This window comes from Xylanibacter ruminicola Ga6B6 (assembly GCF_000687715.1).
In the GTDB taxonomy this organism is placed as follows: Bacteria; Bacteroidota; Bacteroidia; order Bacteroidales; family Bacteroidaceae; genus Prevotella; species Prevotella ruminicola_B.
The window spans coordinates 229,655-287,325 of sequence record NZ_JHXD01000001.1; the positions used below are offsets into that span (position 1 = coordinate 229,655).

Annotated in this window: 49 protein-coding genes and 2 tRNA genes (2 of these 51 running past the window's edge); 21 read left to right on the plus strand and 30 right to left on the minus strand. The window is 48.3% G+C overall.

Annotated features, from left to right (window positions below):
* The 3 genes from nusA to T500_RS0100990 all read right to left on the minus strand — a co-directional run.
* Positions 1 to 762: the 5' portion of a transcription termination factor NusA gene (nusA, locus tag T500_RS0100980; protein WP_028906567.1), read on the minus strand. 498 nt of this gene lie to the left of the window's left edge; 762 of the gene's 1,260 nt are visible here — the first part of the coding sequence; it begins with the start codon at positions 760 to 762; the stop codon falls past the left edge of the window.
* A 53-nt stretch (positions 763 to 815) separates the two neighbouring features.
* Positions 816 to 1,283: a ribosome assembly cofactor RimP gene (rimP, locus tag T500_RS0100985; protein WP_028906568.1), complete on the minus strand. Its 468-nt coding sequence runs from the start codon at positions 1,281 to 1,283 to the stop codon at positions 816 to 818.
* Between the two features lie 110 nt (positions 1,284 to 1,393).
* The gene (locus T500_RS0100990; RefSeq protein WP_051611818.1) at positions 1,394 to 3,154 is read right to left on the minus strand and encodes a S41 family peptidase; all 1,761 of its coding nucleotides are present in this window, start codon (positions 3,152 to 3,154) and stop codon (positions 1,394 to 1,396) included.
* A gap of 171 nt (positions 3,155 to 3,325) precedes the next feature.
* On the opposite strand from T500_RS0100990, the gene T500_RS0100995 reads away from it, so the two are divergent.
* Both T500_RS0100995 and T500_RS0101000 read left to right on the plus strand, forming a co-directional pair.
* Positions 3,326 to 3,399: transfer RNA gene (locus T500_RS0100995), tRNA-Asn, on the plus strand.
* A 158-nt stretch (positions 3,400 to 3,557) separates the two neighbouring features.
* Entirely contained in the window at positions 3,558 to 3,818 is a 261-nt protein-coding gene (locus tag T500_RS0101000) for a hypothetical protein (RefSeq protein WP_155267378.1), read from the plus strand.
* Positions 3,819 to 3,880: 62 nt separating this feature from the next.
* Here T500_RS0101000 and T500_RS16790 read toward each other — a convergent pair whose 3' ends face one another.
* Complete coding sequence (locus tag T500_RS16790) at positions 3,881 to 3,991, minus strand: smalltalk protein (RefSeq protein ID WP_155267379.1); 111 nt, start codon at positions 3,989 to 3,991, stop codon at positions 3,881 to 3,883.
* Positions 3,992 to 4,206: 215 nt separating this feature from the next.
* Here T500_RS16790 and T500_RS16200 point away from each other — a divergent pair, with 215 nt between their 5' ends.
* On the plus strand, positions 4,207 to 4,599 hold the full coding sequence (locus tag T500_RS16200; protein ID WP_230580809.1) for a D-Ala-D-Ala carboxypeptidase family metallohydrolase: 393 nt from the start codon (positions 4,207 to 4,209) through the stop codon (positions 4,597 to 4,599).
* A gap of 47 nt (positions 4,600 to 4,646) precedes the next feature.
* Here T500_RS16200 and T500_RS0101010 read toward each other — a convergent pair whose 3' ends face one another.
* The 3 genes from T500_RS0101010 to T500_RS0101020 form a co-directional block, all read right to left on the minus strand.
* Positions 4,647 to 4,967: a TfoX/Sxy family protein gene (locus T500_RS0101010; RefSeq protein WP_028906571.1), complete on the minus strand. Its 321-nt coding sequence runs from the start codon at positions 4,965 to 4,967 to the stop codon at positions 4,647 to 4,649.
* Between the two features lie 9 nt (positions 4,968 to 4,976).
* Positions 4,977 to 6,323, minus strand: coding sequence for a fibronectin type III domain-containing protein (locus tag T500_RS0101015; protein WP_028906572.1), 1,347 nt, complete (start codon positions 6,321 to 6,323; stop codon positions 4,977 to 4,979).
* Positions 6,324 to 6,441: 118 nt separating this feature from the next.
* Positions 6,442 to 7,611: an alpha/beta hydrolase-fold protein gene (locus tag T500_RS0101020; protein WP_036908109.1), complete on the minus strand. Its 1,170-nt coding sequence runs from the start codon at positions 7,609 to 7,611 to the stop codon at positions 6,442 to 6,444.
* Between the two features lie 190 nt (positions 7,612 to 7,801).
* Between T500_RS0101020 and gpmI the strand changes: the two genes are divergently transcribed.
* The 3 genes from gpmI to T500_RS0101035 are packed head-to-tail and all read left to right on the plus strand — an operon-like array spanning position 7,802 to position 10,631.
* A complete protein-coding gene (gene gpmI, locus T500_RS0101025; protein WP_028906574.1) occupies positions 7,802 to 9,322 on the plus strand; it encodes a 2,3-bisphosphoglycerate-independent phosphoglycerate mutase in 1,521 nt (506 codons plus the stop codon).
* Positions 9,323 to 9,328: 6 nt separating this feature from the next.
* Entirely contained in the window at positions 9,329 to 9,994 is a 666-nt protein-coding gene (locus T500_RS0101030; RefSeq protein ID WP_028906575.1) for a uracil-DNA glycosylase, read from the plus strand.
* Between the two features lie 4 nt (positions 9,995 to 9,998).
* The gene (locus T500_RS0101035) at positions 9,999 to 10,631 is read left to right on the plus strand and encodes a DUF3109 family protein (protein ID WP_028906576.1); all 633 of its coding nucleotides are present in this window, start codon (positions 9,999 to 10,001) and stop codon (positions 10,629 to 10,631) included.
* On the opposite strand, the gene T500_RS0101040 is transcribed toward T500_RS0101035, so the two are convergent.
* The gene (locus T500_RS0101040) at positions 10,626 to 11,513 is read right to left on the minus strand and encodes an AraC family transcriptional regulator (protein ID WP_028906577.1); all 888 of its coding nucleotides are present in this window, start codon (positions 11,511 to 11,513) and stop codon (positions 10,626 to 10,628) included. The two genes, T500_RS0101035 and T500_RS0101040, sit on opposite strands and share 6 nt — an antisense overlap.
* On the minus strand, positions 11,507 to 13,882 hold the full coding sequence (locus T500_RS0101045) for a glycosyl hydrolase family 95 catalytic domain-containing protein (protein ID WP_028906578.1): 2,376 nt from the start codon (positions 13,880 to 13,882) through the stop codon (positions 11,507 to 11,509). Before T500_RS0101045 ends, T500_RS0101040 begins: the two co-directional genes overlap by 7 nt.
* 88 nt (positions 13,883 to 13,970) lie before the next feature.
* On the opposite strand from T500_RS0101045, the gene T500_RS0101050 reads away from it, so the two are divergent.
* The 10 genes from T500_RS0101050 to T500_RS0101095 all read left to right on the plus strand — a co-directional run bounded on the left by T500_RS0101050 (position 13,971) and on the right by T500_RS0101095 (position 27,491).
* Entirely contained in the window at positions 13,971 to 14,807 is an 837-nt protein-coding gene (locus tag T500_RS0101050; RefSeq protein WP_028906682.1) for a phosphate acyltransferase, read from the plus strand.
* A complete protein-coding gene (buk, locus tag T500_RS0101055; RefSeq protein WP_036908112.1) occupies positions 14,807 to 15,877 on the plus strand; it encodes a butyrate kinase in 1,071 nt (356 codons plus the stop codon). Before T500_RS0101050 ends, buk begins: the two co-directional genes overlap by 1 nt.
* An 18-nt stretch (positions 15,878 to 15,895) precedes the next feature.
* The gene (locus T500_RS0101060) at positions 15,896 to 17,248 is read left to right on the plus strand and encodes a HAMP domain-containing protein (protein WP_080694736.1); all 1,353 of its coding nucleotides are present in this window, start codon (positions 15,896 to 15,898) and stop codon (positions 17,246 to 17,248) included.
* On the plus strand, positions 17,241 to 19,145 hold the full coding sequence (locus tag T500_RS0101065; protein ID WP_028906581.1) for an ATP-binding protein: 1,905 nt from the start codon (positions 17,241 to 17,243) through the stop codon (positions 19,143 to 19,145). Before T500_RS0101060 ends, T500_RS0101065 begins: the two co-directional genes overlap by 8 nt.
* Positions 19,146 to 19,151: 6 nt before the next feature.
* Complete coding sequence (locus T500_RS0101070) at positions 19,152 to 20,744, plus strand: hypothetical protein (RefSeq protein ID WP_155267380.1); 1,593 nt, start codon at positions 19,152 to 19,154, stop codon at positions 20,742 to 20,744.
* Between the two features lie 93 nt (positions 20,745 to 20,837).
* Positions 20,838 to 21,635: a GLPGLI family protein gene (locus tag T500_RS16205; protein ID WP_028906583.1), complete on the plus strand. Its 798-nt coding sequence runs from the start codon at positions 20,838 to 20,840 to the stop codon at positions 21,633 to 21,635.
* A gap of 170 nt (positions 21,636 to 21,805) precedes the next feature.
* Positions 21,806 to 22,660 (plus strand): GLPGLI family protein, encoded by an 855-nt coding sequence (locus T500_RS16210; protein ID WP_262502923.1) that lies wholly within the window; start codon positions 21,806 to 21,808, stop codon positions 22,658 to 22,660.
* A gap of 101 nt (positions 22,661 to 22,761) precedes the next feature.
* The gene (locus T500_RS0101085) at positions 22,762 to 25,155 is read left to right on the plus strand and encodes a hypothetical protein (RefSeq protein ID WP_230580812.1); all 2,394 of its coding nucleotides are present in this window, start codon (positions 22,762 to 22,764) and stop codon (positions 25,153 to 25,155) included.
* 51 nt (positions 25,156 to 25,206) lie between these two features.
* Positions 25,207 to 26,508, plus strand: coding sequence for a TlpA family protein disulfide reductase (locus tag T500_RS0101090; protein ID WP_028906585.1), 1,302 nt, complete (start codon positions 25,207 to 25,209; stop codon positions 26,506 to 26,508).
* Positions 26,505 to 27,491 (plus strand): tetratricopeptide repeat protein, encoded by a 987-nt coding sequence (locus T500_RS0101095; RefSeq protein ID WP_028906586.1) that lies wholly within the window; start codon positions 26,505 to 26,507, stop codon positions 27,489 to 27,491. Before T500_RS0101090 ends, T500_RS0101095 begins: the two co-directional genes overlap by 4 nt.
* A gap of 210 nt (positions 27,492 to 27,701) precedes the next feature.
* Here the strand turns inward: T500_RS0101095 and gyrB are convergent, their stop codons facing one another.
* The 3 genes from gyrB to T500_RS16795 all read right to left on the minus strand — a co-directional run bounded on the left by gyrB (position 27,702) and on the right by T500_RS16795 (position 30,318).
* On the minus strand, positions 27,702 to 29,678 hold the full coding sequence (gene gyrB / locus T500_RS0101100) for a DNA topoisomerase (ATP-hydrolyzing) subunit B (RefSeq protein ID WP_013063082.1): 1,977 nt from the start codon (positions 29,676 to 29,678) through the stop codon (positions 27,702 to 27,704).
* 159 nt (positions 29,679 to 29,837) lie between these two features.
* A complete protein-coding gene (gene rpsT, locus T500_RS0101105; protein ID WP_013065333.1) occupies positions 29,838 to 30,092 on the minus strand; it encodes a 30S ribosomal protein S20 in 255 nt (84 codons plus the stop codon).
* Positions 30,093 to 30,246: 154 nt separating this feature from the next.
* Positions 30,247 to 30,318: transfer RNA gene (locus T500_RS16795), tRNA-Glu, on the minus strand.
* Between the two features lie 104 nt (positions 30,319 to 30,422).
* Between T500_RS16795 and recO the strand changes: the two genes are divergently transcribed.
* Entirely contained in the window at positions 30,423 to 31,148 is a 726-nt protein-coding gene (gene recO / locus T500_RS0101110) for a DNA repair protein RecO (protein ID WP_028906587.1), read from the plus strand.
* A 10-nt stretch (positions 31,149 to 31,158) separates the two neighbouring features.
* On the opposite strand, the gene ftsZ is transcribed toward recO, so the two are convergent.
* From ftsZ to mraZ, 13 genes are read right to left on the minus strand one after another with little or no spacing between them, the layout of a single operon-like run.
* The gene (gene ftsZ, locus T500_RS0101115) at positions 31,159 to 32,487 is read right to left on the minus strand and encodes a cell division protein FtsZ (RefSeq protein ID WP_369821141.1); all 1,329 of its coding nucleotides are present in this window, start codon (positions 32,485 to 32,487) and stop codon (positions 31,159 to 31,161) included.
* Between the two features lie 27 nt (positions 32,488 to 32,514).
* Positions 32,515 to 33,969, minus strand: a complete 1,455-nt coding sequence (ftsA, locus tag T500_RS0101120; protein ID WP_028906589.1) for a cell division protein FtsA — start codon at positions 33,967 to 33,969, stop codon at positions 32,515 to 32,517.
* Positions 33,970 to 33,973: 4 nt separating this feature from the next.
* Positions 33,974 to 34,729 carry a cell division protein FtsQ/DivIB gene (locus T500_RS0101125; RefSeq protein ID WP_028906590.1) on the minus strand — a complete coding sequence of 252 codons (756 nt, stop codon included), beginning with the start codon at positions 34,727 to 34,729 and terminating at the stop codon, positions 33,974 to 33,976.
* A gap of 18 nt (positions 34,730 to 34,747) precedes the next feature.
* Positions 34,748 to 36,121 carry a UDP-N-acetylmuramate--L-alanine ligase gene (murC, locus tag T500_RS0101130; protein WP_028906591.1) on the minus strand — a complete coding sequence of 458 codons (1,374 nt, stop codon included), beginning with the start codon at positions 36,119 to 36,121 and terminating at the stop codon, positions 34,748 to 34,750.
* 31 nt (positions 36,122 to 36,152) lie between these two features.
* Positions 36,153 to 37,256: an undecaprenyldiphospho-muramoylpentapeptide beta-N-acetylglucosaminyltransferase gene (murG, locus tag T500_RS0101135; RefSeq protein ID WP_028906592.1), complete on the minus strand. Its 1,104-nt coding sequence runs from the start codon at positions 37,254 to 37,256 to the stop codon at positions 36,153 to 36,155.
* 42 nt (positions 37,257 to 37,298) lie between these two features.
* Entirely contained in the window at positions 37,299 to 38,537 is a 1,239-nt protein-coding gene (locus T500_RS0101140) for an FtsW/RodA/SpoVE family cell cycle protein (RefSeq protein ID WP_028906593.1), read from the minus strand.
* Between the two features lie 3 nt (positions 38,538 to 38,540).
* Positions 38,541 to 39,872, minus strand: coding sequence for a UDP-N-acetylmuramoyl-L-alanine--D-glutamate ligase (gene murD, locus T500_RS0101145; protein WP_028906594.1), 1,332 nt, complete (start codon positions 39,870 to 39,872; stop codon positions 38,541 to 38,543).
* A gap of 8 nt (positions 39,873 to 39,880) precedes the next feature.
* Positions 39,881 to 41,152 carry a phospho-N-acetylmuramoyl-pentapeptide-transferase gene (locus T500_RS0101150; protein ID WP_028906595.1) on the minus strand — a complete coding sequence of 424 codons (1,272 nt, stop codon included), beginning with the start codon at positions 41,150 to 41,152 and terminating at the stop codon, positions 39,881 to 39,883.
* An 11-nt stretch (positions 41,153 to 41,163) separates the two neighbouring features.
* Complete coding sequence (locus T500_RS0101155; protein ID WP_028906596.1) at positions 41,164 to 42,615, minus strand: UDP-N-acetylmuramoyl-L-alanyl-D-glutamate--2,6-diaminopimelate ligase; 1,452 nt, start codon at positions 42,613 to 42,615, stop codon at positions 41,164 to 41,166.
* Positions 42,616 to 42,638: 23 nt separating this feature from the next.
* The gene (locus tag T500_RS0101160) at positions 42,639 to 44,762 is read right to left on the minus strand and encodes a penicillin-binding protein (protein ID WP_028906597.1); all 2,124 of its coding nucleotides are present in this window, start codon (positions 44,760 to 44,762) and stop codon (positions 42,639 to 42,641) included.
* Between the two features lie 9 nt (positions 44,763 to 44,771).
* Complete coding sequence (locus T500_RS0101165; RefSeq protein ID WP_013064597.1) at positions 44,772 to 45,209, minus strand: FtsL-like putative cell division protein; 438 nt, start codon at positions 45,207 to 45,209, stop codon at positions 44,772 to 44,774.
* Between the two features lie 8 nt (positions 45,210 to 45,217).
* A complete protein-coding gene (gene rsmH, locus T500_RS0101170) occupies positions 45,218 to 46,132 on the minus strand; it encodes a 16S rRNA (cytosine(1402)-N(4))-methyltransferase RsmH (protein WP_028906598.1) in 915 nt (304 codons plus the stop codon).
* A complete protein-coding gene (gene mraZ / locus T500_RS0101175; protein WP_028906599.1) occupies positions 46,129 to 46,584 on the minus strand; it encodes a division/cell wall cluster transcriptional repressor MraZ in 456 nt (151 codons plus the stop codon). Before mraZ ends, rsmH begins: the two co-directional genes overlap by 4 nt.
* Positions 46,585 to 46,797: 213 nt before the next feature.
* Here mraZ and T500_RS0101180 point away from each other — a divergent pair, with 213 nt between their 5' ends.
* The 3 genes from T500_RS0101180 to T500_RS0101190 all read left to right on the plus strand — a co-directional run bounded on the left by T500_RS0101180 (position 46,798) and on the right by T500_RS0101190 (position 49,518).
* Entirely contained in the window at positions 46,798 to 47,622 is an 825-nt protein-coding gene (locus T500_RS0101180; protein WP_028906600.1) for a glycerol acyltransferase, read from the plus strand.
* 20 nt (positions 47,623 to 47,642) lie between these two features.
* Positions 47,643 to 48,632 carry a GNAT family N-acetyltransferase gene (locus T500_RS0101185; RefSeq protein ID WP_028906601.1) on the plus strand — a complete coding sequence of 330 codons (990 nt, stop codon included), beginning with the start codon at positions 47,643 to 47,645 and terminating at the stop codon, positions 48,630 to 48,632.
* Positions 48,633 to 48,729: 97 nt separating this feature from the next.
* A complete protein-coding gene (locus T500_RS0101190; RefSeq protein ID WP_028906602.1) occupies positions 48,730 to 49,518 on the plus strand; it encodes a hypothetical protein in 789 nt (262 codons plus the stop codon).
* Between the two features lie 14 nt (positions 49,519 to 49,532).
* Here the strand turns inward: T500_RS0101190 and T500_RS0101195 are convergent, their stop codons facing one another.
* From T500_RS0101195 to T500_RS14865, 5 genes are read right to left on the minus strand one after another with little or no spacing between them, the layout of a single operon-like run.
* Positions 49,533 to 50,234 (minus strand): response regulator transcription factor, encoded by a 702-nt coding sequence (locus T500_RS0101195; protein WP_028906603.1) that lies wholly within the window; start codon positions 50,232 to 50,234, stop codon positions 49,533 to 49,535.
* Positions 50,231 to 51,526 carry a sensor histidine kinase gene (locus T500_RS0101200; protein ID WP_028906604.1) on the minus strand — a complete coding sequence of 432 codons (1,296 nt, stop codon included), beginning with the start codon at positions 51,524 to 51,526 and terminating at the stop codon, positions 50,231 to 50,233. The genes T500_RS0101195 and T500_RS0101200 overlap by 4 nt, the downstream gene beginning before the upstream one ends.
* Before the next feature lie 42 nt (positions 51,527 to 51,568).
* On the minus strand, positions 51,569 to 52,819 hold the full coding sequence (locus T500_RS0101205) for a hypothetical protein (RefSeq protein ID WP_028906605.1): 1,251 nt from the start codon (positions 52,817 to 52,819) through the stop codon (positions 51,569 to 51,571).
* A 17-nt stretch (positions 52,820 to 52,836) separates the two neighbouring features.
* Positions 52,837 to 54,045, minus strand: a complete 1,209-nt coding sequence (locus T500_RS0101210) for a DUF4249 domain-containing protein (RefSeq protein ID WP_196243443.1) — start codon at positions 54,043 to 54,045, stop codon at positions 52,837 to 52,839.
* A gap of 1 nt (position 54,046) precedes the next feature.
* Positions 54,047 to 57,001 (minus strand): TonB-dependent receptor plug domain-containing protein, encoded by a 2,955-nt coding sequence (locus T500_RS14865; RefSeq protein WP_230580813.1) that lies wholly within the window; start codon positions 56,999 to 57,001, stop codon positions 54,047 to 54,049.
* Positions 57,002 to 57,235: 234 nt separating this feature from the next.
* On the opposite strand from T500_RS14865, the gene T500_RS16215 reads away from it, so the two are divergent.
* Positions 57,236 to 57,671, plus strand: partial view of a hypothetical protein gene (locus T500_RS16215; protein ID WP_051611805.1) — the 5' portion only. 68 nt of this gene lie beyond the right edge of the window; only the first 436 of its 504 coding nucleotides appear in the window; its start codon is at positions 57,236 to 57,238; its stop codon lies off the right edge, out of view.

Here is a 57,671-nt window from a genome sequence, read left to right on the forward strand (position 1 = left end):
GATACGGTCGTCGTAGCTCTCAACAGCCACCTTGGCACGGTCGCCAGGGATACGGGCCACACGCTTGATGGTAATCAGACCGTCCTGAATCTCAGGAACCTCAGCCTCGAGCAAGCGCTCCAGGAATACAGGGCTTGTACGAGAGAGGATGATACGAGGGTTGTTGTTCTCGTTCTGTACCTCCTTTACTACGGCACGTACGGTCTCGCCCTTGTGGTAGTTGTCGCCAGGAATCTGCTCCTGCTTAGGCAAGTGCAACTCGTTACCCTCGTCGTCAATCAGCAGTACCTCGCGCTTCCAAATCTGGTAAACTTCACCGCTAACTACCTGGTGGACCTTATCCTTGTACTTCTGGTAGAGTGAGTCGTGCTCGAGCTCCAGAATCTTAGAGGCCAGAGTCTGACGTAGGTTCAGAATGGCACGGCGACCAAACTTAGCGAACTGTACCTCCTCTGATACTTCCTCGCCAACCTCGTAGTCGGGCTCAATCTTCTGAGCCTCGCTCAGCTCAATCTCCTTGTTCTCATCCATCACCTCGCCATCGGGTACTACCACGCGGTTACGGTGAATCTCAAAGTCGCCCTTGTCGGGGTTTACAATCACGTCAAAATTCTCGTCCGAACCAAAAATCTTAGCGATAACGTTGCGGAAGCTTTCCTCCAGTACGCTCACCAGTGTGGTACGATCGATGTTCTTGGTTTCCTTGAATTCCTGGAAGGTCTCAATCATTGAGGGGCCCTTCTCTTCTTTTTTTACTGCCATTCTTATATTGTTTTTTTGATTTTTACATTATTACATTTTGCATTCTCTGCATTTTACTTAAAGGCTAATACGTACTTGGCGTACTTAATCTCGTCCATTTGGTAGGTTTTATCTACATCTACCAGCACGGGGCGCTTCTTGCCTTCAATCTTCTGCTTTTCCTGTACGGTAATGGTGAAGCTTGGGGCATCTACTGTCTTCAGCACGCCCTGCACCTTCTTACCATCGGCTTGCAGCACCTCAAGGGTGTCGCCAATGTGGTTCATGTATTGCTGGGCTACCTTGAAAGGCTGACCTAAGCCGGCGCTGCCCACTTCCAGTTCGTATTCTCCGAGTTCCTCGCCCAGGCGCTCCTGCAGGAATCGGCTCAATGCTGCACAATCTTCAATCCATACACCATCGGCATGGTCAATCTCAATCACAATTCTGTCATCAGCTGCAAAGTTGATGTCAACCAGGAAGTACTCGTTGCCCTGCAACCACTCTTCCGTCAATGTCTGAATAATCTCTTTATTTATCATCTATCAGTTATTAAAATGTGAAATGAGAGACTCTTTCGAGCCTCTCATTCCGCTGAACGGGTGCAAAATTACGAATAATTCTGCAATCCTCCAAATTTTTCCACACTTTTTTATGCTAAATCACTAAAAATCATTCGTTTAGGGGCGTTTTTGGTGATATTTACGGGCGATTTCTTCTGCAGCTGTATCAGCTGGGCAGTCTGCTTGGGCTTCTTGGGCTGCAGTATTTTCTTGTACTCCTCCTGATTCTTCAGCAGGCGTATAGCCTCTTTCACCTGTTTGTCGTAGGCCAGGGCGGCCTCTATGGTGCCGCGCTGGTAGTAGTAGGCGGCAATGATATCAGTCTCCAGCACCTGTCGCAGCACCTTCTCGTGTTTATCCAGGTCGGTAGCTACGTTGTGGTTCAGCTGCTTCTCCAGCTCATCAAAAGTCTGCTTGGCATCATCGTAGTAGCCCTCAAACTTGGCGGTCTTTACCAGTTCGGCCAACTGCTTCTTGCTCACTGGGTCGTAAGTAAAGCCGCTCTTGATTACGCGGGCCTTGAACTCCTGCCAGTCGGCATCGCTGATGTGGAACTCGGTAGCAGGTGCTATCTGCGGGTGTTTGGCAATGTAATCCACCACGTAGTCGAACATCACCTCGGTACTGTCCTGACCGCTGGCGCTCAGGTAGAAGGCAATGTTAGGTATGGTGTCGCCCTTCAGTTCTACATCGGGCATAATACCACCGCCATCGCGCACCTCGCGGCCGTTGCGGGTGTAGAACACCTTGGTGAGCGAGTCGGGTATATGCTCCTGATAGCCCATGCCGCGCTTGTAGTTGTAAGCCTGAATGCAGCGTCCGCTGGGAATGTAGTATTTCGAGGTGGTTACCTTCATGTTGGTATTGTAAGGCAGGTCGATAGGTATCTGCACCAATCCTTTACCATACGTACGCGTACCTAATATAATGGCGCGATCCAGATCCTGCAGCGCGCCGCTGGTAATCTCACTGGCCGATGCAGTCTCTCCGTTTACCAGTACCACCATCGGCATCACGGTGTCAACAGGCTCTACGCGTGTTTCGTATCCCTTGCTGGCCTGGCGCAGTTTTCCACGGTTCTCAACTACCTTTACGCCTTTTGCCAACCAGATGTTCAGAATGTCCACTGCTTCCTGCTCCGATCCGCCGCCATTGCCGCGCAGGTCGAATATCAGCGATGTGGCACCCTGTTTCTTCAAATCCACGAATGCACGACGCACCTCCTTGGCGCATCCTTCGGTAAACTGGTTCAGCACGATGTAGCCCACGCCATCCTTTACACCGTAGTAGGGCAGTTCGGGAAGTTTGATGTTGCGACGTGTAATCTTAAAGTTCATTAGCTTACCCGTGCTGGGGCGCATGGCCTTCAGTACAAAGGTAGTGCCAGGCTCGCCACGCAGATGACTGCTCACGTAGCCCACCTCTTTCGATATCATCATCGAGTCGTCGATACTCAGTATGATGTCGCCCTTCTTCAGTCCGGCCTCGGCGGCAGGCATGTTCTCGTATGGCTCGTCAATCACCACACGGTCCAGTTTCTGGTGTTTGCGCACCACGGCGCCTATACCCGCATACTTACCCGTAAGCATCTGTCGCAGGTTCTTGGTTTCGTCCTGTGCGTAGTATTCGGTATAGGGGTCAAGACTGCGCAACATGGCGTTAATGGCTGTGCCCACCGTTTCCTTGGGGTTCAGCGTATCCACATACAGCAGGTCCAGATTCTTATATACGTGGTTCAGTATATCCAGCTGCTTAGCCACCTCAAAGTTATGGTCGCTGGTTTTCTGGGCCATTGTGGCGGTGGTGGATAGGGCCATCGCGCAAAGAGCTATCATTAATCGTTTCTTCATCATCCTATATAATTAATGTTTATGGCTGCAAAATTACAAGATTTACGGCGAAAAACGTGCATTTTTGTCTGAAAAATGAAAAAAATTAAGGTTTATAGTCATTTTTTTCCAAAAAAGTTTGGTAGTTTCAAAAAATCCTCGTACTTTTGCACCCGCTTAACAGCAATACCTGCTTCAGTAGCTCAGTTGGTTAGAGCACCTGACTGTTAATCAGGGGGTCGTTGGTTCAAGCCCATCCTGAAGCGCTTAAGTCCCAATCGGAAGGTTGGGACTTTTTTTGTATTTAACAAAAAAATAACGTTCGGTTAACCCTTTTTGCCATCGAAAGTAGTTATCTTTGCACCGTCAATCAATAAATAAGAGATATAAAATGATGAAAGCAACGGATAAACAATCGATTATTATGGCATGCGTATTCCTTAGTGTGCCATTCCTCAATATGCTTAGTAACCTCCAGTTTATGGGGTGGGGCTATATGGTAGGCAGCGCATTCTATGTAGCATTGTTGTTCACTATGGCAGTTGTCTTAATTAAGTATGCCACATCCAACGAGCAGATGCATTTTTCGACCGCATTGCTTAAGTGCGCCAGTAAATATTGGGCTTTCGCCTTTTCCTTCATGATGCTGATACTGGTGTTTATCAAATATGTTATTATGAATTAGAAGCGAGAGGAATGGCATTCGTTGTGAATGTCGGTCCTCTTGTGGTTGGGGCTAAACCATCCTTAGAATGGTCCGTGGCCCATGCAGCTGGTGGTGCCCAGTGCCGTTGCTATCGCTGTAGCAATCGATGCTATCAACTGCACAATAAACTTCAATGTCTCCTTCTTACTCATAATGTTTCATGTTTCGCTCGACATTCCGTAGGGTGGCGCTTGCTACCGAAGGGACGCAAGAATCTTTAATGTTTAATGAGTAGGGCGGGGCTTGCGCCCCAACCCTTAGTCTCCGATGGGTTCGTTACCGCCACCCTGGTTGCCGCCGCCGGTATTGCCTCCGGTATTACCGCCAGTGCTTGGCTGGGACTCTTGGTGAGATGTGCAAAACAAGTGTGAAGTACAAGAATGTGCCTAATGAGGTACAAGTTGAGAACCTGAAGCGCCTTTGCAGTTGGCTGGAGATGCTGCGAAGTGAGTGGAACCGACGATATGGAGAGGGTAATGACCCCATTATCATCAACTGTGGATTCCGTTCGGAGGCGGTTAATAATGTGATTGGAGGTGTGGCTACCAGTAACCATCTTACTGGCTGTGCAGCCGATATCCGCGTGGCTGGCATGGAGCAACTTATCCGATATGCCACCATCCTGCTCGATGTCAGCGATCAGTCGAGAGAAGACTTTGACGAGCTGCTGTTAGAGTATTCGCCCAGGGGCGGCTATTGGCTCCACTTTGCCGTAAAATCAAAGGGGAATCGACGAAAAGTAAGGCTTATACAGGCGTAAAATAGTAACCGCCGATGTATCTCGAAAAAGATGCGTCGGCGGCTTTTTTATTTCTTCTTCTTGGGCTTTGGCTCAGGGAGATGTTTGCAGGTTTCTTTGACCAGGGCGGATAGGTAGCCGTGATCGTCTACATCGGCGATGTAGAAGTAGGGCTTGGCACCGGGGTAGGGTGGGCGCATATCGATGGTGCGCAGCATCTCACGTACGGCATCGGTGGGCTTCAGATAAAAGTGGTCGTCGCAAATCAAACCGAATATCTTGCCATCGCAATAGATGCCGTAGTCGCCAAACATCTTCTTGGCTACAATCTCGCCTGCACCGTTACACTGGTCGGCGATATATTGTACAAAATCTGCATTACTTGCCATACGTTGTTTTTATTCTGGTAATGTGGTAAAACTCTTAACTGAAGATTTAAACCAATCGGCGTAACCAAATCGCAGGGTGCAAAGGGCCGAGAAGCTGTAATAATAGGTGGTGTTAGGCTGCAGTTTGGAGAGTGTAAGCACAAACTGGTTGCCTACCCTGGGGGCGGTAGTCAGGTTTATCAGGTTGTTCTTGTCCTTACCGTAGTACACTGACGCCCACTGCTCGCTGTCAAAACCCTCGGCATCCATGAAGCAGGTGATGGTGGCCGAAGTAGAGGTAATATTGGTAGCCTCGCCTGGCAGGATATGGTCGGCGGGATTATCGGTTTTAAATACATGTTTCTCACTCTCGGCTACCGTATAACCATTCTTGATGGCCCCAATCCAGCACTCGTAGCTGCGACCATAGGTGATGGCATCCAGCACTAGCGACAGTTTATTGCCATTCTTCTTCATATCTTCAGTCAGTATCCAGCTGTCGCCAACCTCATGGTAAAACAGCTTGTATTCCAGTCCTGTCTCTATGAGATGCGTGGTGCCCGTCAATTCGGCGTAAATAAACTTAGCATCGATGTTGTCGATGGTCATCAGTCCGTCGCGATTGCCTGTGGTAAAACTCTTTACGGGGCCCAGTTTACATGCAAGCTGATCGCCGCAAAGCACGCAGGCGCAATAATAATACGTGGTGTTCGATTTTAGTTTGTCGAGAACAAGTTTCTGGCTGGAAACGCCTGCGGTAGCCGATGTGAACAGCAATAAGCCTTGCTCAAAATCGTTGTTGTTCAGCATGACTTGTTTGCTGTCGAGCAGGTCTTTTTCAGTAGAATACAGCACGCCGTACATGACATTATCGTATTGTGATGGTAAGGCTGATGTGTTGCTGAATTTAACGTCAACGTTTGCCTTGTCGTAGCTTACACCACTAACCTCTTCGGCACTTAAAATCAACTCCATGGGCAGTGTAACGAAAGGCTGTGTTTCGCCATAAAGGCGTTCGGCGCCAAACTCTAAAAATGTACGGACGTAGTACTGGGTGCCAGGAATAAGTCCAAAGGCTGTGGCCACAAAGTGGCTGCCCTGCAACTCGTCGACATAGCCCGACAGGCTGTTGTTGGCCTCGAAGCGTGGTGATGTTGAAAGCTCTACACCAAACTGCATGGGCATGCCGTTAGCATACGCTTGGGGCAGGTTGTCGGAATAATACTCGCCCGAAAGCGTGGCATAGGTCATACCGATGATTTCAACTGGGTTGGTCACAATATACTTGCCATCATGCTTCTGGCCATTGTCGTCGCCCGAGCATGAAACTACCGTAAATCCACACATTAACACTGCGATAAGCCAAATACGACTCATCAGAACAGAAAAAGTTCTTGTTGCATAATTCATTGTTTTTGTTAATCTCTTTAATTCAAGTAATTCAATCGGCTGCAAAGGTAACAAAAGTATTTGTAACCCGCAAACTTTTTATGGATTACTTGAACAGATACTGGGCGAATTGGTGGAGTGATTTTCGCCAGGGCTGCCATTCGTGGTCGCCAGGGTAGGCGGCAAAGCGTACCTGGATGCCTGCATCCTGCATCTTTTTTACGATGTTGCGGGTGTGGCTGATGCGTGGATCTTGCTCGCCGCAGGTGATGAAGAACACATCGAGATTCTTGTTAAAGCCCTGTACATCGGATAGCATGCCTGGTACTTCTTTCTCTAAGTCGAAGTTTGAGGCACCTTGGATGCCGCCGAACATGCCTGTTGAGAACACACCTACATTGGCAAATACCTCGGGTGAACGCAGGCCGATATAGAACGACTGACCGCCACCCATCGACAGACCGCACATGGCGCGATACTTGCGTTCGGGCTTGGCACGGTAGTTCTTTTCAACAAAAGGTATCACGTTGTCAATCAGCTCGTTGCGGAAGTTCTGCATGCCCTGCCAGCTGTAGCCGCCACCAAAGCCGCCGCTGCGTGCCTGCACGTTGCTGTTGGCACTAACCACAATCATCGGAACGGCCTTACCTGCAGCAATCAGATTGTCCATAATCTGTGCCGTTCGGCCTTGCTCCATCCAGCCGCGATGGTCCTCGCCACCACCATGCTGAATGTAAACCACGGGGTACTGCTGAGTGCTCTCGTTATAGCCTGCCGGGGTGTAGATCATCAGGGGGCGATAGGTTTCGTCTACCTTTGAATAGTAGTAAACGGTGCGCACCTCGCCGCGTGGCACATCCTGCACTTCGAAGTCGGCACAGCCATCCTCTTTTATCTCGATGGCGCTCGACCATCGGCTGCAGCCGTAGAACGTCTGACTGGCGGGATCGGCTACCGATACACCGTCAATCAGCAGAAAATAATAGTGGAATCCTGGCACTTGGGGCTTGGTGGTTACACGCCACGTACCACGCTCGTCGCGTGTCATGTCGTACTTGGTGCCGCACAGGTCAATCTGTACCTTCTGGGCCTCAGGGGCATTAACGCGAAACATCACGCTAGCATCCTTAAGCACACGTGGATAGCTGTTACGGTTGACGTTGGTTACTGGCGAGTACGATCCCTCAGGAAAGTTCTCTTTGGCAAATGGTTGTGCTGCCATCTGGGTGCAGCAAACGGCCGCAAACAAAGCGGCCAGCAAAACTTTTGTTCTCATATATACAAAAAGAAAAATTGTTAACTTGATGTTGCAAAGATAATTGTTTTTTGCGAACCGAACGTATTGATATACAGAGTTTTTTGTTTTTTTATCAATAAACATGGATGCGTAATGCGGCTATGTTTGTTTTTTTTCGTAACTTTGCACGCGATTTAAAGAACGTTCGTTTAAAAATAGATATAAGATTATGGCAAAGAAAGCATTATTGATGATTCTCGATGGATGGGGAATCGGTAAGCATGGTAAGGGTGATGTTATTTTCAACACTCCAACTCCTTACCTCGATCTGTTAACAGCTACTTCGGCTCACTCTCAGCTTCAGGCATCTGGTGAGGATGTAGGTCTGCCCGACGGACAGATGGGTAACTCAGAGGTGGGACACCTGAATATCGGTGCAGGTCGCATTGTTTATCAGGACCTGGTAAAGATTAACCGTGCCTGCAAGGACGGCTCTATCATGGAGAATCCTCAGGTTAAGGCTGCTTACACCTACGCCAAGGAGAACAACAAGAAGCTGCACCTGATGGGATTGACATCTGACGGTGGTGTACACTCTTCACTCGATCACCTGTTCAAGCTCATTGAGATTGGTAAGGCTTACGGACTGAAGAACCAGACTTTCGTACACTGTTTCATGGACGGTCGTGATACCGACCCCAAGAGCGGTAAGGGCTTTATCGAGCAGATTAGCAAGGTTTGTGCCGATAACGATGCTGCTATTGCATCAATCGTAGGTCGTTTCTACGCTATGGACCGCGATAAGCGCTGGGAGCGTGTAAAAGAGGGTTACGACCTGATTGTTAAGGGCACTGGTAAGCAGAGTACCGATATGGTTGCTGCAATGCAGGAGAGCTACGACGAGGGCGTTACCGACGAGTTCGTAAAGCCAATCCACAATGCCGCTGTTAACGGTTGCATCGAAGAGGGTGATGTTGTAATCTTCATCAACTTCCGTAACGACCGTGCTAAGGAGATGACTATCGCACTGACTCAGGAGGATATGCCAGAGCAGGGCATGAAGACTATCCCTGGACTGCAGTACTACTGCATGACTCCATACGACGCTAACTTCAAGGGTGTGAACATCCTGTTCCCCAAGGAGAACGTTGAGAATACACTGGGCGAGTACCTGAGCAAGCAGGGTAAGAAGCAGCTGCATACTGCCGAGACCGAGAAGTATGCTCACGTAACATTCTTCTTCAACGGTGGTCGCGAGCAGCCATACGAGGGCGAGGATCGTATTCTGGTTCCAAGTCCAAAGGTTGCTACCTACGACCTGAAGCCAGAGATGAGTGCTTTCGAGGTAAAGGATAAGCTGGTGGCTGCTATCAACGAGGCTAAGTACGACTTTATCGTTGTAAACTTTGCCAACGGTGATATGGTAGGTCACACTGGTATCTACAACGCTATTGCCAAGGCTGTTTGGGCTGTTGACAACTGCGTGAAGGATGTAATCGAGGCTGCTAAGGCTAACGATTACGAGGCTATCATCATTGCCGACCACGGTAATGCCGATAACGCTATCAACGCCGATGGTACTCCAAATACCGCTCACTCACTGAACCCCGTTCCTTTCATCTATGTAACCAACAACAACTCGGCTACAGTTAAGGACGGACGTCTGGCCGACGTAGCTCCTTCAATCCTGCACATCATGGGTCTGGAGCAGCCTGCAGACATGACTGGTGAGAACCTTATTTGCGATTAATAAATAATGGATGTTCAGATAGAACAAAGCTGGAAACAGCATTTACTTGGTGAGTTCGACAAAGACTACTTTGTTGGGCTCACCAATTCTGTTCGTGCAGAGTATCAGCATTATACGTGCTATCCGCCAGGCAAACTGATATTCAATGCCTTTAACCTGTGTCCGTTCGACAAGGTGAAGGTGGTGATTATCGGTCAGGATCCTTATCACGAGCCAGGACAGGCCCACGGACTGAGTTTCTCGGTTCAGGACGGTATCCAGTTCCCGCCCTCACTGCAGAACATTTTTAAGGAGATTCAGGCCGACCTTGGTACGCCAATCCCCACATCAGGCAATCTTACCCGCTGGGCCGAGCAGGGCGTGCTGCTGCTTAATGCATCGCTTACCGTTCGTGCTCATCAGGCTAACAGTCATTCGGCCTTAGGGTGGCAGAAGTTTACCGATGCGGCTATACAGGCGTTGGCCAAGAACCGCCAGCATCTGGTATATATGCTCTGGGGTGGCTATGCCCGCTCAAAAGCGTATATGATTGACAAGCAGAACAATCTGGTGCTTGAGAGCGTACACCCATCGCCACTGAGTGCTAATCGTGGTGGCTGGTTCGGTCAGCACCAATTCTCGCGCTGTAATGCTTATTTAGAGCAGAACGGCCAAACCTCCATTCAATGGTAAATAGATGAATCAATTACCCCCAATTATACAAGTAGGTGATGTGTTGCTCTCGTCGGAAATACTGACGGAGAAGTTTTGTTGCGACCTGAGCGTTTGCAAAGGCGAGTGCTGTGTTGAAGGCGATGCTGGTGCCCCTGTAACGATGGACGAAATAGCTGCCATCGAAGCATGCGTGGATGACGTGTGGGACGACCTCTCGGCATCGGCACAGGCTGTTATCGACAAGCAGGGCGTGGCCTATACCGATCAGGAGGGCGACCTGGTAACAAGTATTGTAGGAGGAAAAGATTGTGTGTTTACCTATTACGGCGACATTGAGGACTGGAACACCCATCTGCCCATTAAGAACTGTTGCTTGTGTGCATTAGAAAAGGCTTACAGAGCAGGACGTACCCACTTCTGCAAGCCTATTAGCTGTGCTTTGTATCCTATCCGCGAAAAGCTGCTTGGCGGTGGTTTGACGGGCTTGAACTACAACCGCTGGAACGTTTGTAAGATGGCCATTGCCAAGGGTATTCAGGAGAATCTGTATCTCTATCAGTTCCTGCGCGATCCGTTGATCCGTCGTTTCGGCGAGGCTTGGTATCAGGAGTTGCTTGATACCGTGAGCGAGCTGAAGGAGCAGGGCTACCTATGATTTGCGATAGGCCGAGGGCGTCATGCCCACGTGTTCCTTAAAGTACTTGCCCAGGAAACTCTGGTTGGGAAAGTTCAACTCTTCGGTTATCTCCTTGATGGATTTGGTGCTGTTCTTTAGCAGCACGCGCAACTCCATGGTTACATAATTCTCAATCCACTCTACTGCTGTGCGACCACTGATGCGCTTAACGGCTGTCGACAGGTATTTGGGTGTGATGTTTAGTTGCTGGGCATACCAGCTAACACGGCGTTCGCGTTTACAGTTCTCCTCAACCATCTTCAGAAATCGTGTAAATACCTTCTCAGAGCGCAGCAGCGACTCGTCGAAATTCTTCACCCTGTAGATGATGTTACCCACATCGTAGAACATGGCCAGCATCAGTGTGCGGATCAGGTCTTTGCGGAAGTGGTTGTGATTGTCGCTGATTTTCTGCTTGATGAACTGGAAGTATTCTGTGAAGGTGGCGATTTCGTCGGCCTCCAGCTTCATCACAGGCTGCATGCGGGCAAAAACAAACAGCGAGCTTACATCGTGTACGCTCTTGATGATTTCGTGGAAGAAATCAACACTCATCATGATGCACAATCCCTCCATGTCATTAGAGCACTTGTACCCATCAATGACGTGGCGTTCGCTTACCACCAGCATTTCGCCGGCATGCACCACCAGTTCTTCGGTGTCCATACGGTAACTGATATGGCCTTTGGTACAAAGACCAATCAGAATAAAGTTCATTTTACGCGGATCGCTAGGCATGGGGGCCTTGTTTATCTGGTCGGATAACAGCAGGTCGTCGTCCAAACAAACTGATCCTTCCCAGTGCTTGGCCTTCCCAAACTCAGTGTCCTGTATCAGTATTTGCTTTTTAGCTTTTACCATGTTTTTATGTTTTGTGTCTCGCCAGCCTTCAGTTTTACCTTCTTCTGCTGACCGTTATATATAAGCGTAAGTGTACCAGCTTTCTTGGCTTTGATGCTACAAGCACGCACCTTGCCATCCTTCCACTCGAAGCTTACCTCGTAACCACCACGAGCGCACAGACCGCTGATAGCGCCATCCTGCCACTGTTTTGGGCAAGCGGGCAACAGCTCGATTGAACAGTTACCATCAACCATTGAGCTTTGCATCAGCATCTCGCATACACCGGCTGTGCCGCCAAAGTTACCATCAATTTGGAAGGGTGGATGCGCATCAAACAGGTTGGGGTAGGTACCGCCGCCCTTGTGCCATGCCTTCCAATCCTCCTTACGCGAACCGCGTGGGGCAATAGGTGTGAGCAACTTCTGGTAGATGTGGTAAGCCTGCTTGGGGTTGTGCAGACGGGCCCACAGGTTAATACGCCAGCCTGTGCTCCAACCGGTGGTCTTGTCGCCCTTAATCTCCAACGAGCGCTCGGCAGCCTTCTGCAAGGTGGCGTCCGTCAGATGATTGCCTGGGTAGAGACCGATGAGGTGACTTTGATGGCGATGCTGGAAATCCCAGTCGTCCCAATCGTAGTACCACTCGTTCAGGTCGCCCATGTGACCGATGGTGTAGGGGTGCAGCTTAGCCAAGGTCTGCTCCATCTCCTTATTTCTCAGTCCGAGCACCTTGCCTGCAGCAATGGTGTTGATAAACAGCTCGCGGATGATGGCCAGATCGGCTGTACCACCGTAGCAGGTAGTGCCGTGATAACCCTTATCGGTCTTGTATTCGTTCTCGGGCGATGTGCTGGGCGCTGTAATCAGCTCGCCTGGCTGTTTGGGGTTGTCGATGAGCCAACGCAGGCAGAACTGGGTAGCACCCTTCATCAGCGGATAGGCCACATTCTTCAGGTAAGCCTTGTCCTGTGTAAACTGGTAGCGCTCCCACAGGGTGTTTACCAGCCAGGCACCACCCAGGTTCCAGTTACTCCACTCAGGACTCTCGTTCTTCTCGCCCACAGGGTTGGTCATTGCCCAGATGTCGCTGTTGTGACTCGAGCACCAGCCCTCCTGAATGTTATAGTAGTTCCTGGCGGTGTACTTACCATTGGCTGCCAGTCCGGCAATAAAGCCATCCAGTGGTTCTGCCATCTCGGCCATGTTAGCCACAAAGGCAGGCCAGTAGTTCTCCTCCAAGTTGATGTTTACCGTATAGTTACCACGCCAAGGCGACCACAGCTGTGGTGCCCACAAGCCCTGCAGGTTGGCAGGCACATTCTTGGTACGCGAGGCTGAGATAAGCAGATAGCGGCCGAACTGGAAGTAAAGCTCCTCCAGGTAAGGTGTCTGGTCGTTGCCGTTGGTATAGTCAAGCAGCAGCTCGTCGGTCATGCGGCGATCCTTGGCACCAGGCAGGTCCTTAGGATTGCGACCGCCCTTGTTCAGACAGATTTTTACGCGGTCGTAGATGGTCTTATAATCGGCCAGGTGGCGGGCATAGAACTCGTCGAATGTCATGTTCTGTGTGTGCCACAGGTCGTTGGTTACAGCCTCCAGGTAGTTGGCACCCTCGTGTACAGGGTGCTTGTCGAACCCGTTAAAGCTAGTTTCGTTTACAATGTAGATAATGGCCTCCTTGGCCTTGGTGATGGTGAGCGATGAGTCGCTGGCAGCCATCTCGCCATCGGTCTTTACGCTCATGATGGTGCAGAAGTGTGTACTCTCTTGTGCATCGCCTGTAGCATGACCAGTCATGGTAAGCTGTCCTAAGCCGCTCTTTACCTGATGGGGAACCTGGGCTGTGAGTGCTATCTGGCAGTTGATGTTGCCACGCAGGCGGATAGCTATCAGCTTATCAGGATTCGAGGCAAAGTACTCGCGGGTGATGCGGCGGCCGTCGCGTTCATAACTGTCGCGAACAATCGCCGAGTCGATATCCAGCGTGCGGCGGTAGTGCTTAATCTCGCCCAGACCTAAATCCTTGATATGCAGTGTGCCCAATGGTTGGTAGTGCTGCGAGTTAGGACCCTGCACGTGCAGCTGCAGCGAGTCGGCCAGCGCATAGTTCTCGTTAAACAGCGCCTTGCGTATCTCAGGTATCCATTTGTGGGCATCGGCATCCAGGTTGCGATCCACGGGTTTGCCTGTCCACAGTGTAATGTCGTTCAGATAAATCACGTTGTCGTCGGTGCCGCCATAAATCAGGGCACCTAACTTACCGTTACCAATAGGTAGCGATTCTTCGAAAAATGTAGCTGGTTTGTTGTACTCCAATACCATTGGAGCCTGCTGCTGTGCCGTAGCAGTTAGGCACGTCATAGTTAGTAAAAGTAGGTAAATCTTCATCTTTTTTTTGTTTTTATCGGTTTCTGCTTGCAAAGATACAAAAATATTTGTATATTTGCGCCATTAAACCGATAAAATTGATAAACCTATGCAGTCGATACGAACTTTAAATGATATGATAGTGTTTCTCCAGCAGCGTGGTGATAAGAAACGCGTGGCTGTGGTTTGTGCTAACGATGCCAGCACCCGATATGCTGTAGAGAAAGGTAAGGAGATGGGATTTATTGAACCCATTTACGTGGATGGCGACGACAAGGAGGAGTGTGCGCGCCGTGCTGTGGCCCTTTGTAAGAGCGGCGAGGCCGATATCCTGATGAAGGGTTTGGTGAATACCGATGTGCTGCTGAAAGCTATCCTGGATAAGGAGAACGGCATACTGCGTCCAGGCCATGTGCTTACCCATGTGGCGATGGCCGAAATACCTAAGTATGAGAAGCTGCTGTTTTTTACTGATGCAGCCGTGATACCTGTTCCCACCGAGGCTCAGCGTCGTCAGCAGATACACTATGTTAACTATGTGTGCCACGCCTTGGGAATTGAAGAGCCACGAATCTCACTCATCCATTGTGCCGAGAAGGTGAGTGCCAAAACGTTCCCATATACCGTGGATTACTTGGAGATTATAGCCGAGGCACAGACGGGTAAGTTCGGCCGATGCATCATCGACGGTCCGCTCGACCTCAAGACATCTCTCGACTCTGTTAGTCTGCGCGAGAAAGGTATCCACAGCGTTATCGACGGACAGGCCGATGCCTTGATATTCCCCGATATCGTAGCAGGTAACGTGTTCTACAAAACCATCACCCTGTTTGGTTATGCCAAGACGGCTGGTGTGCTGCAGGGTACCCAGTGCTGCTGCGTGCTGCCATCGCGTGCCGACAGCCCCGACTCAAAGTATTACTCATTGGCTTTAGCTGCAATTTAATGAAGATATTAGTAATTAATCCTGGTTCAACATCTACGAAGATTGCCGTTTTCGACGACGAATCGCCTATACTGGTCCGCACCATTGCCCATAGTGCTGACGAGTTGGCCCATTTCGACGATGTGATTGAACAGCAGGATTTCCGTAAGCAGCTGGTACTCGACGAGTTGCGCCAGGCCGATATACCTGTAGAGTTTGATGCTGTGATAGGCCGAGGTGGACTGGTGAAACCGCTCGAAGGTGGTGTCTACGAGATTAACGACTTGATGATACAGGATACCCACAGCGGTATTGCCCTGCATAACCACGCCTGTAACTTAGGCTGCCTGATAGCCCATGAGATAGCTTCAACCATCCCTCATTGCCGCTCGTTTATAGCCGATCCTGGCGTGGTAGATGAGTTGAACGACTATGCCCGTATCTCAGGTTCGCCGCTGATGAACCGTATCTGTATCTGGCATGCCCTTAACCAGCGCGCTATAGCCCGCAGGTATGCATCGGAGATTGGTAAGGAGTACGAGGATTTGAATCTGATTATCTGTCACATGGGTGGTGGTATCTCTATCGCTGCCCACGAAAAGGGGCGTGCCGTTGATGCCAACAACGCTCTGGATGGCGAGGGGCCGTTCTCGCCCGAACGTGCTGGTTCATTGCCTGCATCGGATCTTATCCGTCTTTGTTTTAGTGGAAAATATAACGAGAAGCAACTGCTGAAGCGCATTGCCGGCAAGGCCGGACTGAATGCCCATCTGGGCACCAACGACGTGCGCGAGGTTTTGCGCCGCATCGAGGACTATGGCGACCAGCACGCTAAATTGATCCTGGATGCTATGATATATCATGTGGGCAAGAACATCGCCTCCGAGAGTGCTGTGCTCTGTGGTCAGATAGATGCCATCCTGCTAACAGGTGGCCTTGCTAGGAGTGAATATATCGTGAGTCGTATCCGCGAGCGTGTAGGCTTTCTGGCGCCCATCCGCTGTTTCCCAGGCGAAGACGAGATGGAAGCTCTGGCGCTGAACGCCCTGGCGGTGCTGCAAGGCAAACGAAAAGCTAAGGAGTACAAGTAAACAAAAACGTAGGTAAGTATGACTAAACTAACTAACTTTATCAAAGGCCGTCTATCAGTCAAAATCAGTCTGATGGCAGTCTCGGCTATGGCCGTTCTGCTCATAGCCTCGTTGGTAGTCATGCTGCTTTACTCGCGAAAAAAGGTAAAGGAAGAAACCATGACCCGCGTTACCCAGACGCTTGATGCCACTGTGCAGAATATTGATAACATTCTGCTGAGTGTTGAGCAAACGGCGGGTAATGTGTATTACAGCCTGCCACCCCATATCAACGGCCCAGAGGCGATAGAACAATACCGCCGCAATCTGATTGACAGTAACCCTTATGTGGCCGACTGCACCATTGCAATTGGCGACAGTTCGGTAACCGAGTCGAAGTGGACTTTCAAACCAGCCCAGGAGGGGCACGATCCGCTTATCTGCTTCAGTCTGCCTGTGCATAATATGACTGGACAGCCTGTAGGTTTTATCGGCGTAGATGTGTCGGTAGGACTGCTCTCACGTATTGTAGCTCAGGCCAAACCATCCGAGAACTCGTTCTGTGTGCTGCTCGACAGCGTGGGCAACTTTATTGTGCATCCCGATGCAGAGCAGCTCATGCAGCAGTCGGCTATCGAGATATCTAAGGCCAATGCTAACGCCGAACTTGGCGAGGCTGTGCAGGCTATGATAGCCGGCCAGACCGATTATCGCACATTCCGTTTGCGGGGCACCGATTTCTATGTGTTCTTCAAGCCCTTCAGTCGTGGAAGCGTGCGTGGCCGTATCATCGGTCATCTGGGTTGGAGCGCTGGTATTATCTATCCCACTCGCGATATCTTTGGTGATTACAACAACCTAACGTACTATGTGCTTGCCATCAGTATTGTGGGATTGTTGCTTATGTTCCTGTTGAGTCATGCGGTTATCAAGAGCCGACTGAAGCCTCTGCTTATGCTTACGGCCCAGACGCAGCATATTGCCGCAGGTAACTTCGGAGAACCCATCCCTGATAGCAAGCATATCGATGAGGTAGGACGTTTGCAGGACAATTTCCAACTGATGCAACGCTCGCTGGCCACTCAGGTAGAAGAGTTAGAGAGCCTGAAGGATACCCTGTATTCGCGCTGCGAGGGCTTGCGAAAGGCATACGATCAGGCTAAGAAGGCCGACCGTATGAAAACCTCGTTCCTGCATAACATGACCAACCAGATGATGGAACCTGCCGATGCCATCGAGCAGGATGTGCTGCAGCTATGTAATCAGCCGGATCGTGATACAGCCCAGTTGGTGAGCGATATCCAGAAGAAGGGTAAGGCCATCACCGAACTGCTGAAGAATCTGATATCGATGTCGGATGATGAAATGAGAAAGGAGGCCGATCATGATTAATATCCGTAAGTCGTTCTCAACCAAGCTCAGCGTGGCGCTACTGATTCTGGCTGCTCCCATCTTTGTGATTTCGCTGGGGGTGCTGTTCACCCAGTCGCGAAAAATGATTCGTAAAGAGGCCATCGGTCATGCTACGAGTGTTCTGAATGCTACCATGCAGCAGCTTAACCGTCATTTCCTGACTATCGAGACGGCTACCAATGCTAACCTGTGGCAGGTAGAGCAGGCCTTTACACCCGACTCGTTGTTGTATTTTGCTAACCGTATCGTGAGTCTCAACCCCCATATCGATGGCTGCTCTATCAGTGCCGAACCCGATATGTTCCCCAAGTACGGACGCTATTTCTCGGCTTACTCAGTGCGTAAGGCCGACTCGGTAGGCACGGTTATCGAAGAGCCATACGACTATTTTAATAAGGTATGGTATAAAACACCTCACCAGTTGCGCGATGCCTGCTGGGTGGCTTATTATGACGAGGTTGACTCGTTGGAACTTACCCTCGATGGCATGTTAGCATCGTATTGCAAACCGCTTTATAATGCCGATAGCGCGTTTGTTGGTGTGATATCAACCGACCTCTCGCTGTTGCGTCTCTCGCACGAAATGTCGACGATGAAACCCTATCCCCATTCTTATTTCATGATGATAGGTGAGAATGGCCGCTATTATGTGCATCCTGATTCTACGCTGCTGTTTAAACAAACCATCTTTACGGGCGCCGATACCCGCAAACAGGCCGACCAGATAGTGCTGGGCCACGAGATGACCAGTGGCCGACGTGGAAATATGCTGGTAAACATGGATGGTGACGATTGCTTTGTGTGCTACCAACCAGTGCCTGGCACCTCGTGGAGCTTGGCTATCGTGTGTCCTGACAGCGACGTGATGGCTGGCTACCATCGACTTGTTTATATCGTGGTATCGCTGCTGGTGCTTGGCTTGCTGGTGATTATTCTGTTGAGTCATCGTACTATGGCTCATACCATCCGTCCGTTGCATCAGTTGCTCGATAAAACCCAGAGTATTGCTGCTGGTAACATGGATGTGACTATCCCTCGCACCACGCGTATTGATGTGATTGGCCGTTTGCAGAACAGCTTTGCACAGATGCTCGAATCGCTTAACTACCACATGAAGAGTGTGCGCTTTGTGAGCGACCAGACCCGCCAGCGCAACGAGGAACTGTTGCAGGCCACCCGTATGGCTCAGGAGGCCGACCGCCAAAAGACCACTTTTATACAGAATGTTACTCACCAGATACGCACGCCACTGAATATCATTATGGGCTTTTCGCAGGTGCTGAGTGATGCTGGTAGTGGTAACCTGTCGGACGAGGACCTGAAGAATGTTACCGATACTATGAACCATAATGCCATCCAGCTTAGCCGTATGGTTCAGATGCTGTTTGACTGTTCTGATTCTGGACTGAACGAGGAGATGAATTGCGATAAAACCGACACTCTGCTGTGTGTACAAGAGGCTCAGCAGGCTGCCGATGTGGTGCGCCAGCGCTATCCTGGCGTGTGCATCAGCATCCAGTCGGAACTGGCCGACGATTTCAGTGTGCTTACCAACCGTACCTATTTTATGCATGCGCTGTTGGAGCTGCTGTACAACGCTGCCAAGTATTCCGACGGAAAGCATGTTGAACTGCAAGTTTCGGCCGATGAGGCTATGGTTAGCTTTGTGGTTCAGGATCAGGGCGATGGCATCCCTGAGGCCGAAGTAGAGCACCTGTTTAAGTTCTTTACCAAGGTCGACGACCTCTCCGAAGGTCTCGGCTTGGGCTTGCCGCTTGCCAAGCGCCACGCCCAGAACCTAGGCGGCGATGTAGTTCTCGACACCACCTACCAAGTCGGCTGTCGTTTCATCCTCACCATACCAAATACAAATTAGAGAATAGTGAAAAAGATATGTTTTCAAGGATTGATGGTAATGTTTGCCATCACGCTCTTATCGGGTTGCCATTATAGCGGCAACAAGTATTATTACCACGAGCTCGGCAAGATTGATCATCGACATAATCGCGACTTAGCTCGAAAAGAACTGGCCCAGCTTAAGGGGCAGGCGGATAATTGTGCCGACTATGTGAAGCATTATTATATGCTGTTGACTCTTGAGATGAACAACGAGCTATCGCCCGAACGCAACTTTAAGGCTGCTGACGAAATAGTGGATTATTACGAGGAGGTAGGCGATAAGAAAAAACTGATACGCAGTTATATCATAGCTGGTTCGGTAGCAGCTAACTGCAGTGATGGGCCTAAGGCCATCGCCTATTATCATAAGGCCGAAGAGCTGTTGCCAACCGAAATCACGCCCCAGCATATCGATTTATACGACAGGATGGTGAAACTGCTGTTACGCCAGAATATGCCCGATGTTGCCAATCGCTATGCCAATTACATTCTGCACTATGCTGAAAATCAGGGCGACACACTTAACATGATACAGGCTATGCGTTATATCAGTCAGTCGTTCAAGATGCAGCGTGTGCCACGAGGCATGCTGTCGAACCTGAACGATGCCTACGTGTTGGCTACAAAAGCAGGACTGATTAACGAGCAGGACGAGCTGAGGCTCGACATGGCTACCTATTACTGCGAAAGCGGACAGTATAGTGCTGCTAAGGGATTGGCTCTGCCCCTGAAGGATAAGCATATGCAAGGCGTGCGTCATAAGGTTAATGCCTTGTTAGCAAGCGTATATTACCACACTGGCAGGATTGATTCTGCGCTCTATTTTGGTCAGCGAGTGATGGAAGAGGGCAACTCGGTAAGTAAGCGTGATGTGCATGAGATTCTGGCTCATATCGCTATCCAACAAGGTAAAGCTGCCGAGGCCGAAGACCATTTCACACGTTATAAGGATTTGAACGATGAACTGAACTTTATCGCCAACAACGAGGCCATCGCCCAGGCCGACGCTTTCTACAACAATCAGAAACAGGCCGAAGAAAACGTGCAGCTGAAAGCCGATAACAACTTCAAGCTGTCGATTATTATAATAGGTATAGCTGTGGTGGTGATTATCGTAGTGCTCTTTGCTACCTATATCCAGCGTCATCGCCGTCGCCAGGAACTGATGGAGATGCGTATCCAGCACCTGCAACAGTTGAAAAAGAACTATGCCAAGGCCGACGTAGAAGAGATAAAACGAGCCGAACAAACGATAGAGAGTACAGAGATATGGCAACGACTGGCTACGCTGCCTGATAGTGAGCATCCAACAGATGATGATTGGATAAACCTGTCGGAGGCCATCGATGAAGTATATGATGGTTTCACTGGCCGATTGATGCATCTGTGTCATCCATCTACTCACGAACTGCACGTCAGTCTGCTACTCAAAGCAGGTTTCGAACCCGTTCGCATTGCCACGCTCACCCTCCGCAGCAAGGCTGCCATCTCTACTGTTCGCAGTCGTCTATACGAAAAGACATTTGGCAAAAAAGCCAGTGCAAAAGACTGGGACGAGGTAATCCGCACCCTCTAAACTCCAAATGCAAACTATTTGCAAACTCCGGTAGCATCAGGCTATCGGAGTTTTTATATACCTTTGCCGCCGATAAACCAAAATCGTATTAAGATGAAAATGTTATTTCTATTTTTATTGATGTTGATTGTACGTGTGGCTGGTGTTGATGCTCAGTCAGACATCACCAAACTGTCGGTGACGTACGAGGTGCATTATCTGAACTATGCCGAAGATGATTCGCTGTCAAGAGACATCGCTCAGCTTGATATTGGCACAAATACTTCGCGTTATTATAGTAAGGTATCAGAGTGGTATAATTTTAATCCCGTAGGCAAAGCTCCCTATCCAGGAACAAAGATTAAGAATGAAGAGGTTTACAAGAATATGCCTAACAAAGGGCTTGTCACAGCCATGCATTGGCCGTATTGGATAACCACTCAGGATTCTATCAACCATCTGTTTGATTGGCAGTTGGTCGAGGGCGATTCTATTGTTTGTGGATATCCTTGCCACAAAGCTCAGACCACATTTCGCGGTCGAACCTGGACTGCATGGTATACACTTGATTTGGCATATAACGATGGCCCTTGGAAATTATGCGGTTTGCCTGGGCTGATACTTCATGCCCAAGATAGTACACGACAGTTTATTTTCGACTGCACCAGCATCGAGAAAGGCGATGGACACACTTTTTCTTTTCCTGCATCAAAAAGAATACGATTAGTAACCCCAGAAAAAGCAGAAGAATTGCTCTTATTCGAAGCAGCCGACAATGATGCTTATGTTTATGCAATGTCTGGAGGACGTATCACAGACAGAATCGACGCAAAAGGCCGGCATTATAAGTGGACACCCAAAACAGCCATTCCCTACGAAATATTCCCTCAAAACCACAAGAAGAAAAAATAGACTATTAATAGAAAAATTATTTCCCTCGTGAGGGCGCAAAAATTCCCTCACGTGGGAACAAAAACGGGGCAAACACCAAATGCAAACTATTTGCAAACTATGGTTTTATCAGGCTATCGGGGTTTTTATATACCTTTGCCGCAGAAAACTAAAATCAGATAATGATGCGAATGATTATTTTAATTCTATTAGCGTTGATTGTGCGTGTGACTGGGGTTAATGCTCAGTCAGACGTTACCAAACTGTCGGTTACCTATGAGGTGCATTACCAGAAAGTGGAAGAGGTTGCTAAACGCGAAAAAGACCTGATGCGATTGGATATTGGCGAACACTCATCGCAATATATTAGTATAATAGGTGAATTTCTGACTAAAAACAAAAGCGACATCATGGCTAAGCGAATCAAAGATCCCTATGCTGGCTATGCAACATTGCGTGATGAGGTGTTTAAGAATACGCCTAACGAAGGATATCTGCGGTTTGTCCACATGCCTGGTTGGGTGTCTTGTCGTGAAAAGATAGAAGGATTATTTGACTGGCAACTGCTGGATGGCGACTCTATTGTATGTGGCTATCCCTGCCATAAGGCTACCACCATATTCAGAGGCAGAACATGGACGGTATGGTACACACTCGATTTACCATATAGTGATGGTCCTTGGAAATTCTGTGGTTTGCCTGGTTTGTTGCTATACGCATATGATTCGGAAGATAAGTTCCGTTTTAACTGCATCGGTATAGAGAAAGGTGATGGGCACGAAATCAAGATGAAGATGCCAAGTTCAGGTGTGATAGATACCTACATGCCAGAACGTGTGGCTGAAATCATGATGTTGGAGTATTGGGACCAATCCGCCCATTTGTCGCAAATAACAGGATTGGTAGCAAAAGTTACAGGTATGAGAGATGCCATGGGAAATGAAATCAAACTTATACCTCAAACCCGCATTCTTTATGAGAAGTTCCCAGGCATCAACCTAAAGAAGAAGTATTCAAAGAATAAAATTACGAAGAAGAAAAAATGAAACGTCTGCTGCTTTCTTTTTTTATTTTAATATTCGTCTCTCTTTTTATTAAAGCGCAGACCTATGCCGGACGGGTGACTGACAAGGGTGGGCAACCACTTGTGTCAGCCTCCGTCGTGGCCAAAGGCGATGGCGGCTCAGTGGTGGCCTTTGCTCGTTCTGGGCAGAATGGACGCTTCTCGCTCATCATTCCACAAGGCAAAGAGGCCAAGAGTATAGAGGTAATGATGATGGGTTTTGGTAAGGTAGTAATACCACTCAAGGATTATAAGAACGGACAGACCATCAAGATGCAGGAACAGGCTGTAGCCCTGAAAGAGGTGAAAGTAACGCCACAACGGATACGTGCCGAAGGCGATACGCTGACTTACTCTGTTGCTGGATTCAAACAGAAACAAGATCGCTCGATAGCTGATGTTATCGCCAAGATGCCAGGACTCGAAGTGTTGCCTACAGGCACCATCAAGTATCAGGGCAAGACTATCAATAAGTTCTATATCGAAGGTATGGACTTGCTGGGCGGCAAGTATGCAATGGCCAGCGAGAACCTCTCGGCCGATAAGGTAAAAAGCGTGCAGGTTTACGAGAACCACCAACCAGTGAAGGCTCTAAAGAATGTTCAATTCTCAGAGCAGGCTGCACTCAATCTAGTGCTGAAGGATGATGCCAAGAACGTGTGGCAAGGTGTGGTGGATGTGGCTACAGGTTATGGCGACGAATGGTTGCGCGATGCACGATGGCTGGAGATGGTGTTTGGTCGCAAAAAGCAGAGTATATCAATGGTGAAAGCCAACAATACAGGTAAGGATATCGAACACGAAGTAACAGACCTGTCGCGATTCGAGAAATCGGCCCCTACAGAGTCGGGCATTCTCAGCAATATCAGTCTTGGTGCGCCCAGTCTTGAAGCGCGTCGCAGCAAGTTCAACGATACCTATATCGCCGCAACCAACTGGCTGTTTAAGAATAAGAAGGATGACGACCTGAAGCTGCAGCTGACTGGCCTATACGACCGCAGTAGGCAGCAGCAGGACAGGCAAACCATCTATCTGGATGCCGACTCGGCCCTGATTACCGAGGAGCAATCGGCGCACAGCACACGCAGCGAGTGGCAGGCCGAACTGCTCTACAAGGCCAATCGGGATAATCACTATCTGTCGAACACGCTGAAAGGCTATATCGATTTCAATAAGAGTGAGGGACTATCGATACTAAACGGCCTACCCACGCCCCAACGGGTGGAGCCTCGCAAACGTTACATCGTAGATAATCTGGAGCTGATAAACAAACTGAAGAACGGCAAAAGCTACTCGATAGCCTCGCTGTTCAGCTATAGTTATCTGCCTGGCAAACTGCTGTTGCTTGACGATACTACCCAGCACCTTACCCAGCAGATGCTTTATTGGAACGTTTATGCCTACTATCTGCACAGTATCAAGCAGGTAAAAGCCACCTGGAAGGCAGGTTTCGAAACCAAGAACCAATGGCTTACATTGAGTAGTCGCGATCGCTATAGCGAGTATCAGCCCTACGTTGAGCCTTCGTTCAGCTATCGTGAGGGGGCTTGGAGCATCAACCTTGACGGACGTGTTAGTTGGCTGTTGCGCCAGTATCAGGAGCAGCGCAGTCAAACGCCCCTGATAGTGCCTCATCTCTTTGTGCGCTACAGCATCACCTCGAAACTTGATATCAGCGGCAACTATAGCTACCGATGGACACCCAGCGATATCGCCACTATCACCCGTATGCCCTATTATACCAACTATCTTTATTGCCAACAGGGCTCTGGGGAGTTTGAGCACACCACAGGGCATTCGGCAGGTATCGGATTGAACTATCGCAATGTGATGACGGGTATGTTTGGTGCAATCAGTTCGAGCTACAACAATACTCGCGATGCCATTATCTACCAGAGTAGATTGGTGGACAACGTCTATACCCGTCAGGCTACCGATTATCGCCAAAACAATGAGTACTACAGCGTGTCGGGTAATCTGGGCAAGTCAATCTTCTGGGCAAAGCTTAGTGTTTCTATTAGTGGCAGCTACTCGTGGAGCAGCTATGATTTGCTGATTAGCAATGTGCTGAGTCGTCAGCATGCCCGCAATGGTAGAGCCACTCTGCGATTCTCGATGAAACCCACCCGTTGGTTGTCTATCGAAGAAGAATCAGCCTATCGCTATAGCCGTCAGTCAATGACGCGATCGCTGCAGTCGTTTAACCACCAACTTAAGGTGTTCCTATTACCTGGCAATTGGCAGATAGAGTGGGCGAATGAGCTATATCATAGCAATGACAATTCTGTGTCGACCAACTATTTCAGCGACCTGTCTATATCGTATCGCACCAAGACCTTTGAGACTGGTGTGCAATGTTCAAACATCCTGAACACTCGCAACTACCATCGCCACTATACCACCAGCTATACCGACATAGTGGTAAACAACCAACTCCGCCCCCGCGAGTTCCTGGCAAGAGTATTCTTTAATTTGTAGTAATAATATTTTGTTGTATCAATAGAAATCATTATTTTTGCAAAGCGTAGTATGAAACAGATTGTATTAGTAACATTAATGGCATTAAGTGTTTCAGGCGCATCGGCCCAGAAGTGGGTGGGAGTGCCTGAGAACAGGTTTGCGGTAACGGTGAAGATTGATTCGGCCATTGCCAGCGAACCACAAAAAATGTATATGTACTCGATGATTGAACGCGAGATGCAACTGCACGACTCTATCAGTTTCGACTCGTTGCATCGCGAGGGCACCATGCACGGCTATGTGCCTTACGAGTATAATGTAAACCTGATGCTTCAACGGCGCGGGCCGCAGTGTGTGCCTATCGTTGTAAAGGGTGGCGATAGTCTGAGTATTCGCATTGGTGATGAAGATGATGGCTTCCGTTTGCGCTATATCGATCAGGTGCAGGGCTCACCATCAACACTCGAAATGGTACGTTTTGAACAGAAACTCGATAGCATTCGCACAGAGTTTGCTTATCAACGTGGCATGCTACAGCTTTACAATCTGAGCGATGCACAACGCGACTCCATCAAGGATATCGTTAATGCGGTAGATAATCAGTCGCAACGCTTTAAGCTGGAGTATGCATGTACGGGCAAAAGTCCATATACGGTAATTGATGCCGCTTACGATGTGTTTTATACATTCCGCCATGAACCCACCCTGTGTTCTTATACAGAGAAGGAAGTTGACGATATGATGAACTCGCTACTAAAGCGATTCCCTGACTACCCGCCAATGAAAGCGCTTGTTAACGACAGTACTATAGGCGATTATATGTCAGCGCGTAGTTTTGAAGCGTGGGAGGCTCTTATGTTGCGCAGTTACAGTGAACGATTCCAGAATGATGAAGAAATCAAGGTGAAGCCACTGAAAGTGGGCGACTATATGAACCTGGACCTTCATGGTGGCAATGTGAACGACTTTCGTGGGAAATATGTACTAGTAGATTTTTGGGCCTCCTGGTGTCAACCTTGTATGTTGCAGATGCCTAATATCCGTTATATGGCTCAGGAGTTTCGTGACGATCTGGCCGTCTGTCTCATCGGTCTGGACAAGACCCGCAAGCAATGGTGGAGTACCGTTAAAGAGCAGGATTTACGCAACAAGGATTTGACACAGACTGACCGTCCTTACAAGATTCATAATGTTCATGCTTACAATAATAAGACCAATGAGCTATGGCCTAACTATCAGCAATTAGGTATCGAGACTATTCCTCACAATTATCTGGTTGATCGCTCTGGTCGCATCATAGCTAAGAATATCAGCATCACGCTGGCTATCGATAAACTTAAAACATTATTAGAAAAGGAGAAACAACAATGAAAAAGATATCACTAGTCATTCTTGCCGTATTCATCGGCCTGTCTGCCTTTGCACAAACGCCTGCAACTCTTCGTGCTGATGCCGTACGCTTGGCATCGCGTGGGTACTTTAACAAGAGTATCAATTGTCTGCGACAGATAGCAGTTGATAGTCTTAACGCAGAGGACATGCACCTTTACTACAACAATTTTGCTCAGCTTGGCCAGAACGATTCCTTGGCATATTGGGCTGATGAGATGCTGAAGAGCAATCCTTACGATGCACAGTTGATTGTAGATTATACGCCAAGACTGAACAATGGTTGGCAGGGCGATATGGGGCGCAAGAGTTTTTCTAAGAAGGTTATCGACATCTGCAAGAAGTACGTTGAACGCGATTCAACTCATATTCTGATTAACCGCCAATTGGCCGAGGGCTATTATAATATAGGTAATTACGATCTTGCCCTACAGGAGCTGAAAAAACTCGAGGCGGTTGGCGATACCTGTTTTGGTACGCTCTATACCTTAGGCTTAACTTATCAGCGCATGGGCGATAACTCTACTGCCTACGATTATCTGTATCGTGCCTATGATAAGAACGACCATCATCCCTATTGCCTGTTTATGTTGGGTATTGTCAGCAACAGGGTTGGCCTTGGAGCCGAGGCTTTGTCGTATCTCGATGAGGCTAAGAAACTACTTATGCCCGATCGTCAGACCCTATTCCGTATGCATAAGGAATTGGCTGAGGCTTTTAAACTAAAGTCAGAACCCGATTTCCGTTTGGAGGAGTTGCAGGAGTGTATGCGTTATGCCGAGGAGAAAGATGTAAACGAGCTCACCTACCTGATGGGACAATGTTACTTCCAACTAAAGCAACGCGACAAGGCTAAAGACTATTTCAACCGATTCCTGGAAGCTACCGAAAACAAAGAGTATAACGATAAGATAAAGGATATGCGCTCCGCTGCCCAGCGCAACCTTCGCATGATGATGTGGTAGAATACGTAAAGTATCACTTTTGGGTATAATGTATTGAAATACAGAATGATAGATGCAGTGGTGTTTTTGGTGGAAGTATCACTTCTAATATGATACATGTATAAAAACAAAACAACTTGTTTTGCTTTGTAAGAGATAGCTTCTTGAATAGTAAAAGACTATCTTTTACGCTACAAAACAAGTTGTTTTGCTATTGTGTCTGACGTATTTTTATGCGTCGATATTTGCGTAGGTAGCGTTCTTCTCGATGAACTCGCGGCGTGGTTCTACGTCGTCGCCCATCAGCATTGAGAAGATCTCGTCGGCCTCGGCAGCGTTCTCGATGGTAACCTGCTTGAGCAAGCGGTTCTCGGGGTTCATGGTGGTTTCCCAAAGCTGCTCTGGGTTCATCTCACCAAGACCTTTGTAACGCTGGGTGTGCAAGCCCTTGTCGTCGCCATTACCTGCTACATACTTATCGATGAATGCCTGGCGCTGCTGCTCGGTGTAGCAGTACTCAGAGGTCTTCTTATAAGTACACTTGTAGAGTGGTGGGGTAGCGATGTAAAGGTGACCGCCCTGGATAACCTGTGGCATGAAGCGATAGAAGAGTGTCATGATCAGTGTGTCGATGTGAGAACCATCGACGTCGGCGTCGGTCATGATGATAATCTTATCGTAACGCAGCTTATCGATATTGGCATCCTTTGAGTCCTCGCCGTCAACGCCGAAGCGTACACCAATACTCTGGATAATGTTCATAACCGATTCTGCCTCGAACACACGGTGCCACTGTACCTTCTCTACATTCAGGATCTTACCACGCAGAGGCAGGATGGCCTGGAAATGACGGTCGCGACCCTGCTTAGCAGAACCACCGGCCGAGTCACCCTCGACGAGGAAGATCTCACACTCCTTAGGATCCTTGTTTGAGCAGTCGGCCAGCTTACCAGGCAGACCACCACCAGTCATAGGATTCTTGCGCTGTACACTCTCGCGGGCCTTGCGGGCTGCAATACGTGCTGTAGCGGCCAGAATAACCTTCTCGCAGATGGTATGAGCCTCTTTGGGGTTCTCCTCCAGGTAGTTGGTCATAGCCTCGCCTACAGCCTTCTGTACAGCACCGTTCACCTCGCTGTTACCCAGCTTGGTCTTAGTCTGACCCTCGAACTGAGGCTCGGCAACCTTAACAGAGATGATAGCGGTAAGACCCTCGCGGAAGTCGTCCTGGGCTACCTCGATCTTGGCCTTTTCAATCTGCTTGCGCAGCTGATCGTCCTCGTCGGCATACTTCTTAAGTGTACGGGCCAGGGCGATGCGGAAACCAGTAAGGTGGGTACCACCCTCGATGGTGTTGATATTGTTAACGTAAGAGTGGATATTCTCAGAATAATCGCTGTTGTACAGCAGGGCTACCTCGATGGGCACACCATCCTTCTCAGTTTTCAGGCAGATAGGATCGCCGATGATTGAGGTGCGGTGACGATCGACGTAGCGAACGAACTCCTTGAGTCCCTCCTTGGCGTGGAATACCTCTGGCTGACGGAGGTTGCCCTCTTCATCAGGACGCAAGTCGGTAAGAGTGATGGTGATACCGGCATTCAGATAAGCCAGCTCGCGCATACGCTTAGCGATGATGTCGTACTTATATTCGGTAGTAGTGAAAATGCTGCCGTCGGGCCAGAACTGCTGGCGGGTACCAGTCTTATCGGTGTCGCCTACAATCTTTACGTCGTAGAGGGGCTTGCCCTTCTCGTACTCCTGCTGGTAGATGTGACCGTTACGGAATACCTGCGACATCATGTGAGTAGAAAGCGCGTTTACACAGCTTACACCTACACCATGCAGACCACCTGATACCTTGTATGAGCCCTTATCGAACTTACCACCAGCATGGAGTACTGTCATAACCACCTCGAGGGCGCTCTTGTGCATCTTCTCGTGCTCATCTACGGGGATACCACGACCGTTGTCCTGAACGGTGATTGAGTTATCCTCGTTGATGGTTACCTCGATGTGGGTACAGTAGCCAGCCATGGCCTCGTCGATAGAGTTATCAACGGTTTCGTTTACCAGATGGTGGAGACCCTTCTCGCTGATGTCGCCAATGTACATAGCAGGACGCTTACGTACAGCTTCCAAACCCTCGAGTACCTGAATGTTACTCGCGGAGTAGTTTTGTTCTTGGTTCAGTTGTTCTTCTGTCATTATTTTAATTCTTCAATTTTTCGATTCTCGAAATTTACCATTTTGGTTGCAAAGGTACAAAAAAAAGTTCAGATAAACGTAGTTTATCTGCTAAAAAACTGAAAAAAGAAAGCCGCAACCCTCTTGGGGCTACGGCTTGTACTTATTGTTGGGTAAATATTATCCCAGCTTGTTAACGTGCAGTGCAAGGCTTGACTTCAGGTTTGCGGCCTTGTTCTTGTGGATAACGTTGGTCTTAGCCAGCTTGTCCAGCATCTTCTGTACCTTTGGGAACAGAGCTACAGCCTCTTCCTTGTTTGTTGTAGCACGGAGCTTGCGAACTGCGTTACGCATTGTCTTTGCGTAGTAGTGGTTGTGAAGTGCTCTTTTCTTCTCCTGACGGATTCTCTTCACTGATGACTTGTGATTTGCCATGTTTTTTGAATGAAATTTAAATTGTTAATATAAAGCTTATGGGTCTTACGTCGTTAAGGCTGCCCTGGGCGGGTTCTTGCGAACCCTCCGCCACCTTATCCCATCCTTGGAGGCTGGTAGCACATGGCTGTGCAGATGACAGATTTAAATTTTGTAGTCCCTAGGAGAGTCGAACTCCTCTTTAGAGAATGAAAATCTCTCGTCCTAACCGATAGACGAAGGGACCATCGCGTAAAATGCGGGTGCAAAGGTACTACTATTTTTCGGTTCTACCAAATTTTTTTAGTAAAAAATAACATTTTACGAATAATTTTCGTACCTTTGCACCGTATGTTGACGAAAACTCAGGCTATTGTACTGCATGCTATCAAATACGGCGAAACCCGACTGATAGTAGATATGTTTACCAAAGTGTTTGGTAGGCAGGCGTTTATTGTGAGCATACCCAAAACACCTAAGGGAAAGGTAAAGAAACAGTTTTTCCAACCACTGACTATTTTGGAAATAGAAACCGACATACGTCCGAGACAGCAACTGCAGAAACTACACGATGTGCGGTTGGCTGCCCCCTTTGCATCGATACCGTTCGAGCCCGATAAGTTGGCTATTTCGCTGTTTGTGGCCGAATTCCTGTATTATGCGTTGCGATCAGAACAGCGTAATGAGTTACTGTACGATTATCTGGAGTATAGCATTGTGTGGTTGGACGGTCAGCAGGAACGGTTTGCCAACTTCCACCTGGTGTTTTTGTTGAGGTTGACACGCTTTTTAGGTTTCTATCCGAATCTTGACGATTACAAGGATGGTGATTACTTTGACTTGCGCGAGAGTGTGTTTATGCCAGTGCCGCCTGTACATCGCGACTTCCTGCATCCCGAGGAGGCGCAGAAAGTGCAGCTGATGATGCGTATGGATTTTCCTACGATGCACTTGTTCCGCATGTCGCATCAGGAGCGTAACCGCTTGCTTGAGGTGTCGCTAAAATATTATCGACTCCATCTGCCGGATTTCCCAGAGATGAAGTCGATAGAGGTATTGCAAGCCTTATATCAGTAAGGCAGCTGATTTACATAAACTTAATAGTGCCCTGAATAGGTTCCTGTGGCTCCTGGTTGGGCTCGTCGATGTTCACAATCTCATCTACGTTGCTGGCCTGCGAGTTGATGCTATCCAGAATCTCGCGGGTACGCTTGTAGGTTGGTGTCTGCTCAACAGCAGAGATCACATCGTCGTTATCCAGATCCTCAGGACGGAACAGGTAGATGTTAGGACGGCGCTTGTAGCGCTTGGTGGCTCCCTCGCCGCCATAGTAGCGGTTACGACGGTCCTGACGCTCGGCAGCTTTCTCCTGCTCGGCAGCAATACGGTTGATATCCTCCTGAGAGTGCTTCTTCAGGTGACCGTTCATACCATCAACATTCTCGATGCCGAAACCGGTGGCCAGGATAGTTACCTTAACCTTCTTACCCAGCTCAAGGTCGGTTGCCAGTCCCCACTTAATCTCAAAGTCGTTGCCGAACTTAGCCATGAAGTCGTTAACATCGTTCATCTCCTCCATCATAAGTGATGACTGACCATCCTTTGAGCCAGCAAACGAGATAGAGAGCAGGATCTTCTTAGAGTTGAAGATGTCGTTATCGTTAAGCAGCGGTGAGTTGAGGGCATCCTCGATAGCCTTCTTGACACGACCTTCGCCCTCGCCATAACCAGTACTCATGATTGCAACACCACCATCTTTCAGTACGGTCTTTACATCGTTGAAGTCGAGGTTGATGAGTCCGTGAACGGTGATAATCTCGGCGATCGACTTGGCGGCAACGCTCAGTGTGTCGTCGGCCTTACCAAAGGCGTCGAGAACCGACAGCTCTGGATAAATTTCACGCAGGCGCTCGTTGTTGATAACCAGCAGGGCATCGACATGCTTCGACATCTCTTCGACACCGTCGAGAGCCTGGTCGATCTTGCGGTCGCCCTCAAAACGGAAGGGGATAGTAACGATACCTACGGTAAGGATACCCAACTCCTTAGAAACGCGGGCGATAACAGGGGCTGCACCAGTACCGGTACCACCACCCATACCTGCGGTGATGAATGCCATGCGGGTGCCGTCGTTCAGCATGGTGCGGATATCGTCGATACTCTCTTCGGCAGCCTGACGAGCCTTCTCAGGCTTGTTACCAGCACCAAGACCCTCCTTACCCAACTGGAGATGCACGGGTACGGGCGAATCATTAAGTGCCTGGTTATCGGTGTTGCAAAGCACGAATGTAACATCGTGAATGCCTTCGCGATACATGTGGTTGACAGCATTGCCACCACCACCGCCAACACCAATCACTTTGATAATGCTGTGCTCCTTCTCCGGTGCTCCGAAGTCCAGGATGTCTATATTCATATTATTCTCCATAATTCTTCTTCTTTTTTAATCTTCTTCTTCAACAATCTTCTTTCCAAAGTTCAGGAGTCCTTTCTTGAACTTGTTCCAGGTGCTGTTCTCCTTGCGGATGCGGGCCTCTTCCTCTTGCTGGCGGCGCTCCTCTTCAAGGCGTGCGCGCTCTTCCTCCTCCTGCTGACGGCGGCGCTCCTCTTCGGCCTTCTGCTTCTCGGCCTCGGTACGGATAACACCTGCTGGCAAATCGGTAGTCTGACGGGCTGGGCGCTGATCGTTAGTGAGATGTGGTGTCTGAGGTCTCAGACTGGCAAACAGATCGCCGTTAGGATCGAAAGCATCGCCAGCGCAGTTGATGTCGCCCTTGGCCAGCAGACCTAATACGGTGTTCATTGTGCCGTTGTGAGCCTTGATGTCCTCGTTGCTGGTCTGTACAGTCTGTGATACAAACTTGGCGATGCGGATTTTGTCTACATGAGTGTGGTTGAAGAAGGCTTTCTCGATGTTCTTCATGTTCGAACCACCACCTGTCAGGATGATACCGCCTAACAGTTTGTCGTAATATTCAGATGGTATCTGGTACCATACATTTTCGATAATCTCCTCTAAGCGACCCTCTACAATCTCGATGAACTTACGGCTCTCAACCTGACGGTCGGGATCGATAGAGTACTTGAGCTCGTTGTCGATCTCGTTGTTGTCGGTATAGGCCGAACCGTACTTCAGCTTCATCTTCTCGGCATCGCTCTCTTCCATCTGGAGGGTGGCGATATCCTTGGTGATATTATTGCTGCCCAGAGGGATGACAGCCAGATGGCGCAGGATATTCTTAGAATATACAGATACGGTAGTGGTATCCGAACCGAGGTCGACAAGGGCGCAGCCAGAGCGCTTCTCAACCTCGGTAAGCACGCTATCAGCCAATGCCAATGGTGCTAGGTACATCTCGGCTACGTTGATGCCGGCAGTCTCGAAGCACTTGTTCAGATTGCGGTAGAAGGCCTTGCGCTCCAGAATGTTCAGGAAGTGACCTTCGAGATGGGTGGCCTGGATACCTACAGGGTCCAGCTGGAACTGGGTGCCCACCTTGTATTCCTGTACGGCAGCATCGAGAATTTCCTGGTCTTGGTAGGTCATGTTACGGTTGGCATCCATCAGTTCGATCACCATATCCTGTGTGATGATGGTTTCACCTGGAAGATCCTTGGTTACTACGTTCTTAACGCTGCGGATTGACTGACCGCCAACGCCAACATACACCTGTGTGATCTGAGTCTTGAGCTGATTCTCCAGTTTCTTGATAATACTGGTAAGGCATTGTGCGGTCTTGTCGATGTTATAAACCACACCTTTGCGGATAAACGACGAAGAGTTCTCCTTGACAACAGCCAGTACGTTGATGCTGCCGTCGAGATTCTTCTGTCCCGCGATTCCGGTTACTTTGGACGAACCGAGTTCAATTGCTACAATAAAATCCTTTGCTGCCATATTATTAATCACTATTCACTTTTTTACATATAATTTGGTTGCTGAACTCTACATTAATATAGTTGTACTTGTTCCAACCGGCCTTGTTAAGACCGTAGATGTAGAACTTACGCAGACGTTCGAGCTTGCTGTCGATATTTGTGGGCGAGCCCAGGTACACTACATGCTCGCCTACACGGGGTACCATTTCGATGGTGCCATTGGGCAGAACGTTGAGCTGCACAGCCTGGTTACGCCAGAAACTATCGCCTACAATCTGGTTGGCCACCTTCGACAGGGCTTTCTGGGCGTACTTCTTGCTGATGCGGCCTGTGGCTACCAGAATATCTGTGGCATAACCTGCCTCGGGCATGATGTTGCCATGATGGTCGAGATAGTAGTTCTCGCCATTCTCGGCCATGATGCGGATAACAGGTATACGCTGTTTGATGCTGATGCACACATGTCCGTTTAGTGTTTTATAGCACTCTGCCTTCTCAACAAACGGACTCTTAAGCAGGGTCTCCTCCATCTTGCGTGGCGAGATGGTGTTCATGGGTTGCGAGAGTGGGTACAACTGATACTGTGTGAGCAGCTTCTTGACTTCGACTGGATTCAGGAAACCCTCCATCGACTCCTGTTCGATGTCGATGTTAACCTCGGTGCAGGCCTTGGCCATGGCTTCGTCGGGGCTGTTGAAAGCGGTGACGGCCAGTATCAAGTAGATGCCAACGGCTGCGTTGCAGGCTACCAAGAGGATATGTTTCCAGTTGAAAGTCATTTGTATTTTACAATTATACTATTTACTATTTAAAACCTTGACCATCTGGGGAACCTGGTTGTCCAGGTCGCCAGCACCGAGTACGATGAGTACCTCGAAATCGTGGTCCTTGATGTAGTTGAGTACATCGGCCTTCTGTATCATCTCCTTCTTCACACCTGGCTTCAGGTTGTCGTAGATGAGCTTCGAGGTTACACCCTCGATAGGTAATTCGCGGGCGGGATATATCTCAGTCAGTATCACCTCGTCGAGCTGACTCAGAGCATCGGCGAAATCCTTGTAGAAATCGCGGGTGCGGGTGTAGAGGTGGGGCTGGAAGATAGCAGTGATATGCTTGTTCTTATACAGCTCGCGGATACTCTTGGCACTCTGATAGATCTCTTTTGGATGATGGGCGTAATCGCTCAGGAACACCAACTTATCGGTCTTGATCTTGAAGTCGAAACGTCGATCCACACCACCATAGGTCTGCATGCCGTACTTCAGTTCGTCGGCTGTACAACCATTTAGCTGTGCCATAGCCATAGCAGCAATACCGTTTTCGATATTGATGGGCACGGGTTGACCTAACTGTACGTTCTTTACGCTCTCGATGGGCGAAATGAAATCGAATGTAATCTCGCCGTTATCAATGCGGATATTCTCAGCATGGAAGTCACCCTCGTTCAGACTGTAGTCGTATATACGAACACCTTCCTGTACGTTCTGCTTCATCTCCAGATCGCGATGGATAATCAGGGCACCGCCTGGCTGGATGAGCTCAGTGTAATGACGGAAACTCTCCAGGTAAGCCTCTTTGGTACCATAGATGTCCAGATGGTCGGGGTCGGTAGAGGTGATAACGCTCATCCAAGGGCGCAGCCAGTGGAAAGAGCGGTCGAACTCATCGGCCTCGATAACTACGTAGTCTGAATCCGACAGGATATAGTTGGTGCCATAGTTCTTGGAGATACCACCCAAGAAGGCATTACAGTCGAGCTGACTCTGGTGCATGATGTGAGCACACATGGTAGATGTGGTGGTCTTACCATGGGTACCTGCTACGCAGAGACCTTTGTGACTCTTGGTAAGGGTACCCAGTACCTGAGCACGCTTCTGGATTTCGAAACCATTCTCGCGGAAGAACTTGAGCTCCTGATGATCGGCAGGGATGGCTGGGGTGTAGATAACCAGACACGACTCTTTCTTCTTGCACACGTGAGGAATCTCGTCGACACTTTCATGGTAATGGATAAGCATACCCTCGTTCTCGAGGTGCTTGGTCAGGTCGGATGGGGTCTTGTCATAACCAGCTACCACCAGGCCTTTCTTAATAAAGTAACGGGCGATGGCACTCATTCCAATGCCACCGGCGCCTACAAAATATACTGCTTTTATATCGTTTAATTCCATAATCTTTTTTTCACTCTTCGCTTTTCACTTCTTACTTTCCCGCCAATTTGATAACCTCTTTGGCAATGATGTCGGCAGAGTCGGGCAGAGCGAGCTTCAGCACATTCTCGCTCAGCGATTGTAGCTTCTGGGCATCGGCAACCGTCTTAATGGCCAGCTCCAACAGGGTGGCTGGTGCGTCGGCATCCTTTACGTAGATGGCGGCATCGCGGTTGGCCAGAGCCAGAGCGTTCTTGGTCTGGTGATCCTCGGCCACATTAGGGCTTGGCACCAGGATAACGGGCTTGCCAATAAGACAGAACTCAGAGATACTGCTGGCGCCGGCACGACTGATAACCAGATCGGCTGCCTTGTAAGCAGCGCCCATATCAGTGATAAAGTCGGTTACCACCAGATTGGGGATATTCTCTCCCTTCAGTCTCTCTGCAATCTCGGCGCTATAGTATTTGCCTGTTTGCCAGATAAACTGGGCATCGGCTGCCTTTACCAGGTCGAGGTGCTGCAGCACGCTCTCGTTAACGGTGCGGGCACCAAGGCTACCACCTACCAGCAGAATGGTCTTCTTGGCAGGATCGAGACCAAAGGTCTTGATGGCATCCTCGCGCGAAATCTTTGTGTCGAGCAGAGCCTGACGTACGGGATTTCCTGTGAGGATAATCTTGTCGGCAGGGAAGAAACGTTCCATTCCCTCGTAAGCCACACAGATCTTGGCGGCTTTCTTGGCCAACAGCTTGTTGGTAACACCTGCGTATGAGTTCTGCTCCTGAATCAAGCAGGGAATACCCATGGCGGCTGCCTTGTTAAGGGTTGGACCGCTGGCATAACCGCCAACACCCACAGCTACCTGAGGCTTAAAATCCTTGATAATCTGCTTGGCCATACGCTGGCTCTTCCATATCTTGTACAGAACCTTAAAGTTCTTGAGTAAATTCTTTCTGTCGAAACCGCAGATAGGCAAACCTTTGATTTCGTAACCTGCAGCTGGCACGCGTTGCATCTCCATTCGTCCAAGGGCGCCAACAAACAGAATTTTGGCGTCGGGGCGCAGTGCCTTCACGGCATTTGCTATCGAGACGGCTGGGAAAATATGTCCTCCAGTGCCTCCTCCGCTAATGATGACTCTCAGTTCTTCCATATCATATTTGATTATTGCGTGCAAAATTACAAATTTAATTTCTTATTCTGCTATTTTTAACTCCCTTTTTTTCGCAGAACGGCTAACACTTAATATAATACCGATATAGGCGCAGTTAATGATGGTAGATGTACCACCTTTACTGATGAGTGGGAGTGGCTGTCCGGTAACGGGTGCGATACCTACGGCTACCAGCATATTGAACGAGGCCTGGATGACTAACAGCAGGGCCAGACCCATGGCCAGGAAGGCTGGAAAATTGTTCTCGCAGCGACTGGCAATACGGGCGGTGCGGTATAGCAGTACAATGTAAAGGAATACTACAAAAGTGGCACCTATAATGCCTAACTCCTCGATGACAATAGCGAAGATAAAGTCGGAGAAGGCCTGCGACAGGAAGTCGCGCTCAACCGACTGACCAGGACCTTTACCGATGATGTTACTCGATACGATGGCAATGTTGGCGTGTGCCACCTGTGCATCCTTGTCGAGGTCGTACTGGTCGGGAGTAATCTCCTCTTTGTTCGAGAATTTCTTGATACGTGATTTCCAGGTATCTGCACGGTGCAGCAACTTCTCGATTTTACTCTTCTCCTTGGGGGCAGTAACCACCTGCTCGGTCTGGGCTTTATCTACGGCCACATTGGTGTCGTTACCAACGGCCATAATGAGTAGCAAACCTACCAGTGCCAGACCAATTACCACACCTGCCAGTTTTATCAGTTGCAGGGCTGGCACACGGCCGATAATCATCATGAGATATACGACCGAGCACAGCAGGGCTGCCGTCGACAGGTTCTCGACCATAATCAGGAAGGCGATGGGGGCCACGATGCACAGAATATACTTAAAGGCTTTTTTATCAGCCCCGTTCTCGCGTTGCATGGCACTCAGAATCTGGGCTGTGGCCAGCACAATGGTGCCTTTGGCTATCTCTGACGGCTGGAACGTTAAGCCGAAGATATTAATCCATCGGCTGGCATCACCGGTTCGTTCGCCAGCTGCCAGTACCCATAGTAGCAGTACTACGGTGATGATGAGTAAGAAAGGCGTCATCAGCTTGAAGTAGCGGCACGGGATGTTAAGGGTAACTACTGCTACCACTGCACCTAATATGATGGTGACGGTGTGGAACACGATAGGACCCATGTAGTTCTGGCTCTTATACGTCAGGTTACTCGAGGCAGAGAATACCTCGACAATACTGATCATACAGAGGAAGAAAAATACCATCCAGATGACCTTGTCTCCTTTAAAGATGTTGCCTATTTTCTTGTTCATTCTTTACAGACTTCTTGCTATTGTCTTAAACTGCTCGCCGCGATCCTCCATGTTCTTAAAGAGGTCGAACGAAGCACAGCAGGGGCTTAACAGTACGGTTTCGCCGGGCTTAGCCATCTCGTAGCAGGCCTCCATACACTCCTTCATAGAGTGGGTGTCGCGAACGGGAATGCCTAAGTTGTCGAAGTTGTCGTGCAACTTCTGGTTATCTGCACCCAGGTACACAATACCCGAGCACTTCTCCTTAACCAGTGGTTTGATGGGCTCGTAATCGTTACCCTTATCCTTACCACCGATAATGAGAATAACCTTGGTCTTCATAGCCTCGAGGGCGTACCAGCAGGCATCTACGTTGGTAGCCTTTGAGTCGTTGATATACTGCACGCCACGAACGGTGCAAACCTTTTCCAAACGGTGCTCAACACCTGGGAAGTCGCTCAGACTCTTGCGGATCTCTTCCTTCTTGATACCTGCAATGTCGGCAGCAATACCGGCAGCCAGCGAGTTGTAGATATTGTGCTTACCTGTAAGACTCAGGCTTTCCTGCTCCATGTTGAATGGCTCGGGCTTTTCAATCTTATACTGACCCTCCTCGATGTAGCCAATCACGCCTTTCTCCTTCAGCTCAGAGAATGGATACTGGATAGAGTGGATATCGTACTTCTCTAATTCGCGCTTGATGATGGGATCGTCGGCCCAGTAGATGAAGGCATCCTTATCTGTCTGGTTCTGGATGATACGCATCTTTGCATCCACATAATTCTGCATCTCGAAGTTGTAACGATCCAGATGGTCGGGCGTGATATTCAGCAGAATAGCGATATCGGCACGGAAATCGTACATGTTATCAAGCTGGAATGAGCTGAGCTCAATGATGTAGTATTCGTGTGGATCCTCGGCCACCTGCAGAGCCAGCGAGTTTCCGATGTTACCAGCCAAACCGGCATCGTAACCAGCCTCCTTAAAGATATGATAGATGAGCGAGGTAGTGGTGGTCTTACCGTTAGAACCTGTGATACAGATCATCTTTGAATTGGTATAGCGACCAGCAAACTCAATCTCGCTGATGATATGGATACCCTTGGCAATGATCTTCTGAATCATGGGAGCGGTATCGGGGATGCCTGGACTCTTGATGATCTCGTCGGCATTCAGAATCTTCTCTTCTGTGTGCTGACCCTCTTCCCACTCAATCTGGTGGTCGTCCAACTGTTTCTTGTACTTGTCGGCAATCTTCGACATGTCTGATACAAACACATCGAAACCTTCTTTCTTTGCGAGAACAGCGGCTCCTGCGCCACTTTCTCCTGCTCCTAATATAACAATCCTTTTCATATACTTATTTAACGCATCTTTAATGTAATGATGGTGAGGGCGGCCAGAATAATCGAGGTAATCCAGAATCGGATAGTGATCTTTGACTCGTGGAACGGACGATGAGGCCAGCTCTTCAGAATATATCTACTTGTAGCATCGAGCTGTGTGTCGAGCTTACGGAAATTGTCGTGGATAGGTGTGGCACGGAAAACGCGCACACGCTGACCCTTGCGCTTCATGAACTTGAACCACTGGGTCTGGATAATCACACTCAGACTCTCGACGAAGAAGATACCGCACAGGATAGGCAGCAGCAACTCCTTGTGAATGATGATGGCAGCTACACCGATGATACCACCGATGGTAAGCGAACCAGTATCGCCCATGAAAACCTGAGCGGGATAGGCATTGTACCATAGGAAACCAATCATGGCTCCGATGAATGCGCAAAGGAATACAACCAACTCCTCAGAGTGGGGGATATACATAATGTCGAAGTATGAGGCATAGCCGATGTGTGATGATACATAGGCCAGTATGCCTAATGCCACACCGACAATAGCTGAGTTTCCTGCACACATACCATCCATACCATCGTTGAGGTTGGCACCGTTTGATACGGCTGTAACGGCAAAGATAGTGATGAATACGAATATAATCCAACCAGCAGCTACCTTATACTTGCCGCAGAACGACATAATGTTAGAGTAGTTCAGGTTGTGATTCTTTATGAATGGGATGGTGGTCTGTAACGATTTTACAGCCTCCTTCTTATGTTTTACCACAATCTCCTGGTTCTGCTGACGGACGTTCACATTCTCGCGAACCACTACATCAGGACTGAGCCAGAGTGTAAGACCAACGATGAAGCCGATACTTACCTGACCAACAATCTTATACTTACCCTTCAAGCCGTCCTTGTTGCGTCTGAAAATCTTGATATAGTCGTCGAGGAATCCCAAGAAACCTAACCATACAGTGGTGATAACCATCAGAATAAGGTAAGTGTTGCGGATACGACCGAAGAGCAGCACGGGGATGAGGATGCTCACGATGATGATGATACCACCCATGGTTGGTACACCTTTCTTCTCGACTCCGAATGGGTCGATACTTGGATCGCGTTCGGTCTCAAAAATGCTGCGGCGCTTCATCCATTTAATAAACTTCTCACCAAACCATGCTGAGATTATCAGCGAGAGGATGAGCGTGAGGAGTGAGCGGAACGAGATGTACGCCCACATGTGTGATCCAGGTATATCGTACTGGTCGAGGAATCTGAACAGATAGTATAACATTGTTGATAATATTAAGAGTTAAAAATTTCCTTTACTACTTCCTTATCGTCAAAGTGGTGCTTTACACCTTTAATTTCCTGATAGTCTTCATGGCCTTTACCGGCAATCAGGATAACGTCGCCCTTTTCGGCCAGCATGCAGGCGGTGCGGATAGCCTCACGGCGATCAACAATGCTTAACACCTTCTTCATTTGCTTCTGGTCGAGACCAGCCAGCATATCGTTGATGATATCCTGTGGCTCCTCAAAACGGGGGTTGTCTGAGGTGATAATTACCTTGTCGCTCTGCTTAACGGCCTCCTGCGCCATGATGGGACGCTTACCTTTATCACGGTTACCGCCAGCACCGCATACGGTGATGACTTTACCCTTGCCGTTCAGCACTTCGTGGATGGCATTGAGCACATTCTCCAAGGCATCAGGGGTGTGGGCATAGTCAACAATGGCAGTATAGCCTTCGGGTGAATGGATAGGCTCCAATCTTCCGTTCACGCTCTTCAACGTGCTCAGGATGAGCAGGATATCCTCGGGCTTCTTGCCTAACATCACAGCTGCGCCATAAACGGCCAGCAGGTTGCTGACGTTGAACTTACCGATAAACTGTACACCAACTTCCTTACCGTTGATATCGAGATACATACCCTCGAAGTGGCACTCGATGATCTTAGCCTTGAAATCGGCCATTGTGCGGGTAGAGTAGGTCTTTACGTTGGCCTTGCAGTTCTGTACCATCACCATACCATTCTTGTCATCGGCATTAGTAATGGCAAAGGCATCTTTCTCCAAACCATCGAAGAAAGCCTTCTTGGCATCGCGGTAGTTCTCAAAGGTCTTATGATAGTCCAGGTGGTCGCGTGTCAGATTGGTGAACAAACCTCCTGCAAACTTCAGTCCGCCGATACGCTTCTGAGCGATAGCGTGACTTGAGCACTCCATAAAGGCGTACTCGCAACCGGCATTAACCATCTGAGCCAGCAAGCGGTTCAGCTCGATGGGGTCGGGAGTTGTATGATCGGCTGGGATAGCCTCGTCCTCGATGTAGTTGCATACGGTTGACAGCAGACCGCACTTATGTCCGAACTTACGGAACATATTATATAATAAGGTGGCGATGGTGGTTTTGCCGTTGGTGCCTGTTACACCTACCAGTTTGAGTTTACGCGATGGGTCGCCATAGAACTGGGTGGCAACCTCGCCAACACTGCTCTCGGTGGATGCAACTTGAACGAATGTTACTTTAGGATCCTGTTCCTCTGGCAATTTCTCACACAATACTGCAGTTGCTCCTAACTCAATGGCTTTTGGAATGAACTTGTGTCCATCGGTTACGGTGCCTGGGATGGCAACGAACAGATGACCAGCTTCAATGCGACGTGAATCGATATTCACACCCGTGATCTCTACATCAACATCGCCCTGCGTGTTGAGTACTTCTACATTCTTGAGCAGTTCATTTAACTTCATATGCTTATACCTTATTATATATATTAATCTAAAATGAGTTCGCACACCATACCTTGCTTAACTGCGGTTCCGGCGTGGATACTTTGTGATTTAACTTTTCCTCTTCCTTTGATGCGTGCCTTAACGCGACGGCTCTCTAACAGATAAACGGCATCTTTGGCACCCATGCCTGTTACATCGGGCACCGTGTGCTTGTTGCCTTCGCGGTAATTGGCGCTGCTGGGGGCTGATGCCTTGGTTTTAAGACTTGCCAATACGAAGTTGGCTGCCTGGTTATCACCCTTCTTTACAGCAGGTGTAAACGATGAGTGCGCATCGCGGGCATCATCTACGCTACGTTTCAGACTCTGCGCCATTACACCTTCGGCAATATGGTGGAATACCACACCACTCATACCACCACCAGATGCGGGCAGACCCGACTTCTTAAGGCAGACGATACAGGTGTAACGTGGGTTGTCGGCAGGGAAGAAACCTGCAAAACTCAACCAGTAACGGGTAACACCTGAGTGGTAGCTACCAAACTGGTCGGCCACCTGGGCTGTACCTGTCTTACCGGCCACCTTGAATGACTTAGAGCCAGCCTTCTTACCCAAACCCTGACTAACCACATGTTCCAGAATGGTCTGCATGGTCTTGATGGTCTGTGGCTTGGCAATGCGCTCTTTCAGCACGACTGGTTCGAACTCGCGAATCACCTCGCCGTTCTTCATCAGCTGCTTAACAAAGCGTGGCTGCATCATCTTACCGTTGTTGGCTATCGCATTATAGAAAGCCACGGTGTTGATAGGTGCTATCTGGGTTTCGTAACCAATACTCATCCAGGGTAGGGTGGTCTTACTCCAGTACTTGGATCTGTCGGTAGTCTTGGTATCCGGCATACGGATCATAGGGGTGTGATAACCCACCAAAGGCAACTTCAGGTCCTCGTGTATACCTATTCTATATAGACCCTCTACGTATTTCTTGGGGTTGTGACCGTAGTATTTGTCGATCAAATAGCTCACGCCGATGTTCGAACTTACCTCGAGGGCACGTGCTACATTGATGGTGCCATAGCCGCCACGACGCCAGTTGTGATCCTTCATGGGGCGACCGTGCATCTCCATCACACCACAGCCTGTTGGGATGGTCATCGTGGTGTCGATTACACCATCGTCGAGAGCAACAAGGAACGAGGCTACCTTGAATACCGAACCTGGTTCGCATCGGTAGCTGATGGCATTGTTCACCATCTCGTAGTAGTTGCCATCCAATCCACGGGTCATATTTACAATGGCTTTTACGTCGCCTGTCTTTACCTCCATCAGGATGGCTACGCCCATTTCGCCGTTAATCTCCTTCAGTTCATCTACCAACGCACGCTCGGCCAAATCCTGCATGCCTACATCGATGGTGGTTACTACATCTACACCATCCTCGGGCGACAGTACGGGGATGTCGAGGTACTTGCTCAGAATCTTACGACGATGCATTAAACCGTTCTTACCACGAAGCAGGGTGTCTAATGAGAGCTCCAGTCCGTTCTTCGCACTGTCTTTGGCACCGTACATCTCACCGATAGTACGCTGGGCCAAGGTGCCGAATGGCTTACGGCGCGAGTTGAAGGTTTCCCAATGGAAACCGCCTTTATACAATTTCTCTCTGAAGATGGGCAGTTCGTGCACCTCGCAGAAAGTGTTGTAATCAATACGGCGAGGCCAGATAGCCCAGTGACGGGCACCTACGGTGCCGTTCTTCATAACCTTACGCTTGCCTTCCAACAGATGCGCCTTGAATTCGGCGGCCGACTTCTGAGGGAATATCTGGTTCAGACCATAGCAAATGGTATCAATCTCGGCAGCCCAGATGGAGTCGCGCTTATGTACGCCAGTAGAATCTTCGGCGCCTGCCTGGAAATCCATGAATACCTTGTACTCAGGGATGCTGCTGGCCATCAACTGACCGTCGCAACTCAGAATATTTCCACGATTAGGCTTCACGGTAACGCTATCGCGCTTCAGTCGCGAGGCCACCTGAGTCCAATAATCCTTCTTGGCAGTCATGATGTACATGGCTTTGCCCACTACGGCAAAACCAATCAGCGTGAGTACTACTGCTATGACGAAGTAGCGCGGCATGACTTTATCGCTATTGAACTTACTCATCTCGTTTCTTTATTCTGGTACATTAATAATATAAGGTGGCTGGTCGGAAATGTGTAGCAGTGTATCTCTGTTCTGCTTTAATGCCTCCAGCACATGACTCTCACGGCATTTCTCTGTCAGGGTACTCGAACTCGACAAAGCCTTGTATTTGGCATGCAGCAGTTCTTTCTCCAGTTTATCGATGGCTATCAGATCCTGCTGGCACTGGTATCTGGAGGCCACATAGATGATGGTGAACAATACCATGAGCACAATCAGCCAGATCTGGCGGCGTACCATGTCGGCTGTCAGAAAATCGCCACCAAGAATAGTCCTCAGATTCAGGGATGGGGTGAGCTTGGGGTCTTCCTCCTTCACCTTTTCCTTAATCTTCTGGATGGTTTTCTTGGCATGCTCTTTTACGTCGGCAGCTTCAACCAGCAGTTCAATTTCTTCTTTGTTCTCCATCTTCTCTCTTATATTTTCTCAGCTATTCTTAGTTTGGCACTACGGCTGCGAGGGTTCTGTTGCTGTTCCTCGTTGCTGGGTACAATCACCTTGTTGTTTATCAAACGGAAAGGTGTCTCGATCCGACCGAAGAAGTCTTGCTTGATCTTTCCTTCTACGTTGCCGGCTTTCATCATGTTCTTCACAATGCGGTCTTCCAGCGAGTGGTAGGTGATGACTGACAGGCGTCCGCCCTCGCCGAGCAGATCCTTGGCGCCATTCAGCATCTCCTTCAGGGCATCCATCTCGTGATTAACTTCTATACGGAGGGCCTGGAACATCTTGGCCATCTCTTTCTTCTCGCGTTCGCGCTGGAAGAGTTTCTCGGTGGCGCTCATCAGGTCGCCAGTAGTCTCAATCTTCTTCTCATTGCGTGTCTTGGCAATGATAGATGCTATCTTTCGGGCATTCTTCAGCTCGCCATAGATATAGAAGATGTCGGCCAACTGCTCCTCATCGTAGGTATTAAGAATCTCGGCTGCAGTAGTTCCGGCACGTTTATTCATTCGCATATCCAATGGGGCATCGAATCGGAATGAGAAACCACGTGTTTCATCATCAAAGTGATGGCTCGATACTCCTAAGTCGGCCAACAATCCGTCGATATGATCCACACCGTAATAGCGCATCCAATTCTTCAGATATCTGAAGTTGCTGCGTACAAACGTAAAGCGATCGTCGTTTACGATGTTCTTCTCGGCATCTGGATCCTGATCGAAACTATATAAATGGGCCTTTTCATCGAGTCGGCGCAGAATCTCTTTACTATGGCCGCCACCGCCAAAGGTAACGTCTACGTAAATGCCGCCAGACTTGATGGCAAGTCCGTCTATGCTCTCGTGGAGAAGCACGGGTACATGGTATGTCTCAGCTGTGGTTATCATAAAGCCTCACAGTTATTCATAATGTTCTCAAATTCAATTCCAAATTCTTCTTCGGTTTTCAGCGTCTGCTTCAGTCGCTCTGGTGCCCACATCTCGATGGTATTGTCCATGCCGATAAACTGGATGTCCTGGTCAATCCCGGCAACCTTCAGCAGGCGCTTAGAGATGAGGAATCGGCCATTACCATCAAGTGTTACAACTTCTGCCTCCGATACAAACTGTCGGAACATCTGCTGGTGGGTGTGCTTCCATGGGTGTAGTTGCGACTTCAAAAGGTCGAGGCGCTCGTTCCATACGCTTTCAGGATAGAGCACGATGCAATTCTGGAAGACGTCCTTTCTGAGTACCAGGTTTTCCTCGCCAGATGCCTGTAGCACCTTGCGGAAAACAGCTGGCAGGAAAGCTCTTCCCTTAGCGTCGATCTTAGCCTCTATATTACCTATAAAACGCATGCGTACATATTTAATAATAAATTTGCCGCAAAGTTACTCATTTTTCCCCACTCTACACCACAATTCCCCACTTTTTTTCAAATTTAACCTTTTTTTGATGATTTTGCCCCCTCTCGTGTCCTAAATACATTTAAAAACTAAGTTTTTTCTGCATTTTTTGCTCATTATTCAAAGAAATGTGCTATTTTTGCAACTTGTTAGTATATGAGAGAAATGACAACCGTAACAGAGCGTACGATAGACATTGAAAAAATCCTGAAAGGGAAGATGGGTGCAAAGGCTAAGTTTGTGCCCGGTTTTCTGGTTAGTTGGCTAAAGAAGATAGCCCACCAGGACCAGGTAAACGCTTTTCTTTGGGAGAGTCGCGATAAAGTTGGCGTTGAATGGTTGGAGGAATGTGTGAAATACCTCGATATGACGCTGAACATCGTTGGCAAGGAGAATCTTCCTGATCCTAACGATGGTAAACTATATACTTTTGTAAGTAATCACCCTTTGGGTGGCGAGGATGGTGTGGCACTGGGTGCTATCATCGGCCGTTTCTATGAGGGCCGATTCCGTTATCTGGTTAACGACCTGTTGATGAATCTGCCAGGTTTGGCGCCATTGTGCATCCCCATCAATAAAACTGGTAACCAAAGTCGTAACTTCCCTGCAATGGTCGAGGCGGGTTTCCAGAGTGATCATCACATGCTGATGTTCCCTGCAGGTATCTGTTCGCGAAAAAAGAACGGTGTGATTCGTGATCTTCCCTGGAAAAAGACCTTTATCTCGAAGAGTGTGGAGTATCAGCGCGATGTAGTGCCCATTCATTTCAGTGGCGAGAACAGTAAGTTCTTCTATCGCTTGGCAAACTTCAGCGACAAGCACCTGCCATTTAACTTGGCTATGCTGTTTTTGGTCGATGAAATGTACAAAAACGTGCATAAATCCTTCGAGGTAAAGATAGGTAAGCCTATTCCTTGGCAGACATTCGACAAGTCGAAATCACCGATGGAATGGGCGGAATTTGTAAAAGAGCAAGTCTATAAACTATAAACTTTTTAAGTAGAGAGAGAATGGAACAGGAAATTATCCAACCAATTGCTAAAGAAGTACTCAAGAGTGAACTCACTCCCGACCTTCAGCTTCGTATGACGAACAAGAGTCACAATGAGATTTATGTCATTACGGCTCACAATGCACCTAATGTGATGAAAGAAATCGGGCGTTTACGTGAGATTGCTTTCCGCGAAGCGGGTGGTGGTACAGGCAAGTCGATGGATATCGATGAATTCGATACTTGTGACAATTGTTACAAGCAGTTGATTGTATGGAACCCTGAGGCTGAGGAGATTATCGGTGGCTACCGTTATCTGCTTGGTACCGATTGGGAATACGATGAGAAGGGTCAGCCCATTCTGGCTACCAGTCATATGTTCCACTTCTCAGATAAGTTTATAAAGGATTATGCCCCTTGGACCATCGAACTCGGTCGTTCATTCGTCTCTCTTCCTTATCAGAGTTCGCGTATGGGTGCCAAGAGCTTGTTCGCACTCGATAACCTGTGGGATGGTCTTGGTGCGCTGACGGTGATTAAGCCTAACGTGAAGTATTTCTTTGGTAAAATGACCATGTATCCATCCTATATCCGCAAAGGTCGCGATATGATTCTCTACTTCCTGAAGAAGCATTTCGATGATAAAGAGAAGCTGATTATACCGATGAAACCGCTGGAAATGGAAACCGATCCTAAGGAATTGGAGTCGCTGTTTGGTGGTACATCGTTCAAGGACGACTATCGTGTGCTGAATGGTGAGATCCGTAAGTTGGGCTATAACATCCCACCATTGGTTAATGCGTATATGAGTCTGTCGCCAACTATGAAGTTGTTTGGTACAGCTATTAACTACGGTTTTGGCGATGTAGAGGAAACTGGTATTCTGATTGCTGTTGATGAAATTCTTGAAGAGAAGCGTGTGCGTCATATCGACTCGTTTATCAAGGAACATCCTGAGGCTCTGAAGATTACCAGTGGTGCCAATAATGTTATTTATAAGGAAAAGTAAGTTAAAAAAGATTTAACCTAAAGATAACGTACTGTTTTATCTTACTTTAAGAAATTCATCGTACCTTTGCAATCGGAAAGAATAAAAAGCAAAGACGATGAAGAAGGCAATGATGTATCTACTGTTGGCATTGGGCATCACATTATTTGTGATGTTCATCGGTGGTGCTATCGGTGGGTTTATTATTGGTTTCATTGATGGGTTTAATGGGGGTAAGGTTGGAGTATCCTCTTCTATGTCTTATCTGGCAGGATTAGGTTCGGGCCTTGCGCTGGTTCTTTGCTTAATTCTTAATTTCGTGTTCCTAAAGAATGGTTTTGCCAGCTATACGATAGGTCGAATTCCTAAGCCAATCCGTTGGAAGGTTTTCTTAGGTATGGTTATTATGATGGCCGGCATGGCGGTACTCTATGCTGCGATAAATGATGTGGCAGCCGAGAGAGGTTGGCGCGACGAAATGATGATTGAGGCGTATGCTTGGATGCAGCATCATCCCGTATTCTCTTTGCTGGTTGTTGCTGTTGTCTCGGCTACTGCCAATCTGATCATCTATGGTGCTGTAATTCGCGAAATACTGGAGTGGAAACATCGACCACAAATAATAATTCCGATTTATGGTGTGATTATGGCCCTTGTGAGTATGATTGATGGCACCTTCTTGTTGATGATTGTCACCATGTTGATGGCCGAATTCGAGGCGTTGGTTTATGAGTACACCCGTAGTGTGATACCTGTTATTATAGGTGATGTGGCTTTTTGGGCACTGACACTCGTGCTGATAGGTGTTCCTACCAGCGGATGGTGGCTTTTGATTGGTGCGGTCTTGATTCTACCAGGTTTGTATCTGGCTGTTCATCCGATGGAATCGTACAAACCTATCGATTGAACCTTTGCTTGCGCTTACGCGTTGACCAATAGCTGGAGTCCTATGCCTCTCACTGTTTTCAACGTAATCTTTGGTTCGTCGGCCAATACTTTTCTGAGTTTATTGACGAATACATCGAGCGAACGACTAGCAAAATAATCATCTTCAGTATTCCAGAATCTACTCAGGATAGCTTCTCTACGAACCACATTATTCTTGTTCTCGGCCAACAGCTGCAGTATCTGAGCCTCTCGTTGGGTGATGGTTTGTGCCTCGCCTGTTTCGTCGTTTCGAAGAGTGGCGTGATTGGCATCCAGCGTATATTTACCCAATTTGTAGTGGCTCGTTTCGTTCTGGGTTTTGGCGCCACCACGCATCTTCATAAGTGCTTGGATATGTGCGTCTAACTCCTCTGGAACGAAGGGCTTCTTTACGTAGTTATTGATGCCTAAGCGATAGCCGGCCTTCACATCGTTGGGCGAAGTGAGAGCCGAGGTAAAGATGATAATCACGTCGCCATCCGTTTCGCGGATACGTTCTACCATCTCGAAACCATTCATCACAGGCATGTCGATATCCGATATAATCACGTCGGGATGTGTTTCCTCCCAAGCTTTCACACCTTCCTTACCATTCTTGGCGGTAATTACTTCGTAGCCACCAATAATGTCTTCCAGACCTGTCTTCTCGATGTAAGCGAGCGATTCGTCGTCTTCAACTAACAATAACTTGATCATACGTTCTTTGGGATATAAAGTGTAAACTCTGAATATTTGTCTTTCTCACTCGATACCGTCACCTTGCCACCATGGGCTTGCATCACCTGGTCGACATAGTTCAGACCTAAGCCGAAGCCTGATACGCCGCCTTTGCGGTTCTTTTCGTGGATGGCAGCACGACCGAACTTATCGAAGATAATCTGCTGCTCTTCCTTGGTGATGCCTATACCATTGTCGCGTACCTTTAAGAGTACGTTTTTGTCGGTATCTATCGATGAAATCTTGATTTTTATCTCGTCCTTCGAGTATTTAATGGCGTTATCCAGCAGGTTGGCAATAGCCTCTGTAAGGTATTGCTCATCGGCCAGCACATTCCTTATTTTCAGGTCGGTAATAATCTCGAGAGGCTTGTCGGCTTTGGCCTTTGCTTTCTCGATTAAATCGGCAATTATTGGTTCTATGTCTATATCCCACTTGTTCAGAATCAGCTTTTTGTTCTCGAGTTTTGAGATGGTGAGCAGTTTGTTGACGAGTGCCAACAGGTGTTCGGCTTCTTCTTCAATGATGGTATAGTACTTTTCTTTAATTTGTGGCTTGTCGTCAACCTTACCGCTATGTAGGAAGTGGGCACCCATAATAATCGATGAAAGCGGTGATTTCATGTCGTGAACCATCGCATACGAGAAGTCGTTACGTAATTCTGCCATCTGTTCCTGTTCGGTAATAAACTTCAACAGCTGCACAATAATAACAGCAAAGAAACCCAGAATAAAGGCACTCAACAGAAAGAGCGGACTCAGTTTCTGAGCCAATTCGGGATAGGGGTTGTTAAGTGCCAGCTGGATGGCTCGCGATTGGTCTCTACGAATGCTGATGGGGCGGGTGAGTAGCGACCACGAGCTATTGCGCTCGTTGTTGCGTCTGAGCACATTCCTGTTCGAATCTACCTCCAGAATGGTTACATTGCGGTTAATGTCAGCCACACTAAGCAGCGAGTCGACATAGAGAGCTACAGTGTCGAGCGAGATGTTTGAATGGTAATTCTTGCTCAATGCATCGTTCATACCCTCTACCGACGAGGCTAACGATATATTACCTCGCGCTTCTGACAAGCTGAGTGTATCATCGGCTGTTACCAGATCGGCACGTGTATAGCTCTCATAGAACATGGCCCACGTGAGCTGGTTGCCAGCGCGTTCCGTCATATCTTTCGTAACAGAACGATAGGTCATCCACATATAAAGAGCCAGCAGTAGCAAAACTGCTACTGCACTCACAATCGACACGTATTTATACCTGTTTTTATGCATAACCGCCTGCAAAGATAGTGCAAAATACGTGAACTTCCAAATTTATTGTGGAAATTCGTACACTAAATACTGCGTGTTAGGCTCTGTGGGGTAGTTGGTGAGTCGACCAGAACGTGTGATGAACGACAGTATACCGTTATTTATCCCATTGCCAAAGGTGTACATGTCGCCATAGATGTTGATATAATGGATGCGGCGGGCATCATACTTCAGTAGGCGATCAATGTCGATAACAGGCATGCCGTCTATCAGTACCGTAGCTGGCCAATAATTGTTGTATTGGTCGTCTTCTTTACGTACAAACAGCTGTGTTACGCCATTACTCTTCTTGCTTCGTACGCATTGAACGTACTCAATCAGCACCTCTTTAATAGTGAGAAACTGACGGTATTCGTCGAGATTGTATGTCATGTCGGGCTGATTGCCAAATACCGTTGGGTCGTAATCCATTGGCACACCATCTTCGGCAGTCTCATCCGAATAGTCGCCCAGTTGCAGTTCGCGTTTGGCGGGGGCAATAGCTATCTGATGGCGCTGCATGGCCAGTGAACGTTCCTCTACTTCGCTGCGTTTGTAATGGAATACAAGATGTGGAAGTTCCTTGGGCAGTAAGGTGGCAAACGGACTGATCATCTCAATGGGCAGACTCATACCTGTGAGTGATGCGGCAGAGAGAACCAATGGTTGCTTGCCGTGAATGCCGTATGTGTAGAACACGGCTGTAGAGTCGTTCTCCATCTTTCCTTCAAAATAATGAATCTGTTTGCCTACGATGCTTAACGACGGACGAATCTGTTCACCATTAAAGGTACGCCCGTTATAGGTGTTGTTGATGCGTGCCCTGATGATATGTCCTTCGGTTTCGCGGGTATCTGTACCTTTTTTGTTTATCATCTTTGCTGTACCATTGGCTTCTACCCAGCTGCTGTCGCTTGATAGCCACTCGATATCGTCATCTTTGCTCTTGTGGAGCGGGTTGATGATGGCAACAAGTTGGTTTGATACCTGAGCGCTGTGGCGGGTATATACCGATAGTGCATAGTAACCGCTATGCAAGTTGGCTGGCAGTTCAATGGTGCCTGTACCTTTATGGTTATGGATGCTGATAGTGGTGCCTGCGGCCAAACCCTGCGTATCGCACAGTTCGGCATAGGCTATCAGGGCATCTTGGTCTGTTACACTTACTGTCATCTGCTCGCCTGCCAGATACCAGGTGCGATCAGTTCTGAATTCTGCGGCAAAAGTGTTGTGTGCCAGCAGAATAGTTGCTATGAGTGATATGATTCTGTTCATCTTTGTTATCTTTGTGATTATTCAAAAGGTGGCATGTAGTCGGGCTTGGTAGTTGTTGCACCACTCAAGCGTACGTCAAAGTCGGCAGGATAAGCCCACCATGTGGTTAGCGGCTGCAGAATCAATCGCTTATCATCCCATATATAGAGAATCAAGCCCTGATATACCATTTTCTCGCAATCAATTTCTGTGCAGTCTTCTAATTTTATGTATGGACCAGGCTGGGGAACCTCTCTGTAGATATCATGCCCATCAATGTACACACGTTTGCTGACCGTATTCAGCGAGCAGCCCACAAAGCCTAACGCTCTTTTCGACGAGGTGGTGCAGCGAATGTTGCTGGGTAGGGCTGATGGCTGGGGGGTAAACAATCCGCCCATCTCCCATCCGGCTTCAACACATGCCTTATTGTATTCGTATTCAGCCTTGCTGATGGCACGTTGGGTTACTTCATTACAATAGTTCCAAGCTATGCGTTCATTTTTGTATGAAATATCCAGTAACTGGTATTTTGTGAATTTTCCACCAACATAATGAGCTGTTGATTCCGTTAGAATGGCTTTACTATCCGCAGTCTTCCACCCCTTTTCTGGATAAAGTTCGTCTTGGGGTATGTCCATCGCTTTTTTGGCTTCCACGTCGTAATATATAGCTGTATGGCGCTTTGGCCTAACTTCCCAGGTTTCGGTATATTCCCATGTGTAGTAGGCTGTCTGTGTTGGATCATCAGGCTCGGCTGTGGTCAGCAGAATCTGGATGTCCTCCAAATCGCCTTTCTGATAGTACTCCAGCTTCTCGATGTCGGGTGTGTGGAGTGGCTTTTCGGGATTCGACTGATAGATGTCGCCATCGCATTCTATCCTTACATAGTACGATACGTTTGGATCCAGCGCAGGGGTGTTACAGGTGTAATAACCGTTATCCTGTATTGGGCATTCGTATTCAGAACCATCGGTACCACAGATGGTAACTCTTGCATGGTAAATAATAGGTTCCCAATAGTAGCTGTCGTATTCATCATAAGAGTTGGACTCTTTATTAAGTGGAACAGACCTTGTGATATAGAACTCGCTTTTTTCGTTCGAACGGATGGTACCGTTAACCACTAGCAGGTTCGTTTCGCCCTCAGGCAGATCGGCCTCGTATTCCTCCACGCATCCTGTCAGCATGCAGGCACAAATCACGATGAAATGGGCGATTTTTAAAAGTGATGATATCCTTTTCATATTAGTTGAATCGTACGTTAAGTGAGATATAGGGGATGGCTGTACCAAATACCGATAGCTTGTAGCCCTTGATGCTTGAGCCTTCGGTAACATAATAGATGTTATAGGCATTTTTGCGGGCAAGGGCATTATACACACCGATTGAGAACGAGGTGTGGAAGAATGCTGTTAGCCTATGGGTTGGCTCGATGTTGAACGCCAGGTCCAGACGTGTATAGTCGGGAATGCGATAGTTGTTGCGCTCAGTATAGTAGGGCAGGTGGTAACCTAACTTGTTGTTGTAGAACTGGCCTGCAGGTACTGTGGTTGGGCGACCAGTGGCATAGTTAAAGTTGCTCGAGAAACTGTAACGCTCTGTAATCTTATAGTTCAGCACAGCTTTTACCTCATGTGGTCTGTCGTATTCCGATGGGTACCACTCGCCGTTGTTCAGGGGCGTTGCCACGCGCTTGTCGTCCTGGCGCAACAGTGAGCGCGAGTAAGTATAGCTTACCCAACCATTTAGCTTACCATAAGGCTTCTTGGCTTGCAGTTCCACGCCGTAGGCCTTTCCTTTTGTAGGAATCACATCTGTTTCCAGGTGTGGATTCATCAACAGCACAGCCGAACTGCGATAGTTCAGATAGTCGCTGATGTGCTTGTAGTAAGTCTCGGCCGAGAACTCGTAGTTCTTGTCGGGTGTCTCGTAATAGACACCTGCAGCAATCTGCCAGCCGTTCTGGGGCTTGATGTTCAGATCCGACAGCTTCCACATATCGGTAGGCGACATGATAGAGGTGTTAGAAACCTTGTGGATATACTGGTGCATGGTGTTGAAACCAGCCTTAATCGAGAAATTATCCTGTATGGCATAACGTGCCGAGAAACGGAACTCGGGAGCCTGATAGGTTTTGATGATACCTGTCTCATGACGTGTCTCTAACAAGGTTTCCTGCGATGGCAGTTCCTGGTCGGCATAGATATTCACGTCGCGCGGACCAATGGCATTGAACATTGAATAGCGTAAACCTGCCGAAACCGACAATTTCTCGGTCAGCGAATGTTCGTAGTCGATATAGGCGCCGCTCTCCAAGGCTTTCTCTTTCTGTAGCTGGTCTGGATTGACATACGATTCCTCGTTTAAAGGTTCATACTTGCCGCCCTGTACATCGTAATGCTGAACAGACAGACCGTAAGACAGACTTTGCTTCTCATTCAGACGCTGGCGGATATGTAGCTTGGCCCACAGCTGATCGATGCCGAAACTCAGTCGGGCAGCCATCGTGGGTTTGGCCTTTTCGTCGTTATAATAGTCGTAATGATCCAATCCTGCTGAGAGCGTGGTAGTTATCTTTTCGTTCAGGATCGATCGCCATTCGGCTGAGAAGTTGCGGTTCTGATAGCCGTAACTGTCGTCTGAACTGAACGAGAACTTGTCATTACTCAGATATCCGAATATCTTGAGTCGATGCATGTTGTTAAGTTTCCAGGTAAACACGCCGCCAAAGTCATAGAAGTTGGCCTTACCGTTTTTGTAGCCGCTTTCCTCTGGCAACTGCTTCAGAATCCAGTCGCTATAGGTGGTACGGGCATTCAGCAAGAGCGACACATGATCTTTTACGATAGGTATCTCAAGATTGGCCTTGCTGGTAAGTGCGCCGATACTGGCCGAACCAGTAAACTTACGCATGTTTGCCTCTTTCGAGTTCACTTTCAGCACACTACTTATTCTGCCGCCATATTCTGCGGGGATGCTTGATTTAAACAGCTCCACATCCTCGACCGCATCTGAATTGAACGATGTGAACAAGCCGAACAGATGTGTTGGGTTATATACCGTGCCGCCATTAAACAGTATCAGGTTCTGATCGGTGGCACCACCTCGTACGTTATATCCGCTTGAGGCCTCGCCAACGGTTGTTACACCAGGCAGCGTAAGCACTATCTTCATAATGTCTGATTCACCAAAGGCCGATGGGATATTCTTCAGTAGTTGGGGCTTGAACTTCTCGGCGCCCATCGTGGTACTTTGTACTACCGACTGGCGACCTGCTACAACTACAATCTCGGCCAGTTCCTGATCGTCGGCAAGGCTTGCCCTTGCTTTCTTGGCGCCAGGAACAATATAAGTTCGTGTATTTGCCGAACCAGCTGATATCGACAAAGTGTCGCTGTCAAGTACGGGAATACCAGCGATGAGCGAATCAACAGGGATGTTTTCTATCGAAACAGGAAGTGCATTGTTTTTCTCTCCTTCTGGTGCCGTTTCTGGTCGCAAATGACTCGTGGCGATTTCCTTCTTTTCGCCGATAACACTTGCTACCACTTTTGCAAGGCTTTGCTCACGCCACTGCTTGTTAAAGGTAAGATGTTGCTGTTTGGCAAACTGCTTAATTTGCTTTTTCTGTTCAGGAAACAGTGCTGCCACATCCTTAGCACGTTTTACATGATATGTTTCACCATCAGGTGTAACGAGTGTATAGTGTTCGTGGTCGCTTAGGTTTTTAAGTATCTTCCTTTCGCCAAAGGTCTTCTCACCGTTATAGTGCTTCCACATACTATGATAAAGTTGTACGCCATTGTTGCTGCCGTCACAGAGTTGGGCTGCATAGCGTGTGCTGTCCTCTGGGTCGTGTACAAATCTGTAGCCGTCCATCTCAAACCAGTCGATATGCTGCTGGTCGGGCAGACAGCAGATACCTGCTTTGGGCGATAGCACAGATACGTGCTGTTTCATCAGGTCGAAGCGCAACTCAACATCGTTGTAAACTACCCCATAATAGCTTATTCGCCCTTTATACATATTTGTATTACCTTTATAATAAGGAATGTCGTACCATCTTGATAGCTGATACTGAGGTTCGACAGGCCCAATATACAGGCGAGCATAGTCGGAAGCCGCAGAGAAGTAGTTCTGAGCTTCAGTGTGCTGTACAACAAGCGTCATACAGGCCAATAGTAATAATTCTTTTTTCACGTCTTTATAGATACATAATAATCATTTGGTTGATGCATTTTAGAACTAAGTTCTAAGTATTAAATGCAAAAACAAGCAAAACGTTGTATTGAGACCTTAAACTTTAACATAATTTTGTAACTAGGCCGGGTGAATAATGAAAGTTTGTTAAATAAATACCTCGCTATGCAAGATTCTGGCTACTGTTGCATTCTAAGAATAAAATAACATTCAATCATATAACAACCAAACGGTATGAAACGAACGATAGAAATGATTACAATGACGCTGATAATCATAGTTGTTGCAGCGTTTGTTGGCTCAACATTAATGGGCTGTGAAAGTGACGATGACAGCATTATTGCCACCGGTGACTTTTGTGTAAGGGATGTTGCCAATAGCGGCTGTAAAAGTTCTAGCCACACCAGGAGCGAATACCCAGAGTACTTTGAGTTTAAGGCCTGCGATGGCGGTTATCTATCTGTCAATCATGTGAACGCAATGTTCAATTGTGCTCCTGGGGAATTGAAAATAGAGGCTACTATCGATGGTAATGTGATCAAGATTCTGGAAACAGAAGAGACGTCTCTGGCAAATTGTGTTTGCCCCTACGATCTTTACTGCGAGGTGGGGCCTCTCAGTAACGGCGATTACAAAGTAGTGATCTACCATGGTTCGTTCGAGATACCAA

What these genes read in the sequence shown, in the direction of transcription:
- rimP (WP_028906568.1), bottom strand. Translation starts at nt 1,283, where the DNA reads ATGATAAATAAAGAGATTATTCAGACATTGACGGAAGAGTGGTTGCAG.
- T500_RS0100990 (WP_051611818.1), bottom strand. Translation starts at nt 3,154, where the DNA reads ATGAAGAAACGATTAATGATAGCTCTTTGCGCGATGGCCCTATCCACC.
- T500_RS0101000 (WP_155267378.1), top strand. Translation starts at nt 3,558, where the DNA reads ATGGCATGCGTATTCCTTAGTGTGCCATTCCTCAATATGCTTAGTAAC.
- T500_RS16790 (WP_155267379.1), bottom strand. Translation starts at nt 3,991, where the DNA reads ATGAGTAAGAAGGAGACATTGAAGTTTATTGTGCAGTTGATAGCATCG.
- T500_RS0101010 (WP_028906571.1), bottom strand. Translation starts at nt 4,967, where the DNA reads ATGGCAAGTAATGCAGATTTTGTACAATATATCGCCGACCAGTGTAAC.
- T500_RS0101015 (WP_028906572.1), bottom strand. Translation starts at nt 6,323, where the DNA reads ATGAGTCGTATTTGGCTTATCGCAGTGTTAATGTGTGGATTTACGGTA.
- T500_RS0101020 (WP_036908109.1), bottom strand. Translation starts at nt 7,611, where the DNA reads ATGAGAACAAAAGTTTTGCTGGCCGCTTTGTTTGCGGCCGTTTGCTGC.
- gpmI (WP_028906574.1), top strand. Translation starts at nt 7,802, where the DNA reads ATGGCAAAGAAAGCATTATTGATGATTCTCGATGGATGGGGAATCGGT.
- T500_RS0101030 (WP_028906575.1), top strand. Translation starts at nt 9,329, where the DNA reads ATGGATGTTCAGATAGAACAAAGCTGGAAACAGCATTTACTTGGTGAG.
- T500_RS0101035 (WP_028906576.1), top strand. Translation starts at nt 9,999, where the DNA reads ATGAATCAATTACCCCCAATTATACAAGTAGGTGATGTGTTGCTCTCG.
- T500_RS0101040 (WP_028906577.1), bottom strand. Translation starts at nt 11,513, where the DNA reads ATGGTAAAAGCTAAAAAGCAAATACTGATACAGGACACTGAGTTTGGG.
- T500_RS0101045 (WP_028906578.1), bottom strand. Translation starts at nt 13,882, where the DNA reads ATGAAGATTTACCTACTTTTACTAACTATGACGTGCCTAACTGCTACG.
- T500_RS0101050 (WP_028906682.1), top strand. Translation starts at nt 13,971, where the DNA reads ATGCAGTCGATACGAACTTTAAATGATATGATAGTGTTTCTCCAGCAG.
- buk (WP_036908112.1), top strand. Translation starts at nt 14,807, where the DNA reads ATGAAGATATTAGTAATTAATCCTGGTTCAACATCTACGAAGATTGCC.
- T500_RS0101060 (WP_080694736.1), top strand. Translation starts at nt 15,896, where the DNA reads ATGACTAAACTAACTAACTTTATCAAAGGCCGTCTATCAGTCAAAATC.
- T500_RS0101065 (WP_028906581.1), top strand. Translation starts at nt 17,241, where the DNA reads ATGATTAATATCCGTAAGTCGTTCTCAACCAAGCTCAGCGTGGCGCTA.
- T500_RS16205 (WP_028906583.1), top strand. Translation starts at nt 20,838, where the DNA reads ATGAAAATGTTATTTCTATTTTTATTGATGTTGATTGTACGTGTGGCT.
- T500_RS16210 (WP_262502923.1), top strand. Translation starts at nt 21,806, where the DNA reads ATGATTATTTTAATTCTATTAGCGTTGATTGTGCGTGTGACTGGGGTT.
- T500_RS0101090 (WP_028906585.1), top strand. Translation starts at nt 25,207, where the DNA reads ATGAAACAGATTGTATTAGTAACATTAATGGCATTAAGTGTTTCAGGC.
- T500_RS0101095 (WP_028906586.1), top strand. Translation starts at nt 26,505, where the DNA reads ATGAAAAAGATATCACTAGTCATTCTTGCCGTATTCATCGGCCTGTCT.
- gyrB (WP_013063082.1), bottom strand. Translation starts at nt 29,678, where the DNA reads ATGACAGAAGAACAACTGAACCAAGAACAAAACTACTCCGCGAGTAAC.
- rpsT (WP_013065333.1), bottom strand. Translation starts at nt 30,092, where the DNA reads ATGGCAAATCACAAGTCATCAGTGAAGAGAATCCGTCAGGAGAAGAAA.
- recO (WP_028906587.1), top strand. Translation starts at nt 30,423, where the DNA reads ATGTTGACGAAAACTCAGGCTATTGTACTGCATGCTATCAAATACGGC.
- ftsZ (WP_369821141.1), bottom strand. Translation starts at nt 32,487, where the DNA reads ATGAATATAGACATCCTGGACTTCGGAGCACCGGAGAAGGAGCACAGC.
- ftsA (WP_028906589.1), bottom strand. Translation starts at nt 33,969, where the DNA reads ATGGCAGCAAAGGATTTTATTGTAGCAATTGAACTCGGTTCGTCCAAA.
- T500_RS0101125 (WP_028906590.1), bottom strand. Translation starts at nt 34,729, where the DNA reads ATGACTTTCAACTGGAAACATATCCTCTTGGTAGCCTGCAACGCAGCC.
- murC (WP_028906591.1), bottom strand. Translation starts at nt 36,121, where the DNA reads ATGGAATTAAACGATATAAAAGCAGTATATTTTGTAGGCGCCGGTGGC.
- murG (WP_028906592.1), bottom strand. Translation starts at nt 37,256, where the DNA reads ATGGAAGAACTGAGAGTCATCATTAGCGGAGGAGGCACTGGAGGACAT.
- T500_RS0101140 (WP_028906593.1), bottom strand. Translation starts at nt 38,537, where the DNA reads ATGAACAAGAAAATAGGCAACATCTTTAAAGGAGACAAGGTCATCTGG.
- murD (WP_028906594.1), bottom strand. Translation starts at nt 39,872, where the DNA reads ATGAAAAGGATTGTTATATTAGGAGCAGGAGAAAGTGGCGCAGGAGCC.
- T500_RS0101150 (WP_028906595.1), bottom strand. Translation starts at nt 41,152, where the DNA reads ATGTTATACTATCTGTTCAGATTCCTCGACCAGTACGATATACCTGGA.
- T500_RS0101155 (WP_028906596.1), bottom strand. Translation starts at nt 42,615, where the DNA reads ATGAAGTTAAATGAACTGCTCAAGAATGTAGAAGTACTCAACACGCAG.
- T500_RS0101160 (WP_028906597.1), bottom strand. Translation starts at nt 44,762, where the DNA reads ATGAGTAAGTTCAATAGCGATAAAGTCATGCCGCGCTACTTCGTCATA.
- T500_RS0101165 (WP_013064597.1), bottom strand. Translation starts at nt 45,209, where the DNA reads ATGGAGAACAAAGAAGAAATTGAACTGCTGGTTGAAGCTGCCGACGTA.
- rsmH (WP_028906598.1), bottom strand. Translation starts at nt 46,132, where the DNA reads ATGATAACCACAGCTGAGACATACCATGTACCCGTGCTTCTCCACGAG.
- mraZ (WP_028906599.1), bottom strand. Translation starts at nt 46,584, where the DNA reads ATGCGTTTTATAGGTAATATAGAGGCTAAGATCGACGCTAAGGGAAGA.
- T500_RS0101180 (WP_028906600.1), top strand. Translation starts at nt 46,798, where the DNA reads ATGACAACCGTAACAGAGCGTACGATAGACATTGAAAAAATCCTGAAA.
- T500_RS0101185 (WP_028906601.1), top strand. Translation starts at nt 47,643, where the DNA reads ATGGAACAGGAAATTATCCAACCAATTGCTAAAGAAGTACTCAAGAGT.
- T500_RS0101190 (WP_028906602.1), top strand. Translation starts at nt 48,730, where the DNA reads ATGAAGAAGGCAATGATGTATCTACTGTTGGCATTGGGCATCACATTA.
- T500_RS0101195 (WP_028906603.1), bottom strand. Translation starts at nt 50,234, where the DNA reads ATGATCAAGTTATTGTTAGTTGAAGACGACGAATCGCTCGCTTACATC.
- T500_RS0101200 (WP_028906604.1), bottom strand. Translation starts at nt 51,526, where the DNA reads ATGCATAAAAACAGGTATAAATACGTGTCGATTGTGAGTGCAGTAGCA.
- T500_RS0101205 (WP_028906605.1), bottom strand. Translation starts at nt 52,819, where the DNA reads ATGAACAGAATCATATCACTCATAGCAACTATTCTGCTGGCACACAAC.
- T500_RS0101210 (WP_196243443.1), bottom strand. Translation starts at nt 54,045, where the DNA reads ATGAAAAGGATATCATCACTTTTAAAAATCGCCCATTTCATCGTGATT.